Below are 57,671 nucleotides of genomic sequence, written 5' to 3' on the forward strand. Positions count from 1 at the left end.
AGCACAAGCAGCCCTGGCATACGTTTGAGATTGTACGCCATAGCTTCAAGGATATTCTGTGTATGCGTTCGTTCTAACCCTCGGTAGCGACAGCGTCCCCCCAAGAACCACCGACGAATACTGCCAAAGGTGCGCTCTATCAAGCACCTTGTCTTACTGATCACACGATTGAATGCCTTCTGACTCTCGTTAAGAGTCTTCCCACGAATAGCCTTGAGCATAATGCCATCCACCAAGCCANAGCACCTTGTCTTACTGATCACACGATTGAATGCCTTCTGACTCTCGTTAAGAGTCTTCCCACGAATAGCCTTGAGCATAATGCCATCCACCAAGCCACGACGAGCCAAGTACTCCGAATTGTTTTTGCTGCAATAGCCTTTGTCCGCTAGTACACTTACCCCTGATGACAACTCGGATTTCTCGATTAAGGCGGGCAAAGCAACCGTATCTGCACAATTAGCGGGGGTTGTAATGAGGGCTTCTACTAAACCTTGCTCATCGGTAAGCACGTGTTTCTTATACCCATATCGATAATGCTTGCCTTTGCGTACCCAACGAGCCTCTGCATCAACACCGGGCTTACCACTTCTGAGTTCATACTGATAAGCCTCCTCTTGAGCCAACGCATCCTGCGAGCGAGTATCCTCTCTATCCTCGGCCACTTCTATAACCACACTACCATCGGGAGCATAAGGGCTGTCTACAATACTGGCATCAACGATGGCGCCTTGGTCAATACGGCTAATGCCATGTTTCTTGAACTGCTTGTTCAGCTCTCGAAGGAGTTTATCCATAATCCCTAGACGCGTTAGCTCCGAGCGGAAACGGCTGATGGTGCTATGATCGGGAGAGGGATAGCCAAGGTCTAAGCCCAGGAATTCGCTGAAAAGCAGTGAGTCATTGATACGTTCCTCAACCTCATAATCNCTGATGGTGCTATGATCGGGAGAGGGATAGCCAAGGTCTAAGCCCAGGAATTCGCTGAAAAGCAGTGAGTCATTGATACGTTCCTCAACCTCATAATCGCTCAAACCATACCATGTCTCTAGCAAAAGAATCTTGAACATCAGCAAGGCATCGTAGGCAGGGTTGCCTACGGCATTCTGTGTCTTGGTGTACTTCTTGTTCAGCAGNTACCATGTCTCTAGCAAAAGAATCTTGAACATCAGCAAGGCATCGTAGGCAGGGTTGCCTACGGCATTCTGTGTCTTGGTGTACTTCTTGTTCAGCAGCGTGCGGATACCTCGCCAATCAACGCAAGCATTGATTTGGCGCAGAAAGGAGTGCTTCATGCGGTCGCGACGAACCTGAGTATATACTTGTAGGAAGCTCGGAGCTTGTTCGGTTGGTTTGGTTGCCATGTCGATACAGTTAATTACATATTAAAGATAGTAATAATCAGAGATATATACGACGTTTCTAACCGAAAACAGGCAAAATGCCGTGCAACGGTCTCATTATGGACAAATTGAAGGGAGGATCTCTCCAGATTGGTGGGCTAATTGTTTGAGATAGGTCCACTGATCCGAGAAGATTGATGGGGAGAAATACTGAGGAATGAGCCACGAGCATAATAACCGGCACACAAAATCCATCTAAACACATGGTTATCATTACATTAAAAACAAGGCTTTTTAGGCCACTATTTCCACCTCACTAGAGTTCAGATGCGCCAATAGACTCGGACGCCATACAGAGCCTGCTAGGGGACAAATATCCGATTTGCCATTTTGCACCCTAGCGGGCTATGAGCCCTAACCAAGCAATACGAACTTAATATAGAGTTGTAAATTTATGTCAAACCAAATTACGCCCATAGACTTCTGCTCAAGATAGCAGGATAAGAGCCTTGTAGGAAGCAATAGACAGTACTCTCTAGGCGACACTATGCACACCCTCAAGGCGTCCTCTGGGTGGTGTGGAAAGATTTTCTAGACGAATAGCGTAAGATGTTCATAAGTGGTCAATTAATCACGACCGTGCAATGTGCATAAATCTGTTGATAACCTGTGCGTACTCAACCTAATATTTGAACAACAACAACTTACGAAAAGTCTGTGCAGTGTGCATTAGTTGATATATATAAAGCACTGAAAACAAAAATGATATAATTAGATCGAAAAAAACAAGGCAAAAAAGGTTTTTTTCTTCCCGATTTATTGGACAACTTTGTAAGACGAAAAGAGTACAAAATGTGTGCTTCTTAGTCGCCTTTTTCATAGTCAAATAAATACTGCGCTACACGAAATATTTATGCTCGCACCAATCAAGTTTACCGAGGACGAGGTGGCATCGGCCCTAAGTCTTTGGAGCAAATGCCACGCCTTTCTGGTTTCGCTGCTGGACGAAACAGCAGTCAAAAACTGGATAGCCCCCATTGAGCCTTGCGGCATCAAGGGAGAGGAACTGACCCTCCGAGTGCCTACGGAGCACTTCGCTATATATCTCGAGGAGAACTTCGCCCGAGAGTTTAACCTCATGTTGCAGTCCTATGTAGGTGCCAACGCCATCTTGATTTTTGAGTATCGGAGCCAAACAGCCTCTCTACCTGAAACACCAGCGAGCAAGCAGGAAGAGATGCCAGCACGCAAGACTGAGAACTATGTGAGCTTCCTCAACGACGCCCTACGCTTCGAGACTTTCTACGAGAGCGAGTGCAATCGTGTGGCCCGTATGATCGCTCAAGGTGTAGCTGAGCGCCCCGGACAGGCTCCTCTAAATCTCCTATTTATATACGGCCCTAGCGGTGTGGGCAAGACTCACCTCTCGCAGGCTATCGGGCAGAAGGTACAGGAGCTACACCCAAGTATGCGTGTTTGCTATGTCTCTAGCGCCAAGTTTGAGGCTCAGTATGTCCACGATGCACGCTTCCGAGAGCGAGGCTCGTTCATCGAGTTCTACCAGCAGATGGACGTACTGATCATAGACGACATACAGGGGCTCGTGGGTAAGGAGAAAACCCAGCAGGCTTTTTTCGAGATTTTCAACCACCTATATCTGCTCAACAAGCAGATCGTCCTGACGGCGGATATCCCTCCCGTGGAGTTTAGAGGCATCGAGAATCGCATCTTCACCCGCATACAGAGTTCGGTGATGATCCCACTAGAGCGCCCCGACATTGAGCTCAGACGCAAGATATTGCGTAGCAAAGTGGCGGAGAGTGGCGTGCAGCTAGGCGACGAGATCGTCGAGTTCATCGCAGAGAATATGCAAAACAATGTACGTGAGCTAGACGGTGCGATCAAGACGCTTGTGATCCGTGCGCAGATGAGCCAGAGAGAGATCAACATGAGCGATGCTCGTCAGGTAGTCTGTACCTCAATCAATATGGAGAAGCCCGAGATCACGATGGACCGTATCCAGCAGATTGTGGCTCAGGAGTACAACATCGAGGTCGCTCAGCTACGTAGCAGCACACGACGAGCAGACATCGCTCTACCACGACAGATCGTGATGTATATGACCAAGAAGCACACCGATCACTCCTACAACGCCATTGCCGAGCGTCTGGGGCGCAAAAACCATACGACCGTCATGCACGGGGTCAAGGCCGTAGGCGATAGAATGAGCGTGGACGAGGGCTTTAGGCAAACGATGACCCAGCTAGAGAGCTTGCTCACACAGCCAGCACTCTAGCACGGATACTAGCCTACAATATACGAGCCCTGCAATAGCCTCCGAGGAGCTATCGCAGGGCTTCTGTATTGGGGCCGATTATCTTGCCAGTGGCGAGCCCTTTGCTGGTACTGGTATTAAGTCGTAACTTTATGCCTCATACTAAGAGGTTAAGTAGATTTTACTGCCTACTCACTGAGCTTATCTAGCCTACCCAGCTCTATCAGCCTAGGCGCATAAGCAGAGAGATAGGACACAGATACAAACGATATTTATGGATCTGAAAACTAAGCTGGTCTATCAGTGGGCCAAGATGCGCATACGAGCCATCGAGAGTTATCGGGATAATGCTAGAGAGATACAACTCAAGCAGCTGAAACGTCTATTGGGTAGACTAGAGCGCACAGAGTTTGGTCGTCGCCATGCGCTCACACGCAACTGTAGCTACCACGACTTCGCTAGCCGTACCCCTGTGCAGAGCTACGAGGAGGTCAAGGCCGATGTGGAGCGTATGATCCGCGGCGAACGTGATATCCTAATCCCCGGCTCATGTCGCTGGTACGCCAAAAGCAGTGGTACCACCAACGACAAGAGCAAATACATTCCCGTACCTTACACGCATCTACATGACTGCCACTATCGAGGCGGAGGCGATGCCCTCTGGCTCTATCTACGCAATTACCCCGACAGCCGATTCTTCTCCACCAAAGGCCTTGTCCTCGGTGGTAGCCACGCTCCCATAGACCTCGGGAGCAATAGCTCGGCGGGGGATCTGAGTGCTATCCTCGTACAGCATATGCCTGCTCTTGGGGCGCTGATGCGTGTACCCAGCACCAAAACGCTACTTATGGACGAGTGGGGGGCTAAGATGAAAGCGATCGTGCGAGAGGTCGCTTCGGCCAAGGTTGGGAGCCTATCGGGTGTACCCTCATGGATGATGGTCATGCTCAAGGAGGTGCTAGACTATACAGGTGCGGACAACATCAGCGAGGTATGGCCTTCGCTCGAGGTTTTCTTCCACGGTGGAATCAGCTTCGAGCCCTACCGTGAGGCCTACCAAGAGCTCATTCCCTCGACGACAATGCGCTACGAAGAGACCTACAACGCCAGCGAAGGCTTCGTAGCCATACAAGACGATCCAAGCCAGCGAGGGATGCTCTTGATGCTCGACTACGGCACCTTCTACGAGTTTGTCCCCGTTGAGGCGATCGACGAGAGCGCAGACCCAATCTGCGACCCCACAGCCCCTATACCACTGTGGGAGGTTGAGCCGGGCAAGAACTACGCTATCCTCATGAGTACTCTAGGAGGTCTCTATCGCTATCTCATTGGCGACACCGTGCAGTTCACAAGCATCAACCCCTACCGCATCATCATCACTGGGAGGACGAAGCACTTTATCAATGCCTTCGGTGAGGAACTCATGGTGGCTAATGCGGATCGGGCCATAGCTAGAGCCTCATACGAGACCAAATCTAAGGTGGCCGAATACACAGCGGCACCACATTTCTTCCATGACGAGGGGAAGGGACGCCACGATTGGCTGATTGAGTTCTCCACTCCTCCTGCGGATATCGACACTTTCGCACGTGTCCTCGACGAGGAACTCCAGAAACTTAACTCCGACTACGAAGCCAAGCGCTATATGGATATGACCCTCAAGCCCCTAGCTCTACAAGTCGCCCCTAGCGGCCTCTTCCATCGCTGGCTAGACGAGAAGGGCAAGCTCGGCGGGCAACACAAGATCCCACGCCTTGCCAATAGCCGCAAACATCTAGACGAGCTTCTCGGTATGATATCCCAAACAAACGCCTAGAAATTTTCGCAATCTATGCAGGACGGACTCAAATATAGCCTGCTCGCCCTAGCCGCCCCGCTAGCCCTAGGAGCACAGAGCGCAGGCGACAGACCCAACGTGATCCTCATCTATGCCGACGACCTCGGCTATGGTGACTTGTCGTGCTATGGCGCCCAAGCCGTCAGTACGCCCAACGTAGACCGTCTAGCCAATAGTGGTATCCGCTTCGACAATGCGTATGCCGCTGCAGCTACAAGCACCCCGTCTAGATATGCTATGCTCACGGGTGAGTATGCATGGCGCAGAGCCGGGACGGACGTCGCAGCAGGAGATGCAGCCATGATCATCAAACCAGAGCAATACACCTTAGCCGATCTATTCTCCGAGGCTGGATACAAGACCGCAGTAGTAGGGAAGTGGCATCTAGGACTTGGCGAGGAGAGTGGCAGACAGGACTGGAATGCGCCTCTCAAACGTCACACCAAGGACATCGGCTTCGACTATAGCTACATCATGGCAGCCACTGCCGACCGCGTCCCTTGCGTTTTCATCGAGCAAGGGCAAGTGGCAAACTACGACCCCACGGCTCCAATCTCGGTGAGCTACGCCAAGCCTTTCGAGAACGAACCACTAGGACGAGATCGCCCAGACCTGCTCTACAACCTCAAACACAGCCACGGGCATGATATGGCCATAGTCAATGGCATCGGTCGCATCGGCTATATGAAAGGTGGAGGCAAAGCCCTCTGGCGTGACGAAGACATCGCCGACTCGATCGCGACAAAAGCCGTCGAGTTCATTGAACGCAACCAGAGCGAGCCTTTCTTCCTCTACTTGGCGACCAACGATGTGCATGTACCTCGCTTCCCTCATCCTCGCTTCCGAGGCAAGAGCCCGATGGGGCTACGTGGCGAGGCAATCATGCAGTTCGACTACACAGTAGGGCAGGTGCTCCAGACTCTAGACAGACTTGGACTGACGGAGAATACACTCATTATCCTCTCGAGCGACAATGGAGCTGTGATTGACGATGGCTATGCCGATAGTGCCGAAGAGCTCCTCCGCGAGCACAAGCCCTCAGGACACTCTCGCAGCTACAAGTACAGTGCATTCGAGGGGGGAGCACGCATTCCTGCTCTAGTACATTGGCCTAAGCAAATCCAGCAACCCAGCGTAAGCCATGAGGTAGTAAGCCAAATCGACTGGATCGCCTCACTCGCCAAACTAGTAGGGAGCACCCTCCCCGAGGGAGCAGCCCCCGATAGCCGAGATGCTCTACAAGCATGGCTTGCAGGAGATGCAACCGAGCCTCTGTACATCATCACTCAGGCGGCCAACAAAACCCTAGCTATCCGCCTAGGCGACTGGAAGTATATCCAGCCCAAAGGTGGCCCCAAGATGATCCCATGGGGACCTGAGATAGAAACGGGCAATAGCGATGTAGACCAACTCTACAACTTGGCCGAGGATCTCGGCGAAGCCAACAATGTAGCCGAGCAGCACCCCGAAATCGTGGCTAAGCTCAAGGCTATACTAAAAAGCGAACAAGCTAAAACGAAGACAGAATAAAAACTAATAAACGACACAATGAATTTAACTAGATTGTATCCTCTGACCTTTGAGCCACTGCTCAAGGAAGTGATTTGGGGCGGCCAAGACATTCGCCCCTTCAAAGGCCTTGAGCCTAATAACGACAAGGTAGGCGAGAGCTGGGAAATCTCCCATGTAGACGACAACTACTCGGTGGTGGACGCAGGAGCACTCAAGGGCAAAAATCTCGATGAGCTCATCAAGACCTACGGCGCTCGTCTAGTGGGCGACCGTGTGCAGAAGCGATTCGGAGAGCGCTTCCCTCTGCTTATCAAGTTCATCGATGCTCAGGATAACCTATCCATTCAAGTGCACCCCGATGATAAGCTCGGTATGGCACGCCACAATTCGTTTGGCAAGACAGAGATGTGGTACGTGGTCAAGGCTTCGCCTACGGCTAAGCTATTCAGTGGCTTTAGCCAGCAGTCCTCTCCCGAGGACTATGTGGAGCGCATCAAAAATAGCTCTATCATGGAGGTTATGAAGGAGTATAAGGTCGCCGAGGGAGATGTCTTCTTCTTGCCTGCTGGGCGTGTGCATGCTATTGGGGCAGGTTGCTTCGTAGCGGAAATTCAGCAAACGAGCAACATTACCTACCGCATCTACGACTACGACCGCACAGATGCCGCAGGCAACAAGCGTGAGCTACACACCGAGCTAGCCAAAGATGCGATCGACTATACCCTACACGAGGACTATCGCACCTCCTACCAGCCCAAGCCCAATGAAGCGAACCCCATCGTCAGCTGTGAGTACTTCAAAACCAACCTACTCGAGCTAGATCAGCCCCTACAACGTGACTGGTCGGCTCTCGATAGCTTCGTCATCTACATTGTGATGTCTGGTAAGCTAACTCTAACGGACGATGCAGGCCACACGCTAGAGCTACACCAAGGACAAAGCGTACTTGTACCAGCCGAGGCTACGGGCATCCAGCTAGAGCCTCATGGTACTTGCAAGCTCATGGAAACCTATACCCCCTAACCCATCAGATGGCTAAGGTCTTCTATCATGTGCGAGAGGTTGCTCAGATCTTGGGCGAACCAGCCTCGACGCTCAAGCACTGGGAGCGAGAGTTTCCCCATGTCAAGCCCAAGTATTCGGCTGGTGGGACAAGGCGCTACGTACAGAAGGATATAGATGACCTCAAGCTCATCAAACATCTTATTCGGGATAAGGGACTCACCATACCCGGTGCAAGGGAGGCGCTAAGCAATCGTCGTGACGAACTAGAACGGCGAGCCGACATCCTCGCTCGACTCAAGGACTGTGCTATTCGTCTGCGTGAACTACACGCCAAGCTGGTGGACTAAACTATTCTCCTCATAGCAATACATAACCAAGGGGGCTGGACAGAAACGTTATCTCTGTCCAGCCCCCTTGGTGTAATCACCGTCTTAACGAAAGTGCAAACCGCATGACTCCAGAGAGGAACTACAAGGCTAGATGCGAGAAGCAGTAGACGGTAAGCCCAGCGATCAAGACATAAACCAAGGCGTATGGGAGTGCCGAGCGCAAGATAGCTCCCTCCTGCCCCTGCTGATTGCACGAGGCCGTTGCGATGGCGATACTCTGAGGAGAAATAATCTTACCGCCCGTCGCTCCAGCCGTATTGGCTGCTGCGAGCCAAGCCTTATCCATACCAATCTGCCCTGCTACATCGGCCTGCAACTTACCAAAGAGAATGTTGGACGAGGTGTCACTACCAGTGGCAAACGTGCCAATAGCACCGACAAGAGGTGCGAAGAGTGGGTAGAGTGCGCTAGTAGCTTCGGCTAAAGCATTGGCAATACAGAGAATCATACCACTATGACTCATCACAGAGCTCATGGCCACAAGGCTAATGATGGTCACTGCAGAGGCTTGTAGTTTAACAACCGTCTGACCTAGGATAGCGAATAGACGCCCTGCTCTAACGCCCTGAATAAGTCCTCCAATAAAAGCACCAAGGAAAAGCATCAACCCTGCGTTGGAGAGCCAACCGAAGTTGAAAGTCTTGCCCTCTGCGTAGATAGGCAAATGGATCTTGGACACCAATGTCGTCTTGAGGGACTCACTAATAGGGCCAGAGAGTGGACTAGCCAATACAATGAATAGGAGGATAAAGCCGTAGACAGCCCACGCCTTAGCTAGTTCTTGGGTCGTGTATTTGGGAGCATCGGCCTTCTTCCCTTCTTTAACCTTGGCATAGATTACCAAGAAAATGATACAGGCGATGCTTCCTATGATGGCTGGTGTTTCTGCACCAATCCAATACGCTGCTGCAAACTGAGTAGCCAGAGAGATAGCTCCCACGGCTAGGGTCAGCAGAATGTTGGGAATAATGTACTTGCGACTTGTATCCGTCAAGAAAAGAATCACAAATGGGATCATAAACATCAGCACGGAGAGCTGTAGGACGACGTCGCCAGCGACAATGCGGATTACATCGGCTGGCACATCGGACCCCATAGCCTCCTTGGCCAGTGTGATGACAGGCACCCCAACTGCTCCGAAGCCCGTGGCTACACTATTGGCAATGAGTGATACAAGGGCCGAAAATCCCGGTTTGAAACCTAGACCAATAAGGATAGCCGCTGGGATAGCGACCGCCGTCCCGAAGCCGGCCATACCCTCGAGTAGCCCCCCGAAGCCCCATACGATCAGGAGCACTTGAATGCGCTTGTCGCTAGAGATACTTGTAAACTGCTGCTTGATCACCTCGATTTGCTTGCTCTCGAGCAAGACATTGTAGCTGTAAATCGCCATCATAATGATGATCAGGATAGGGAAAATCGCCTTGAGTGCCCCCTCGACGAAAGCCCACCAGACGTAGACCGCTCCGAAACCCTCGGGTAGTGCACCGAAGCCGTCCATGGAGGGCACTGCAAAAATGGCGATAACCACCGCCGCCAATAGTGCACACAGAGCACTGCGGTCACCTCGCATCTTGAAGCCTATCATCAATACAATGAGCAGAGCAATAGGCAATAGAGAAAGAATGATACTCATAACTTAATGTGAATTAATTATGATGAAACTATAAAACTAGCACCGTACAGCAACACATTTATAAAGCCAAGCGACAGAAATCAATCAAATAAAATAAGATAAAGCTCATTAACCGAGGACTAAGTTAATAATTTATTTCTCTCTTAGTGTATTTTCATAGTGCAATTAATCTGATTTTGAGGGACAAAGCGATAACGAAAACAAAAGCGGTGCGACCCCCTCGGGGATACCGCACCGCAAGTTATAATCTTAGTTAGAAAAATATGGCCTGTCCTATACGACGCCCTGCTGTACCATTGCATTGGCTACCTTGAGGAAGCCAGCGATGTTGGCACCCTTAACGTAGTTGATGTAGCCTTCTTCACGACCATACTTCACACACTGCTCGTGAATGTCGTTCATGATCTGGTGTAGCTTGGCATCTACTTCTTCGTTTGTCCAGCCTAGGTGCATCGCATTCTGTGTCATTTCTAGACCAGAGGTTGCTACACCACCTGCGTTCACAGCCTTACCGGGACCGAAGATGATCTTATGCTCTACATAGTACTCGGCTGCCTCGGCTGTACAACCCATGTTGGACGTTTCGGCCACGAGGATCACTCCGTTCTTGTGGAGCATACGGGCATCGTCTTCGTTCATCTCGTTTTGAGTAGCACATGGCATAGCGATGTCTACCTTCTGCTCCCAAGGCTTCTTGCCGGGGAAGAACTGAGCATGTGGGAAGCGCTTCACGTAGTCTGCTACCACATCATTGCCGCTAGAGCGCAGGTCGAGTAGGCACTGGAACTTCTCTTCCGTGTTGATCCCCTCTGGGTCGTACACATATCCGTCTGGGCCGGATACAGTCACCACCTTAGCTCCAAGCTCGGTAGCCTTCTTAGCCACACCCCAAGCTACGTTACCGAAGCCTGAGATAGCCACGGTCTTGCCCTTGAGCTCTAAACCATTGGCACGACACATGTGATCTACGAAATAAACGGCACCATAACCGGTGGACTCTGGGCGCAGACGAGAACCGCCAAACTCCATACCCTTACCAGTGAAAGTACCAGTGTGCTCATTGGCTAGCTTCTTGTACATACCGTACATATAGGCTACCTCACGACCTCCTACACCGATGTCGCCTGCTGGCACGTCGGTATCTGGGCCTACATGGCGCCATAGCTCAGCCATGAAGCTCTGGCAGAAGCGCATGATTTCTCTGTCGCTGCGACCACGAGGAGAGAAGTCCGAACCTCCCTTGCCACCACCCATAGGCAGTGTAGTAAGAGCGTTCTTGAAAGTCTGCTCGAAGCCGAGGAACTTCAAGATTGATAGATTAACTGTGTGGTGGAAGCGGATACCGCCCTTGTATGGGCCGATAGCGTTGTTGAACTGCACACGGTAGCCGATGTTTACATGCACCTTACCTGCATCATCGATCCATGGTACTCTGAAGGTGATCACTCGGTCTGGCTCCACAAGGCGCTCGATGATGGCCTCGCGCTCAAACTCTGGATGCTGGTTGTACACTTCCTCTACTGAGAGGAGAACTTCCTTGACAGCCTGGAGAAATTCCTTTTCACCGGGATGCTTAGCCTCTAGGGCTGCTAAAATTTCCGTTGATTTCATAGAAACACTGATAGTCTTAATGTGATCTAATCCGTGAATTTGCTTGAATGTTTCTGAGGCAAATATAGATAGTTATTTCTATATATAAGTCTAAAACAGAGAAATTTTTTAAGCCTCTAGGATATCAAGAACGCTTTTTCTTAAAGAAGAAACTAGGCACCATAGATATAACACAAGAGATAAGGGTAGTACACAAGAGGATAAGTAAAATATCGGAAGCCTGAATGTCGATAGGGAATGGCATCGTAAGTAAACCCTGCCCTGCCTCGATGAGCTCAAATCGCTCCTGTAGCCAGCTCAAGATTAGCCCAAGTGTGACACCCACAAACGATCCAAGCAGCGAAATCAGGACGCCAGCGAGCGCAAAAATACGCCCCTCCATACGGGACGTCATACCGAGAGCACGCAGCGTCTGTAGATCGGCACGCTTCTCTAGGATAAGCATCGCCAAACCACTAGCTAAGTTAAAGGCCGCCAAAAGAAGAATGAACGTCATGATCAAAAAAACCATCAGCTTCTCCATACGGATCAGAAAAGTAAGCTCAGGGTGCTGCTCAGCCCTATCAAGCAAATGGTACTTACCTACTAGACGTTCCGCTAGGCGCTGCTTCCCCTCGGTTGGTGGGACGCCACGAGCCAGCCGAAGCGCCACAGCCGTAGCTATGTGCTCCTGATAGGCCAGCAGGTCGTGCATGACCGAGATATCGACATAGCCCTGACGATCGAACTCTTCGTCCACAGGGCGCATAATACCCGTGACCACGAGCTCTGTCGAGCGGAAGGCTGTGCCGGGAGCAAGCGGATTGATGAGCCCCTGCCTACGAGGAAAGTAGAGCCGAGCGTCCTGCTGAGACATCGGGCTAATCCCCTCGGAGGCTAAGGCCATACCTACAAGTATTTCGGGGGTTGAGGAGCCTTGCTTGGGAAGTCGCCCCTCGAGTAGCAGGCTATCCCCACCAACTACCTGCCAGTACTCTGGAGCTACCCCTACCACATCGACCATTTGCTCCGTAGCTAAGTGTCGTATAACGCCTTTTGCCCGCAACATAGGGCTATAGCTAGCCACTAGGTCACTCTCTAGAGCCGTGAGGAGCGTTGGCTCTCGCATATCGAGAGTAGCGCCTTGCTGTGGTGTGATGAGCAACTCGGGGGCAGCAGCCCCAGTGGTTTGGAGTATGAGCTTGACATAACCATTATATACGGAGAGTGCTACAACGAGAGCCATAGACACTACCGCAATGGCTACGGCAGAGATCCCCGAAACCCAATTGACCGCCCCCATACGAGAGGGGCTAAAGAGATAGCGCAGTGCAAAAAAACTAGTCAAACCCATCTTACAATCTAAATCACTTAATTGGCCTCTACCTGCACGGAACGAGGCACACGAATTTAAGACAAAAAACCGAAAGCCCGATCGGCCAATGCTCTGTATACACCCGAGCAGAGTAGCCGAGTAACATATTTCCCCAAAACACCCCTCACATCACTAGATATAGAGCCTACTCTAGAGGCAATTATGCGCTACACGGCATCTAGACAATAGGCATACCAACACGGGACGGGGCGACACTCCTAGAGTTATACATTCATTAACGTTTATGGATGCCGATCAAATGATTTGCAGGCCTTGGAACGAGAGAAGGGAGAACGGCGTATTTACCCCCTAGAAGGCTCTAGATGAGGTTTGCCCTCGTTTGGGTACTTACCCCTAGCCGAATAAAAACAATCGCCTAAAACGTCCCGACCGTAAAATGCTGATTTAAAAATATATACATCAGTAAATCGGCAAAGATTCTCCGAAAACGAAGCATTTTTGAGGTTTTCTTCCCATCAACCTCGCAAGATTGGTGGACACATCTGAGAGGATTAGCCCACCAATCCCAACAAGTCTTCCCATCAATCCTCTAAGCTCGACGCAACAACCTTTAGGAAATACCCACCCATTAGCCCAAATTCCTCAGCAACTCCTTAACACTCTTTAACTAAAAAGTAGAAGAATGAACGCTCATAGCCTTGGACCGATGAGGAGCTGTATACAGCGCTACCCCAATAGAAATAACGAAAAAGATGAGAAGATGATAGGCAAGCTATGACAGAAGAGGTATCGCCTGCCCACATAGCGCTATGGTTGAGAGCACAGACAACACACAAATACAACGAGAGGCTCCCCCATCTAGAACAAGGTGCTACGAGCCTCATACGGAGAGATAGAATCTACCACCCAACGAGGAACCGTAGCCTTCGCTACTAAAAGAGAGCCCCCCGTGTAACTCTTAATAAAAAAGCTATGGATATACAAATTTTAATACTAACTTTGTTCCGATAAACCGACAAGTAAGCAAGTTATGGCCTCGTAGGCGAGCGTATAGCCCTTGAGGCATACGAACGCATCGAACCAGAAACTTAATAACATATATACACTGTCATGGCAGACATCAGTACATCATTTGTAGGGCTACATCTACAGAGCCCTATCATCATTGGGAGCTCAGGGCTGACTCGCAACCTCGACAAAGTGAAAGCATTCGCCAACGCAGGTGCTGGCGCTGTGATTCTTAAATCCCTATTCGAGGAGCAGATCGAGGCCGAAGCCCAATCAATGGAGCAGCACAATGACTACACCGAAGCCTCCGAATACATCGCTCACTATGTGCGCGCCGAGGAGGTAGGTCGATACCTAGAGCAGATTAGCCACTACAAACGTGAACTCAATATCCCCGTCATCGCCAGCATCAACTGCCTTAGAGCCGATAGCTGGGTAGACTTCGCCACACGTATTCAAGAGGCTGGAGCAGATGCTCTCGAGGTAAACATCATGCGTCTAGAAACAGACCTATACTTCGACCCTCTAGCCTCGGAGCAGAACTACTGCGACATCGTCAAGAGTCTACGCTCCAAGCTGAGTATCCCGATCATCGTTAAGCTATCTCGTTACCACACAGCCCTACCAGCACTAGTGGACAAGTTGCGTGCCTCGGGAGCCAATGCCGTAACGCTATTCAACCGCAGCTATCAGTCCGACATAGACCTCAACACCGAGGAGTTCCGTAGTGGCGACGTCTTTACCCATGTAGGCGACTTCACCGACACTCTACGCTTCACGGCTCTAGTGAGCTCGCTCGTCCCACAAGTGGAGATCAGCTCATCCACTGGGATATACACATGGCAGGAGGTCACCAAAAGTCTGCTGGCTGGGGCTAGCTCAGTACAAATGTGTACCGCCCTCTACAAGGAGGGGCCATCGGCTATCTCCAACGCCCTCGTCGCTCTAGGCATGTGGATGGACAAGCGTGGCTATAGAAGTGTAGACGAATTTAGGGCTAGACTAAACGGTTCGACCCCCGAAGATGTTAATGTCTTTGAGCGTATCCAGTTTATGAAGTACTTCGGCGGACGAGGCGACTCATAGACGATAAGATAACATATAAACTCAACTTAATAAGAAGAAAGAAGATGACTAAAAAAACAATCGCAGTGGCTCTGCTATCAGGGTCTTTCCTATTCACATCCTGCGGACTGAGCAACGCCATCAAGGGTGGTGGTATAGGCACAGCCGCTGGTGCTGCCCTAGGTGCTGGTATCGGTAACGTAGCTGGCAATACCGGTCTAGGCGCTGCTATCGGTGCAGTAGTGGGTGGTGCAGCAGGTGCCCTCATTGGCAACAAGATGGACCAGCAGAAGAAAGAGCTAGAGAAGGCCGTAGAGGGAGCCAAGATCGAGAGTGTCAATGACGGTCAGGCTATCCGAGTTACTTTCGATAGCGGTATCCTATTCGCCAGCAGTTCTGCCAATCTATCTCAGAAGTCTATCACATCACTCAAGGCCTTTGCAGAGAACGCCAAGGCTAATGGCTTGACCAATATCCAGATCATCGGCCACACCGACAATACTGGTAGCGACCGCATCAACGACCCTCTATCGGTCAATCGTGCCAAGAGCGTGTACAACTACCTAGTAGGTCAGGGGGTAGATGCCAAGCGTATGAGCTTCGTAGGCAAGGGTAGCCACGAGCCTATCGCAGACAACAGCACTGCCGAGGGACGTAAGGAGAACCGCCGTGTAGAAGTGTATATCCTACCTAGCCAAGAGATGATCGAGGCTGCACAGAACGGCACGCTCAAGTAGCATTCGTCCTGCCCAGCTGTACGGCCGGATAGCTCCAGTCGTTACCCAACGATACAATTAAGAGGGTGTGCCGATAGACAACTTCGACACACCCTCTTGCTTTATTGATGCCCACCAAGATGATTAGATCTCCCCTAGCCTACCTCTACGCCCTAGTGGGGGCGCTGGCTTGCCTATCCTGCGCCACTCGCTCGGCGGAGCAGAGCACAGCCTCCACGACCGACACGCTCGCTCCCCTCGTGCGTCACCCCGAGGAACCAGAGCCTCTAGAGCGCCCCACGCCGCCACTCCACTTACAGAGACCAGAGCAGAAAGCTCGGTATATGCTCGATCACTTTTGGGACAAGATGGACTTCGCCGATACGACCCTCATACGGCACCCGGCTATGGAGTTTGCCTTCGCCGACTACTGCGGTTTGCTCACGAGCTTCTCCGCCGATGAAGTTGAGGGCGCTCTACTTCGCCCTCTCGAGAAGAGCGAGGGCAGCATGCTCCTCTTTGTCCTCTCGATGTACCGCACCCTACTCTACGAGGCAGCCTCCCCGATTATGTCGGAGGCACACTACCGCACGATACTCAAATGGGCTATTCGATCGCCCAAGGTAGCAGCGGCGTATCAGGAGCAGGCTAGGCTTATTCTGGAGCTCCTTGACAAGAATAGTGTCGGCTCTCAGGCCACAGACTTCATCTATACGACCACAGAGGGGACGCAGCGGCACCTCAAGCATCAAAAAGCAGCTCGGACGCTCCTCGTTTTCGCCACACCCGACTGCCCAACGTGTAGCCACTGGCTAGAGCAGCTAGAGCAGGTACCTATCATCGCCGAGAGCATCGGGGCCGGTCGCTTGGGCGTACTGGTCATCTATCTACAGAGCTCTGAGGAGCAGTTTATGCAGGCGACCTCCAACCTACCTAGCCACTACGAAGCGGGCTACGACGCCGAGGACAAGATAATGTCTGCCCAGCTATACGACATCAAAGCTAGCCCGACGATTTATTTACTCGAGCGTGGCGGCAAGGTTCTACTCAAAGATGCAACAAGGGAGCGCATCATACAACATTTACTAGATTACCCGAACTAAAAACTTAAGACATAGTGGCCAATCGCATACTCATTAAGAATGCTCGGCTCATCAGCGATGGGCAGGAGCTCTCTGCTAGCAGTCTAGTCGTCGCCAATGGACACATCTGCTCGGTAGGAGCCGACAAGACCGCCGAGTACGAACAAGTGATAGACCTAGAGGGGCATATCCTCACACCGGGACTCATCGACATACAGATCAATGGCGGCTACACCAGATACTTCTCTCTCACTCCCGATGCCGAGACAATAGCCGAGGTTACAGAGGCCTGTCTAGAGCACGCAACGCCTTACTTCTACATCACGCTGATCTCCTCACCCGTGCAGACAATCTTCACAGCGATCGATGCTGTACGAGCAGCAATGCAGACCAACCCTCATATATTGGGCATGCATCTAGAGGGGCCTTTCCTCAATCCAATTCGTAAGGGAGCCCACAATGCACAAGTCATCTGCTCTCCCACACTAGATACGCTAAGGGAGCTAATCGAGTATGGGCGTGGCGTTATCCGCATGATTACGCTCGCCCCCGAGATGTGGTCGCCCGAGGCTATCGACCTAATCCTAGAATCTGGCATACAAATCTCCCTTGGGCACTCGGATGCGACCTACGAGGAGGCCATGACTCTATTTGATAGAGGCGTGCATATCGTCACGCATCTCTACAATGCTATGTCGGCCTTCACGCACCGTTCGCCCGGTCTAGTGGGCGCTTCGCTCGAGCACCCAGAGGTCTACACACCCGTAATTCTAGACGGCAGACATTGTCACCCAGCTGCAGCTCGCTTGGCTTACAAGCTCAAGGGCGAGCAGTTCATCTTGCTCACCGATGCCGCTGTGCTGGGTAGACGAATGAAAGAAATGGCTTGGGAAGGGCTATATGCGATCCTCACGCCGGAGGGCTATTACGTCAATCCCGACGGCAACCTAGCAGGCTCGGCTATCTCTATGCCCGAGGCTGTGAGCAATGCAATGAGCTACCTAGGCGTAACATTTGCCGAAGCTATTGATATGGGGACTAGACGTGTAGCACGAGCCATCGGTATGCAGGACAAGCTAGGCCGCTTGGCCGAGGGCTACCAAGCGGCATTCTCGGTATTCGCCCCCGATCTATCCTCTAGCCATTCCCTAAGCCTCCTCTCTCAGTAGACTTCTCTCGTGGAGGGGGGCTCACTGTGTACTATACGGCCCGAGGGGCAATGCTACTGGATTTGCGTATCTTTGTAGCAGAAATGTATCTCTACGAGTGCTATCCGAGTTGATAGCTCGGGAACTCGTACTTCACCGCAATTAGTTTTTATGACAGAAATAGCAGCCACGCACCGCTCGGGCTTCGTCAATATAGTAGGCAACCCCAATGTTGGCAAATCGACACTGATGAACCTACTCGTAGGCGAGCGCGTGTCCATCATCACCAGCAAGGCTCAGACTACACGCCACCGCATTTTGGGCATCGTCAATGCGCCCGAGATGCAGATCGTCTATAGTGACACACCGGGTGTCCTAAGGCCCAACTACAAGCTCCAGCAGAGTATGCTTGAGTTTAGCGAGTCTGCCCTTGGCGATGCAGATGTACTTCTCTATGTGACCGACACGGTAGAGTCGGCAGAGAAGAACGAGGAGTTCCTCGCCCGAGTACGCAGCGTGAGCTGTCCGCTTATCGTGGTGATTAACAAACTCGATTTGAGCAATGAGACAGAGCTAGAGAAGCTCGTAGAGCTCTGGCACGAGCGTCTGCCACAGGCGGAGATTGTGCCTATATCGGCGCTCAACCGCTTCAATGTAGAGCCTCTGCGCAAGCGCATTGAGAGCCTAATCCCTCTCTCGCCTCCTTACTTCGACAAAGATGCTCTCACCGACCGCCCCGCACGCTTCTTCGTCACGGAAATGATCCGGGAGAAGATCCTGCTGTACTATCAGAAGGAGATCCCGTACGCCGTGGAGGTCGTCGTAGAGCAATTCAAAGAAGAAGCCGAGCGGATACATATCCAGTGCCTCATCATCACCGAGAGAGAAAGCCAGAAGGGCATCATTATCGGCCCCAAGGGCATAGCGCTCAAGCGAGTCGGCACGATGGCACGTAAGGATATGGAGCGGTTCTTCAACAAAAAAGTCTTCCTCGAGATCTTCGTCAAGGTCGAGAAAGACTGGCGCAACCGAGATAATCTACTGCGCCGCTATGGTTATCAACTAGATTAGTCCGAGAGGATATAACATTTTTATAAGCAACGAATATGAGTAATTTAGTCGCAATAGTCGGACGCCCCAACGTGGGCAAGTCTACCCTTTTCAATCGTCTAACGCAGTCCCGCCAAGCCATCGTAAACGAGGAGGCTGGCACGACAAGAGATCGGCAGTATGGTCGTGTACTGTGGCTCGACAAGGAGTTCTCTATCGTCGATACTGGCGGCTGGGTCGTTGGTAGTGAGGACGTCTTCGAGGAGGAAATCAATAAGCAAGTGGAGGTAGCCATGCAGGAGGCAGACGTGATTCTCTTCGTCGTGGACGTGGAGAATGGCACGACTGACCTCGACGATGAAGTCGCCTCTAAGCTCCGCCGCACCAAGAAGCCAGTGCTGCTTGTAGCGAATAAGGCCGACAACTTCGACCAACACTACGCTGCAGCCGAGTTCTATAGCTTCGGTCTAGGCGACCCAATTTGCATCTCTGCCATCAATGGTAGCGGCACGGGCGACCTGCTCGACGAGATCGTCAAGGCACTGCCCGAGGATACAGAGGCAGAGGAAGAGTTCGATTGCCCACGTATTGCCATCGTCGGCAGACCCAATGCAGGCAAAAGCTCGCTCGTGAACGCCTTCATCGGAGAGGAACGCAACATCGTTACCGACCGAGCTGGCACGACACGTGACTCGATCTATACGCACTACGACAAGTTCGGCATGAACTTCTACCTCGTCGATACCGCAGGTATCCGCAAGCGTGGTAAGGTAAACGAAGATCTCGAGTACTACTCGGTCATTCGCTCGATACGAGCCATTGAGAATAGCGACGTATGTATCTTGATGCTCGATGCCACTCGAGGCATCGAGAGCCAAGACCTCAATATCTTCTCCCTCATACAGAAGAATAGCAAGGGCTTGGTAGTTTGCGTCAATAAATGGGATCTGGTCGAGGACAAGAGCCAGAAAGTCATCAAGACCTTCGAGGACGCTATTTGCTCTCGCTTGGCTCCCTTCACAGACTTCCCAATTATTTTTATCTCAGCTCTGACCAAGCAGCGCATCTTCAAGGTACTCGAGACAGTACAGGAGGTTTACCAGCGTCGAAGTACACGTATCCCTACGAGCAAGCTCAACGAGGTAATGCTCCCCATCATCGAGGCGACACCTCCTCCCGCCACCAAGGGCAAATACATCAAGATTAAGTATGTGATGCAGCTCCCTACGGCAGTGCCTAGCTTTGCTTTCTTCTGCAACTTGCCTCAATGGGTCAAGGAGCCTTATCGCCGCTTCCTTGAGAACCGCATTCGTGAGAACTGGAACTTCAGCGGCACGCCTATCAACATCTTCATTCGAGAGAAGTAACGGCCTCGTCTCACGACAGAACGAACCAATCCCCTCCTCCACCTCTCAATTTCACGAGGCAGAGGAGGGGATTTTCGTATATCCGGCCCCACAGCATGACTGGATACCTGCGCCAACTGCACACTGCCGCTGTTCCAAAATCATAGGGGTACGACCAAAATAAACTGGCCACACCCCTATGGTTTATCAATGATTAAGCTAGACTACTTGCTCCAGCTCTTCTTATAGTTATTGGCATCATACTTCTGGGTGTACTGACGTTGCTCCGCTACCCCCAACGTGGCATGATTAATGTAGTGCGAGCGATTGAGGTACTGAGGATTGGTCAGGTACGACTGGTTGAAGACCAAAGGAGGACTTAGCTTAAGCACATGCTTACGCTCGTGTTTAACACCCTTCACATTCTGACGAATAGACTGATTCATGCCATATCGCTTATGGATCTTGTAGGCCTGCCACGCAGACCAAGGGCCATCCACAATCACATTCATATTATTGACAACTGGATTCCTAGGCAAGCGCACCAAGATAGGAACGTCCAAATCATGATAGTCATTCGTCGCACCATCAGGGTCGTAAGTATATCTAGCCGATGGCTCCTTGACCTTCGCATTATTTAGGGCAATAACGTACTTGCAGTATCCTTGGCTCGCAGCCGTCTGAACTCTAGAGAAAACATAGGGAGCTCCATGCTTCCATGTATCTTGACTTAGCTCTGTCCGATTCATGGGCAGCCTGCTATCTGTATATCTACTAGAGAGGATAATAGCGGTCTGATCGGGGCCGAGCATATTGGGGCCACCGTCCGATACTCGTCTACTATTTGGGACACAGCTGGCCAAGCCTCTGCGCAAGGTAGAGTATCCTTCCTGTACGTAGTCCCTACCTACCGTATTAACGTCTAGCTTCTTTACCGAAAGTGCTTTCCTAGGATCTGCAACATTGGGGTCTCGATGAATGTAGGTTAGTAGCATCATTTTTGAGGGACGCCATTTAGGAGAAAAACCATCGGTCCCCTTAATGCTACCATCATTGGGATCTCTAATGATACCCCAGCCATCAAGAGGCTGAACAAGAGCATAACCAAGGCGACCACCTCTCGTGGCAATAGTATTTTGATGCCACTTGACAGGTGCAATGCTTTGATTGTGAATACCAAAGGCAGAGAAGCTCTCACCCGAGCCAGACTTAGCACTGAAGAGCTCGTCTACGGGGTCGTGATTATTGGGCTCCTGCCAAACCTTGATCCCCCCCTGCTGAATTTTGGGGAACACACGAGCGCTGATCATTTCGTAAGCCCCATCGGTAGTGCTACCCTTAGGGTGCGCCAAACGAATAAGACCATAATTGGAGAGGTCAATGTCACTACGGGTAGGGTTATAGATCTCAACAACGCTAAAGCCTTTCTCTCCTCCCTGCCCATAAAGTAGACTAGGATCATCTGCTGGGTGCGTATAGTACTCCGATATCATGAGGTCGGAGGTTACTTTCGCAGGTATCACGTAGGTCTTACCCATATCATACTTATGGGCAATGGGGAGAAGCTGCTTACGGTACCCGTAGAGCGGGTCATTGTTGTTGCGATAGTTCTTATTCGTTTCGTTAGGCAGCTCTGTCTGATCTGCGGGAATCTCCGAATAAGTATCATAGCTATCGACTGCTTGAGTCTTCATCTTGCCAGTACTCTCATCTATACTTATGAGGCGCTGACCAATACCCGGCATAATCTCAATCGGCACATAGACACGAGTTGCTTTACCTGCCTGATTGTGATTCTTGCGAGGATAAGTCCACTTATAGACACTACGACTAGAACCTCCGGGGAGCATAGCCAACTTACCTCCGTTGATAGGTGCACAAACGATGGAGTCACTAATAGGAGTTTCCGTAATTCTAGGCTTAGCACCGTCTGTAAGATCTTCGAGCGTGAGCGTCCCATCGGGCTTCTCGTATCTAGGAGGCGTGGACAAACCCATAAACTGTGTTCCCTCTAGACGGACTTCCTTGATAGGTACATTCTCGATAAGATCGCTGAGAATATCAACACGAAGCAGCACACCATCTGGGGTAAAGGATAGATTCTTCTGTCGGCCAAACAGCGGATCATGGCCTGCTATTCGAGTTTCTAACTTCGTCCAAGGAGCCACAAGGGGAAGGTTGAAATCAATCTCCTTAGGTTGATTCTCATCGACCACATAGGTTGTGCTAGAGTCATTCCAGTTTGGATAGCTTGTATCGCCATAAACAGCACTGACGTACCAGTCACTGCTCTTAAAAGATTGACTATGCCCCACAAGCTTAACCTTACCAGAGTAGTAAATCTTGTAAGGACATTTGGGATCCTTCGTTTCCTTAATCATGGGCTTTACGTCCAGCATTGTCAAGCAAACGAACTTCTGCTGCACACCTTGTACTATGAATATGCGCAGATTCTTAGGGTTGTTGATCTCGGCTTGTGAGAACTTGAAGTTGATAGGCTTCTTAGTGGACTTGGTGATAGTAGACAGATAGCGAGCCTCCTCCTTATCTGATGTTTTGGGAGCGGTAAGCTCCACATCAAGGTTGGCATCTCCCTCAAGAGCAATCTCAATCTCCTGCTCCCACTGCCCCTCCAGTTTCTGCTCACTCTGCGTAGAGTTTACATCCTCCTTCGGTATAATATCATCTTTTTTGCAGCCAGCGAGCGACAGTGTAGATGCGACTACCAGACAAACGAATATCGAGTTAAATTTCTGTTTCATCTTTGATTTTTCCGTTAAAGGCGTATCAGCGACATAGCTTTATGGCGATACACACTAGAGCAAAATGTGAATAGTAGTTTTGGTAACTTAATAGTCATCGGTTACGATGATATCCTCTCCGTCTTCCCATCCCTTGACGCACCCCTCTATCGAAAGGCTCTCCAATAGATTTATTCCACATTTGGACAATGCAATCTCATCTACGACTGGGCTTCTGTAGAACTCCTTTTCCCCAGAAAAAGACATGCTTAGGCGACACATACTTTTTACCTCAAATTTATATTTATGTTACTAATAATAAGTGTTGCACCGATCTTCATCACACTCCCTAGGAGCAGCCAGTAGCCATCCTCCCTATCAATTCCTTAGCACAAGGAAAAAGCTGGTCGCTTACATTAGCTTTTTGGCTTTCACTCTACAGATATGATAGTTTCCACCTCCATAGCATTCAAAAAACCAATATCTGTGCTCCAGCTCTCCCTACGGATCTGCACTGAGTTAGTAGTAAGGTTACTTAAATAAGTGCAAAAATCTGGAACAAAAGTACAACACAAGATAATCTACAACGTGTAACAAATGTTACAACCCTTAGGCTACACTTAGCAAACCCATCATTTTGTGAAATACTGTACAACGAACATAATATTCAGATATATAGCACATTGAAACACAAAATTAACAGATAAAAATAAATAATATTGTACATCATTTATAAGGGATTTTCTTCTAATTTTTACAAATTAACAACAGAAAATACATGAGGATACCAACCGACAGCTACTTTTCTTACCTTTGTTTCGCAACAAATCATCACAAATAAGCACATTCATGGGAGATCTCCATTTAGAAAATATCCGGCGCGAATACAGCAGTCGCCAGCTTGGGCGGAAAGATCTGCCCACCTCGCCAATTGACTTACTCAATCAGTGGCTACAAGAAGCCATTGAGCTCAAGGTAAATGAGCCAACAGCTATGATTATTGGTACGGCAACCATGGAGGCACGCCCGAGCATACGCACGGTATTGGTCAAGGAAGTTTTGGATGGGAAGCTTATCTTTTACAGCAATTATAAAAGCCGAAAAGGCCGGCAGATAGAGCAAAACCCACAGGTGGCTGCCACATTTCTTTGGCACGAACTAGAGCGGCAAATCCACGTAGAGGGGCGAGTAGAGCGACTATCCGAGGCCGAGAGTGACGCTTACTTCGGTATGCGCCCCTACAAAAGCCGAATAGGCGCACGCATCTCACCACAGAGCCAACCTATTCCCTCTAGAGAGTATATCATGGCCCTATTCGCCGCCGAGAGTCTGCGCTATGTGGGCCGCCATATCCCTCGCCCCGACCATTGGGGCGGCTGGGCAATCACGCCCGAACGTATCGAGTTCTGGCAGGGGCGAGATAGCCGTCTGCACGATCGCTTTGTCTACACTCGGCAAGCTGATGGCTCGTGGAGTATAGAGCGTGTGGCGCCGTAGCCTCCTCCCTAAATTAATCAACCTCAATAGACAAACTAGAATGAAACTAACCGACAACTGGTTTACCGCTCTAAGTGAGTCGGAGCAGGGGCAACTTGTCTTCGTCACTGGGCGCAAAGACCTCCAGCAGTTTAGAGCCACGGGCTCGCTCAAGATAAGGGCAGAGATCGCTTGGCCCTACCAAGCCGATGCAGAGGGAATGCCCAACGAGCACGACGCCGCACTGATCGCTGAAATCGAGCCCAAGCTACGCCGCATCATGGAGCGGGACAAGCTAGCTATTCTCACTGGCAACTACACTGGCGGAGGTGTGAAGTACTGGGTATTCTATACGAGACATCTCCCCACATTTGGCCAGAGGCTCAACGAATGTCTTGCCGAATACGAAAAACTGCCCCTAGAGATACACTGCGAGGAAGATTCAGACTGGGAGGAATACACCGATATGCTCTCCATGGAACATACAGAAAGCGAAGACTAACACCCCTAAAACCTAAGCACCCAAATGGCCAAGGCACTAAATCTAAAAGGATACGTAGTCATAGCCCTTACATTTTGGCTACTCTGGTCAGGGCAACTGAGCGCCAAGCCGGCACTCATTCCCTATCCCAATAGTCTAAGAGCTACGCAGGGATACCTCACTCTACCCAAGCGTGTAGGGGTAGAAGCCCAAGGGACAAAACTCCAGTTCGCCAAAAATACGCTACAAACAATGCTCTCTGATCTCTGTCGCCTAGAGATATCTGAGGGAGGTCGTACGGATATTAGGCTAAAACTTACAACCAACTGGCAAGCATCGACAGAGGCGTATAAGCTGACGATCAACCAAAGTGGGATCCTCATTGAGGGCGGGGCTCCACAAGGTATCTATTATGGTCTGATGACCCTACGCCAGATCCTCCTCTCTGCCCAGCAGCACAGCCATGGCATCAAGCTATCTTATATACAAATAGAGGATACACCTAGGTATCGGGTACGTGCGCTGATGCTGGATCCAGCAAGGCACTTCCTCCCCGTGGACGCTGTAAAGCAGTATATAGAGCGAATGTCGTACTACAAATTCAACACGCTACAGCTGCATCTAACCGATGACCAAGGCTGGCGACTGGCAGTAGATAAGTATCCCCGCCTAACCGAGGTAGGAGCCAAGCGCTCGAATAGCAAACGAATTGAGGAGAATGGCTACTACAGCGCCGAAGATCTGCGAGAGCTGATCACATACGCCGAGCAACGTGGCATAGAGATTATCCCAGAGATCGACGTGCCCGGCCATACAGCAGCCCTACTGACGGCATACCCAGAGCTACGAGGGGATATGCACCCAGACTCTACATTCGTGCTTGGACGCACGGACAACGTCATGCTATCGGCCACAACTCCCCGTGTGTATGAGGTACTAGATAATGTATTCTCCAGCCTTGCTCGTATCTTCCGCAAAGGTAGCAGGCTACATCTAGGTGGCGACGAATCGGCAATCAAACGCAACTGGGCCACTAGTGCAGAGCATCGACAGCTGATGCAGCAACTTGGCTATCGGTCCGCCGAGCAGCTAATGGGGTACTTCTTTGAGCGTGTGCTAGCCTCAGCCCGCAAGCACGGCTTCCGCCCGATGCTGTGGTGCGAGCTAGACGAGATACGCATGCCAGCCAGTCACTTCCTATTCGACTATCCCACCGATGTCGCCCTCGTTTCTTGGCGCATAGACCTAACGCCCAAATGTATCGAGCTGACGCAGCAGAGCGGACACGAGCTTATTCTAGCCCCGGGTGAGTCTGCCTACTTCGACTATCCTCAGTACGCAGGCGACCTGCCCGAGCACAACAACTGGGGCATGCCCATTACGACACTCAAGCAGGCCTATACTTGGGACTTGACCTCTGGGGTGACGGCCAAGGGCAACGCACATATCTCTGGGGTTATGGGGACGCTTTGGGGCGAAGCCATCAAGGATATTGACCGTGCCTACTACATGACTTACCCGAGAGCATTAGCTCTAGCCGAGGTTGGGTGGACAGAGCTGCCTCGTAGGCAGTGGACTCGCTTCGCCAAGGCTCTACCCACAGTGCTAGACGACTTGCTTCGCTCAGGGATCCCATATCGTGCACCATTTGAGCTCTACCGCACAGAAGGGCGACACCTAGACAAGGCGATGTAGCTAAGTCTAGTACAGCCGAACCTCTCTGATCAGCTCGGCCTCAACGGCATCGTTGATGCGGCGAATGAAGGCATTGCGCTCCATCATAAGCGCCTGCTTGACGGCAGCAGAGTTAATCTGCATATAGAGTACACCATCTCTGATGTCTACTCGACCTACCATACTCATCAATCCTCCCAGTATCTCTGGGAGGATTTCTTTTGCTCTTATCTCTAGTAGCTTCTCATGCATATCTGGCTCCTCGCCGAGCATTCGGCGCATGAGCTCACCTAGAGTCTGTGTCTGATCTCTATTCATCGTACTGCTGTCGTTTGGTTGGCGGAGAGATTGGTAATCTCGCCATGCTCTACCCCAAAGATGCGGTAGTCCTCGCCCCAGTTATGAATGATCTCGTCTAGGTACTTGCGATTGGTGTCTGTGATGAATATCTGTCCGAAATCCTCTCCACCCACGAGGCTAATAATCCGCCCCACTCGCTCGGCATCTAGCTTGTCGAAGATATCGTCCAAGAGGAGCATCGGCCGCTCGGCGTTGCGCTGGCTAAGTAGGCGGTACTGAGCGAGCTTGAGGCTAATCAAAAAGGTTTTGTTCTGCCCCTCACTCCCTACACGCTTGATGAGTTCGTCGGCAAGCATCATGAGCAGATCATCTCGATGCACCCCCTGCGTAGTGTGCCCAAGCAACCGATCTCGCTCACGGCTCTGGTGTAGCAGGTCATAGAGTCTCCCACTCGTTTCGTCTAGAGCGCTCCGGTACTCCAGCCCAACCTCGTCCCGCTCCTCGGCAATGGCTCGATAGATCTCTCTAAAGTGTGGGATAAACTCGGCTACGAAAGCTCGCCGACGCTCCCAGATGAGCTCTGCGAAGCGATCTAGCTGTAGATCGAGCACATCGAGCAGAGCATCGTGTGCACCAGAGGCTTTGAGCAGGCTATTGCGCTGTTGCAGAGCTTTGGTATATTGGCTAAGGGCAGACATATATACAGCGTCCTGCTGAGAGAGTTGCAAATCTAGAAATCGGCGGCGCTCCTCACTCCCTCCTAAGATAATTTGGTAGTCCTGTGGGGACACAATAACGAGGGGGAACTGTCCGATGTGCTCGCTCAGACGGTCGTACTCCTTCTTATTACGCTTGAGGATTTTTCTCTGCCCGGGGCGTATCTGTAGGATCAGCTGCCTATCATCTCCCTGTACACTCCGATAAGATGCATCGAGCACTGCTGCTTCCTGCCCACGACGCACAGCAAGGGTGTCCGTAATCCCAAGGTGGCTCTTGGTAAAAGCCAAGTAATGCAGAGCATCGAGGATATTGGTCTTCCCCATACCATTTAGCCCGATGAAGCAATTCACCTTGGGCGAGAAGCTCATACTTGCCGTGGCAATACTTTTGAAGTTGATGATATGTAGCTGTTTGAGTATCATGGCGCAAAGATATTGATACTTTCGCTAACGGAGTGCGCTCAAGAGCACCGAGTGGCCAGCCGTATCAACCTCTAGAAGGGGAATAAGTATGTAACCAAACGAATGGAGTGTAGGGAGTGGACAAAAAACTAAGCCGCATATCCTTCTGGGAAGAAGGATACACGGCATAGCCAACACACATTAACAACAATCTGATCTCAGAGCCGAAAACCGGACTCGAACCGGTGACCTATTCATTACGAATGAATTGCTCTACCAACTGAGCTATTTCGGCCAATCGAGTTTGGGGGTATCCTAACTCGAAAACGGATGCAAAATTAGTTATTTATTTCAAATCAGCCAAGAGATTGCCCAAAAAATTGTCTAAATCCTCATTCAGACCCTCCAAAAGAGGCGTCGAAACCTTGACTAAATCGTCATCGAGGAAGAGTAACTCCTCGATAGTCTGGAAGTCCTCGCCCACAAGCTCTATGGAGAATGGGCGCTCAAACAGATCATGCTCCCAAAAACCCTTAGCTTCTAGACGTGCGATAGCATCACGCAGCTGAGCGATCATATCCTCACCGATCGACTTATCCTCTGGACGTATCCAAGAGAAGATCACACTCGTATTGATCAGTTCGTCGTCATCTCCATAGAGTGCGACCTCGCCACGCTCGGCATCGATACGCACGAAGATGTCACTAAGCCCCGTCTGTAGGCGCCTAGGATTACTCTCATCTAGGAGGTCTTGGAAGAGCCTACCCAGCAACTGAATTTCTTTCTCTGTCGATCCCATAATTCTATCTCTTGCTTAGGTTACAGTATAATAGGCATCTAAAGCATTGCCTTGAGGCTTGCCAAGCTCTGCTCAATGGTCGCTATACGGCTCTCGGCATCGCTCTTTTTCTTGCGCTCTAGGCTAATCACTTGCTCAGGAGCGCGTTGTACGAAGCTCTCGTTGCTGAGCTTCTTCTCCACCGAAGCCAAGAATTTGCGCTGATACTCTAGGTCGGCCTCCAGCTTGGCGATCTCCTCGGCTGCGTCGATGAGGCCTGCCATCGGCACAGCAAACTCATCCGTCCCCAGCACGAAGCTAACAGCTCCCTCGCTCTTCTGCTCCACACGCTTGATCTCACTGAGATTGCAGAGCTTGACCAATAGGGCATCTAGCTCGCTACCAAAAGCGGGCGAAGCCTCTAGGCTAAGCTCCTCACGTGGAGAGAGGTTCTTGCTCGTACGCACGTTGCGCACGGCGCTGATGATCTCCTGAGCTTGGGCGAAGCGAGCCAAGAAATGCTCATCGACAGAGCCGATCTCGGGCAGTAGGCTCACCACGAGGCTTTCACCCTCGGTGCGCTCACGCAGCGCCTGCCATAGCTCCTCGGTTATAAATGGCATGAACGGATGAAGATGCGCCAGTAGCGCCTCGAAGAAGCTCTCTGTCTCGGCGAGTGTCTGCGCATCAACTGGATCTCCGTAGGCAGGTTTAGCCAGCTCGAGGTACCAAGAGGAGAAGTCATCTCGTATGAGCTTGTAGATAGCCGTAAGCGCCTCGCTGATGCGATACTTACTCATCAAATCATCAATCTCCAGAGCCACTTGGCTCAAACGCTGTGCAAACCACTGCCCCGCCAGCCTTGCAGCCTCGGGCTGAGGCCTAGTGGCATCACACTCCCAACCCTTGACGAGGCGGAAGGCATTCCATATCTTATTGCAGAAGTTGCGTCCCTGCTCACAGAGAGTTTCGTCGAAAAGAATATCGTTGCCCGCAGGCGCAGACATCATCATACCCATACGCACACCGTCTGCTCCGAACTTATCGATCAGCTCCAGTGGGTCGGGCGAGTTACCCAAGCTCTTGGACATCTTGCGTCCGAGCTTATCACGGACAATCCCTGTGAGGTAAACGTTCTCAAAAGGCTTCTTGCCCTTGAACTCATACCCTGCGATGATCATACGTGCCACCCAGAAGAAAAGAATATCTGGGCCTGTAACTAGATCCGCCGTAGGGTAGTAGTATCTGAAGTCCTCACTCTCCTCTCCTAGAGCAGGCGTGAAGACGCTGATTGGCCAAAGCCACGAAGAGAACCACGTGTCTAGACAATCCTCGTCCTGACGAAGGTCCTCTAGCTTGAGGTTAGGGTCCTGCTTGTGAGCCAGCTCCAGAGCCTCCTCGGCCGTCGCAGCAACCACATAGCCACCGCTGGGCAAGTAGTAGGCAGGGATCCGATGCCCCCACCAGAGCTGTCGGCTCACACACCAGTCCTTGACGTTCTCCATCCAGTGGCGGTAGGTATTCTTAAACTTAGCTGGGTGTAGCTTCACCTCATCCGTCATTACAGCCTCTAGGGCGGGCTTAGAGAGCTCGGTCATCTTGAGGAACCACTGCATCGAGAGCTTAGGCTCGATCACGGCATCGGTGCGCTCACTATGGCCAACCTTATTGGTATACGGCTCTACACGCTCCATCAGACCTGCCTCGGTGAGATCTAGCTCGATTTGCTTACGCACCTCGAAGCGGTCCATGCCTGCGTAGCGCCCACCATGTTCGTTGAGCGTAGCGTCGTCGTTAAATATATCGATGGTCTCAAGCTGGTGCTTCTCGCCCAGTACATAGTCGTTGATGTCGTGGGCTGGCGTTACCTTGAGGCAACCTGTACCGAACTCAAGATCCACATACTCGTCCTCGATCACTGGCACGCTACGCCCGACAATAGGGATAATGAGGCTCTTGCCTCTGAGGTCATGGTAGCGCTCGTCCTTGGGATTGATGCACACAGCGGTGTCGCCCATGATCGTTTCGGGACGAGTAGTAGCGACCACGACATAGCGATCCTCTCCCTCTACATAGTAGCGCAGATAGTAGAGCTTTCCCTGCTGTTCCTTGTAGACAACCTCTTCATCGCTCAGGGCTGTACGTGCTGCTGGGTCCCAGTTTACCACACGCACACCACGATAGATAAGCCCCTTGCGGTATAGATCTACGAATACATCTAGCACGCTCTGGCTACGCACCTCGTCCATAGTGAAAGCTGTACGCTCCCAGTCGCAGCTAGCTCCTAGGCGCTTGAGCTGCTCTAGGATAATGCCTCCATGCTCACGAGTCCAGTCCCAAGCATGCTCGAGGAAGGCCTCCCTGCTTAGGTCTGTCTTTTTGATGCCTTGGCTGGCTAGCCTAGCCACAACCTTGGCTTCGGTAGCGATAGAGGCATGGTCTGTACCGGGCACCCAGCAGGCGTTCAACCCCTTCATACGGGCACGACGCACCAGAATATCCTGAATCGTATTGTTGAGCATGTGCCCCATGTGTAGGACGCCCGTAACGTTGGGTGGCGGTATCACGATTGTATAGGCCTGACGCTGATCGGGGGTAGAGTGAAAGAAGCCTTGCTTCATCCAGTAATCATACCATTTGCCTTCTACTGAGGCGGGGTTATATTTAGCTGCTAATTCCATTGATTAATGTTATCGTTCTAAGCATACAAAGATAAGGATAATGGCTTATTTTACATCAGGGCAGAGGCTAACTAAAATCTACACCCCAGATTTTCGACTCCTCTAGATGCTGCACTTTATACATTCGTTTACGCTTTTGTATGTCCATTGAGCACTTATCAAGCGCATGCGCAACCAAACAGCAAACCTCGTATTTGGCCCCTAGGAGGCCCGATATTGCATCCGAGGCTATTTTGGGATCGAATACTAGGCAAGTGAAAATCTCCCTAAAAACGAGAGAATCACAAATCACTCACAAACAGTCAAATAAAGAAGCCTATTCGCATATTGCGTATGCTCGTACCATATTTTGGGCCATTTCTCCCCATCAATCTTATGGGATTGGTGGACTAATCCCCCGAGATGCGCCCATCAATCGTCCAAAATCTTCCCTTCAATTTCCTCCAAACTTCCACCAACCTTTAGAAACCGTCTAGCCATTCCAACAAATTCATGCATAATTCATTTGCAAAACTTAACAAAAAAGCAGACAAATGAGTGCATTAGGCTGGCATAAGCAATCCGAACTCGACATAGGCTGCATTGGCACCTCTACGGCGGAGCTAGGCAGAGAGATCCGATACACAACCCTTGGTTTGCTGCTCGTAGGGTACTCGCCAAGCCAGAAACAGTAAGAGCCTAGCCAAGGCAGAAGCCCTCGCCCTATGGCAGACGAGGGAGGTTAAGGCACGACCACTGTGGACAAATATCCAAGATGCGTCGCCAAGGGAGGCAAAATCTACCGAGGGAGTAAAGGATAATTCGTAATTTTGTGCATCAATTTCAGAGAGATTGACCCAGAGATCAGAAGCAATAGACACTATAATATTAAGGTAAACTGATGGAATACAACTTTAGGGATATAGAGGCGCGCAGCCAAGCCTATTGGCAGGAGCTTGCGGTCTACCGCACCAGCGAAGACCCCTCTCGCCCTCCGTACTACGTACTCGATATGTTCCCCTATCCCTCTGGGGCTGGCCTTCATGTAGGGCATCCGCTAGGCTACATCGCCTCGGATATATTCTCTCGCTACAAGCGACTACAGGGCTTCAACGTACTACACCCTATGGGCTACGATGCCTTCGGTTTGCCTGCCGAGCAATACGCAATACAGACGGGGCAGCACCCTGCCAAGACCACTGAGGTCAATACGGCACGCTACCGTGAGCAGCTAGACAAAATCGGCTTTAGTTACGACTGGGAGCGAGAGTTCAAGACCTCCGACCCATCGTACTACAAATGGACGCAATGGACGTTCCTCAAGCTATTCGGCTCGTACTACGACACGGCCCTTTGCCAAGCTCGTCCTATCGAAGAGCTCAAGCAACATCTAGCCCATCATGGCACAGCTGGCCTCAATGCCCACGCAGGCGAGGAGCTAGAGCTCACAGCCGAGCAGTGGCAGCAGATGAGCCACAAGGAGCAAGAGCAAACCCTGATGAACTATCGGCTTGCCTATCTAGGCGATACGATGGTGAACTGGTGTGCTGGCCTAGGCACCGTGCTGGCCAATGACGAGGTGAGCGAGGGACTTAGCGTTCGTGGTGGCTACCCCGTAGAGCAGCGACTGATGCGACAGTGGTGCCTGCGTGTATCGGCATACGCAGAGCGTCTGCTCTCTAGTCTAGACAGCCTAGAGTGGACGGACGCCCTCAAAGAAACCCAACGCAACTGGATTGGTCGTAGCGAAGGGGCAGAGATGACCTTCCGCCTAGAGAGTGGCAAGGAGCTGATCGTCTTCACCACCCGCCCCGACACGATCTATGGCGTTACCTTCATGGTACTCGCCCCCGAGAGCGAGTATGTACAGCTCGTGACTACAGCCGAGCAGCGCACCGAGGTGGACGAGTATATCCAAGCCACCAAGCGCAAGACCGAGCGTGAGCGTATGATGGACAAGCGCACCAGTGGCGTCTTCTCTGGTTCGTATGCGATCAACCCCATTACCGGCGAGCGTATCCCCATTTGGATCAGCGACTATGTGCTCGCAGGCTATGGCACGGGAGCTATCATGGCGGTGCCTGCACACGACAGCAGGGACTTCGCTTTCGCCCGCCACTTCGACCTTCCTATTCGCCAAGTGGTTGTCCCCGAGGGCGAGCAGGAGAGCGATCCGGCCGAGTGGAGCGAGAGCAAGGATAGCAAGCTCGGTACGCTCATCAACTCTACCCTGATTGACGGGCTCAGCGTGCACGAGGCACAGGCTAAGATCAAGCAAGAGATTGAGCAGAGAGGCATCGGACGAGTGAAAATTAATTACCGTCTGCGTGATGCGATCTTTAGCCGTCAGCGCTATTGGGGCGAGCCTTTCCCTATCTACTATCAAGACGGTATAGCGTTGCCACTCGAGGAGGGGCAACTTCCACTATGTCTGCCCGAGGTAGACAAATTCCTCCCCACAGAGACGGGCGAGCCACCGCTAGGGCGTGCCGAGGGCTGGCACACAGCCGAGGGCTATCCCTACGAGCTAAGCACGATGCCGGGCTTCGCTGGTAGCTCGGCTTACTACCTGCGCTATATGGATCCGCACAACGATGAGGCGCTCGTAAGCAAGAAGGCTAATGAGTACTGGCGACAAGTAGATCTATATGTCGGGGGGACGGAGCACGCTACTGGACACTTGATTTATAGCCGCTTCTGGAACAAATTCCTCTACGACCTAGGCGTGATCTGCGAGGACGAACCATTCCGTAAGCTCATCAACCAAGGTATGATTCAGGGACGAAGCAACTTCGTCTATCGCATCAAGGGGACGAATACTTTTGTATCACATGGGCTCAAGGATCAGCACGATGTGATGCCGATACACGTAGACGTCAATATCGTTCACAACGACAAGCTGGATCTCGAAGCCTTCAAGGCTTGGCAGCCAGAGTATTCTACTGCCGAGTTTATCCTAGAGGACGGACAATATGTGTGTGGCTGGGCGATCGAGAAGATGAGCAAATCCATGCACAACGTGGTGAACCCCGATATGATCATCGAGCGTTATGGTGCAGACACGCTTCGTTTGTACGAAATGTTCCTCGGCCCTCTGGAGCAGAGTAAACCTTGGGATACCAACGGTATTGACGGTGTACACCGCTTTTTGAAGAAAGTTTGGGGGCTATTCTGGGACGGTGAGCAGCTCCGGGTGGAGGATAAGCCTGCGAGCAAGCAGGAGCTCAAAGCTCTACATAAGCTCATTCGCAAGGCCACGCACGACATCGAGCAGTTCTCGTTCAATACGTCTATCTCGGCCTTCATGATTTGTGTCAATGAGCTACAAAGCCTCGGCACGACTTCACTCGAGGTGCTTCGTCCGCTGCTCATTCTGCTCAGCCCGTACGCCCCTCACATCTCCGAGGAGCTGTGGCGTCTGACGAGCGGTGAGTCGGCTGGCTCTATCGTTTTGGCGCAGTGGCCACAGTGCGACGAGCGTTACCTCGTGGAGGATAGCTTTACCTATCCTGTGAGCTTCAACGGCAAGACGCGCTTCACCATCGAGCTACCAGCTACGATGTCCCCTCAAGAGGTAGAGCAGGCAGCCCTAGCCGCACCAGAGGCAGCTAGATGGCTCGAGGGCAAGACACCCAAGAAGGTCATCGTAGTGCCCAAGCGCATCGTCAATATAGTCCTCTAGATCCCTACGAAAATAGATAAAGAGCTGTTTGGTCTATCCTACAATAGATGGCCAAACAGCTCGTATTAATAGAACCTTTATGAATCAAAAAAACAACTTCTCTGCCTACATCAAGCAGCACTTCATCGACCTGCAGCACGAGCTGCGCACACAGCTCGTGTCTAAGTACTTTAGACGTGATATGGTCACAGTAGGGCTTGGTATCATTGTTTACATGATTGGCTTTAGCTTCTTGATCTTCCCTCAGCGCATCACTACGGGCGGACTCTCGGGGCTGTGTAATCTCATTATGCTCTCTACCGGGATCGACATCGCGATACCGTACAACATCATCAACGTCGGTCTACTGGTGTTGGCGTTTTTCCTGTTGGATAAAAACTTCTTCATCAAAACGCTCATCAGCATCACCATTCTAGCCTTTGCGATCTCGGAGATGACGAGCATTGCCGTACCAGACCAGAGTCTAGAGAGCAACTTTCGTCTGATGATCCTAGCCGATCAGCCCGTCGTGGCACTCATACTCGGCTCTCTGCTCATTGGGCTGGGGCTGGGGCTTGTGTTCTCTGCCAACGGCAGCACTGGAGGAACGGACGTGATCGTGGCCATCATCAGCAAATACAAACGTATGACCTTCGGGCGCATCTTTATGATTGTCGACGGCACGATTGTGGTAGCGTCCTATTTTGTGAACGTATATTTGGCGGTCAATCCGATGGATCCGATGATGGCGCTTGAGAAGGTCGTCTACTCGATCATTCAAGTGATCCTTGTATCCATCACGCTGGACTGGTACATCCGAAGCAACCGCCGTTCGGTACAGATGATGATCTTCAGCAGCAAGTACGAGGAAATTAACGAGATGATTACGAAGAAGCTCAACAGAGGCTCCACCATTATTGAGGCGACTGGGGGCTATACTGGTCAGCCCTCCAAGGTCATTGTAGTCGTGGCTCGCAGACGTCAGTCTGTGATGATTACACGCCTAATTGAGGGCATCGATCCACAGGCTTTCGTGACTATTGGAGAAGTACAGGGCGTCTACGGACGAGGATTTGATAGCATCAGCCAGAAGTAAGCGAAGTCCTATATCAATAAAAAAGGGAGCCGTGGCAATTAGCCACGGCTCCCTTTTTTATTAGTCGTTAGTCTTGCTACTGCTTATTCAGTCGATCCACGAATAGATACATTCTATCGCCCGGACGCACTTTGTCGGGTACAGGGATCGAGCATAGTACTCCCTTCTGGACTACTTGCACTGGCTCCAGCTCTACTCGGATCTCGGGCACATGGAAGCGAACGAGGCCTGTCGTCGGCCCAGAGATGAGCACCTCGTCGCCCACCTTCACACTACCGCTCTCGATGAGTAGCTCCGCTACGTTAATCTTACCGAAGTGCTTAGTTACCTTGGCGACATAGACCTTTTGTTTCGTTGCAGACGAACCGTAGTTTGGTGTCCATTCGCCGACACGCTGACCGAGATAATAGCCATTCCAGAAGCCACGATTGAAGACTTCACCTAGGCGTTCGTCCCAGCGTGCTACGGCTTCTTCGTTGTATTGCCCTGCGCAATAGGCGTCCACAGCCTCACGATAGGCACGCACCACGGCATCTACATACTCGGGGCCTCTGGCACGCCCCTCGATTTTGAGCACACGCACACCTGCATCAAGCATCTTATTGAGGAAGTGAATAGTCTTCAAGTCCTTGGGGCTCATGATATATTGGTTATCAACCTCAAGCTCTACACCGCTCTCCTTGTCTTTGACTTGGAACGAACGGCGACAAACCTGCGAGCAAGAACCTCGATTGGCGCTCTTGCCTTGCTCATGCAGGCTGATGTAGCACTTACCCGAAACGGCCATGCAGAGGGCACCATGTACGAACATCTCGATGCGAATCGGTTCGCCTGCCGGCCCCGTGATAGGCTCCTCTAGGATCGCTTGGTGTATCTTGGCCACCTGATCCATATTGAGCTCACGAGCAAGTACCACGACATCGGCAAACTGCGCATAGAAACGAAGAGCCTCTACGTTGGTGATGTTGAGCTGGGTGGACAAATGCACCTCTACACCGACACTACGAGCGTAGAGCATCGGAGCGACATCAGCAGCGATGATGGCAGACACTTGCGCATCTTTGGCCGCATCGATGATCTGGCGCATCAGCGTGAGGTCTTCGTCGTATATAATGGTATTGACCGTGAGGTAGCTCTTGACGCCATGCTCTCGGCAGATGGAGGCAATGCGATAGAGATCTTCGGTCGTGAAGTTGTTGGCACTCTTGGAGCGCATATTTAGCCCCTCGATGCCAAAGTACACAGAGTCTGCCCCTGCGTTAATGGCTGCCATAAGGGACTCGTACGACCCCACGGGCGCCATAATTTCGTAGTCTGATTTTCTCATTTTAGTTAATGACCTTATTTTGCTCTCTTCTCCGTGGCCTCTAGTTAAGAAACAGGAAAAATCGCACAAAGATACGGCAAAACGCAGATATTCACGGCACAAGACCTAGCTCCACATCGGGATCTCAACAATGGAAACAGCTGGCTAGAGTGCACCTAAGCCCTAGAGCCCCTCAACTCTAAACTGCCTCATCTGCCAAATAATCAACCCTATCCCCAGTAGACCGGAGAGAATATCGGCTAGCACCCCAGAGTACCAAACGCCATCGACACCGTACTGATAGGGTAGAATAAGCAATAGGGGAATGAAGAATAGGCTCTGACGTGAGATGCTCAGCAGGAATGCTCGACGGGCGATACCGAGGCTCTGCAAAAACTGGGTCGCCGTAATCTGGAAGCCGACAAAGGCAAAACCAACCAAGGCGATCGAGAGCGAGCGGCTCGTTTCGGCGATGAGTAGTGGGCTCTGAGTGAATATCGAGCTGATGAAGTCTGGCATCCACACCGAGAAGACCGTCACCAATAGACCAATGGCTATATTCACCCAAGCGCAACGCCAAAAAGCCTGTTGCACACGGCCGTATAGCCTCGCTCCATAGTTGTAGCCGACGATCGGCTGCATACCCTGTGCGATCCCGAGCATAAGCATTACCCCGAGCATCGCAATACTCACAATAATGCCATACGACCCAATAGCAATATCAGCCGCCTCAGGCGTAGGCGAAACGGCGATAAAGCTTTTATTAAAAAGCATACTCACCAAACTACCAAGTAGCTGCACCGCAAAAGGCGACAGCCCAATAGAAGCAATAGCCCACATAGGGCCCCAAGACACACGCAGGTGCTCACGGCGAAAACGAATAATACTATCAGCCGAGAAGAAGTGACTAAGCACATAGATCGCCGAGATCAACATCGCCACCACTGTAGCCCATGCGGCACCAGCTATCCCCCACCCGAAGCCATAGATAAAGAGTGCGTCGAGTAGGGTATTGAGCACCGCCCCCAAGATCATCGTGTACATAGCCTTGCGTGGATAGCCCGAGGCTCGCATCACGGCATTGTAGCTGAAGCATAGGGTCGCAAAGATATTGCCCGGTATCGTGATCGAGAGGTAGTCCATGGCGTAGGGAATAGTACGCTCACTACCGCCGAAGGCTTCAAGCAGAGGCCGCATCCAAATAAGCGATGGTATGATCGTCATGGCCTGAGTAATCAGAGTCAGGACTATAGCCGTACCTAGCACACGCTCTGCCCCTACAATATCTTTCTGCCCCAAGAGTATTGACACCCGTGCGGCTGTACCAGCTCCCACAAGCATACCGAAGGCCTGAAGAAATATCAAGATCGGGAAGGTCAGTGTCAGCCCTGCGATGGCATACTCTCCTACTCCTTGACCAATAAAGATACGGTCTACTATATTGTACAGCGCCGTAACCATAGTCCCCACCACAGCTGGCACGCCATAGTGGAGCAGCAGAGCGCCTATCGACTCGTGCTCTAGTTTATATATACGCTCATCTCTATCCATACTCGCCTTGGCTCTATGGGGCTAAACATCAAAATAAAATATACGACCTTCGTCAGTAATGCACGCCAAAGGCGTATAATATCGACGCTCCAAAAGACGCCCGACCCCATACCAATAAGGCACATCATCGGGATAAAACAAGGGTATCGGACGCTCTCTCGAGGTCGACACCCTTATCTTGTTGATCTGGGATACTACCGATGTATCCCAAATATCTTGCTACTATTAGGAGAAATACTCCTTAACAGCTTCGTTGGGAACCATTTCTTCTTGGAAGGTATAGGCCCCAGTCTTAGGGGACTTAACCATCTTGATCACCTTGCTATAGGTACGACCATCCGCTTTCTTAAACGATGCAACCGCTTTCTTTGCCATTGTACTAGTCTCCTATTATTTAATTTCTTTGTGAACAGTCATACGCTTGAGGATTGGGTTGTATTTCTTCAACTCCAGACGCTCAGTCGTGTTCTTACGATTCTTCGTCGTGATATAACGAGAAGTCCCGGGCATACCGCTTTCCTTGTGCTCTGTACACTCCAGAATCACTTGCACTCTATTGCCTTTTGCTTTCTTTGCCATTGTCGTTACTCTTGTTTTATGCGTTTAGATAACCCTTCTCGGCTGAGCGCTTGATAGCGGCATCAACACCGATCTTGTTGATAAGACGCAGACCTGCTGCAGATACTTTGAGGATTACCCAGCAGTCATTCTCTGGCCAGTAGAACTTCTTCGTAAACAGGTTTACGTCGAACGTACGCTTCGTGCGTCTTTTAGAGTGCGAAACGTTGTTGCCGACCATTGCCTTCTTACCTGTAATCTGACAAATCTTAGACATTTCTATTCTATTGTTAATTATTAATCAATATGATATGAGTTGATCGGCCACTCGTAGCATCATTGAGTCTCGCACAATCAGCATGCAAAGTAACTACTTTTCCGCAAAATATGCAAGCCTTATTTCATTTTCAACACCTTAACACTCGACGATCGTGAGCCACTTGAGCCTCCTCGGCACTACACATTGCTCTACTCCACATGCTAGGAAGGACATACCCCAGAGGCAAACCAAACAAACCTAGCACACTTTACGCCCAAGCCGGATAGCCCATAGAGCCCGCCAATCATCACACTACCGACAAGCACTCCAAGCCAAGAGCCAGCTATCATATACCATTGCTCTGTCTAAGCAAGAACCCTCGACACAAAGTACTTCTGCACAAAACTGATTTGATTTTGGCGATCATTTGTATTCTTTTTAGTCAAGGAATGTTAAAGACTTACTAAAGAATTTCGAGGAAATGCATAAGATTTCTAAAGGAGAGTAGAGAGTCTGAGAAAAGTTAATGGGAAGACTTGTTCCGATTGATGGACACTTCTCTTGGGATTGGTGGACTAATCCCAAGAGATTGATGGGAAGAACTCTCGATAAATGTGGCTCACACACATAAACCCACAGCAAAACAAAACATACAACACTCAAAAACAAACAATTAGAAACACTGTATTTAAGCGCATATTTTCCTTTAACTAAGGGTAACTGGCCCAAACGAGGTCGGACGCCGTGTAGAGCCTACTAGAGGGTAAATATGCGATTTTATACTTTTCGCCCGAACCAAAGGTCATCTCCCCTACGACAATCCAGAAACAACTCAAAAATATAAACGCCACCCGCTCATCTGTTAAAATTTGCCAACACTCTTTCCCCTCTCACAACCATCGCATCAGTCCTCTCGTAAGCGCTTTTCCCCTCTACAACCTCTCCAATTCCTTGAGGATTGGAAAGAATTGGAGAGGTTATAGAGTTAACTTTACAAAGATTTCAACAGACTTAACAACATCGTATTAACCTGTTAATCAGACGATCTACATCTATTTTTTTTGTAGATTTGTGTGGCATCATTACTATATTACAAATTAATTAGATCACACAAATGAACAACTCTTGGATTGCTTCGGCAAGAGCATTGGCTCGCCAACTACATAAGGGACAAATTGACAAAGCCGGGGTAGATTATTTCGAAGGACATCTTAGTACAGTTGCCTCTATGGGGCATAGCTGGCAGGAGCAAGTATGTGGCTATCTACATGATGCGAGCGAAGATACTCCACATACCGTAGAAGAGATACTTGAGTTACTCGAAAAAGAAGCCAAGAGCAAGCTATCGCACGAAGATAGACATCTCCTAGCTATAGCCCTAAATCTCCTAAATCATCACAATGCCCCCGATAGGACAACCTATATCAAAAATATAGGAGCCAACTCTCTAGCACGAGCCGTCAAGCTCAATGACCTTCGCCACAATATGGACCTATCTCGCCTACCACTCCCTACCCCACAAGATCTTGCACGCATAGAGCGTTACCAACGAGAGTACGACTATCTACTCAACAATGCAGCACACAAACCATAACTACAAGAGGGTGCTTAATCTCAACAAGTTTTTATGAAAGATTTGGAGTTACTCATGATGCTTCTGCCAGTCGCCTTCATGATTCATGAATACGAAGAGATTATCATGTTTAAGGGTTGGCTAACGAAAAATAGAATTCAGCTAAAACGGCGATTCCCGAAGATCGCCACATTCATGGAGCAGCATCATATATTCGACCTCTCTACATCCTCGTTTGCTGTAGGCACCGCACATAATTTCGTACTAATCAGCACTGCTACTTTTGCTGGTATCTGGCTAGAAGCCTATCAATGGTGGTGGATAGCTTTGGTCGGTCACACTGCTCATCTTGTGGTACACCTTGCACAGTGGGCTATCTATCGTAGATACCTCCCCGTGATTGCTACAACTATCCTAACTATACCCTACTGCATTTATGCTGGTTTTAGGTTTACGGAGCAATCTGCGCTAAGCCCAGAGAGCCTACTACTATGGTCTATTTTGGGAATTATAGTGATGCAACTCTCCGTTCTCTCGTCTTGGCTCTTGATGTCCAAGTTTCATAAATGGGAAAAACTGTCCAAGAACTATTGAAGGCAATTGGTCATAAAACAAAAACAAGGGGTTGCACCACAGTGGTGCAACCCCTTACTATATTAAATTTAATCTAAGCGATGTTTATTTCGCTGGAGCGGACATATCTTCGATAGCTTCGAGCTCGGCTTTAGCCAAGTCATGCTCGGCCTTGGTCATCACGACGAGCTTCTTGTACTCGCGCATACCAGTACCAGCGGGAATAAGGTGACCGCAAATCACGTTTTCCTTTAGCCCCTCTAGCGTATCTACCTTACCGTTGATCGCTGCATCGTTGAGCACCTTAGTCGTTTCTTGGAACGAAGCCGCACTCATGAAGCTCTTCGTCTGCAGTGCCGCACGGGTAATACCCTGCAGGATCTGCTTAGCCGTTGCAGGCTTAGCATCACGCACCTGCACGAGGCGTAGGTCACGACGCTTGAGCTGGCTATTCTCATCACGCAGGCGACGAAGCGTTACGATCTGTCCGGGCTTGAGCGATTCGCTGTCGCCAGCATCTACTACCACCTTCTTGCCCCAGATGCGGTCGTTCTCTTCCATAACCTCGAGCTTGTCTACGACCTGCTGCTCTAAGAAGAGTGTTTCTCCCGGATCAACAATCTCTACCTTACGCATCATCTGGCGAACGATTACCTCGAAGTGCTTGTCATTGATCTTCACACCCTGCAGGCGATATACGTCTTGTACTTCATTGACAATATACTCCTGAACGGCTGTAGGGCCCTTAATCTCGAGGATATCGGTAGGCGTAATAGCACCATCGGAGAGAGGCGTACCCGAGCGAACGAAGTCGCCCTCCTGCACAAGGAGCTGCTTACTCATTGGTACAAGATACTTCTTCACCTCGCCAATCTTTGGCTTTATGGAGATCTCACGATTACCACGCTTGAGTTTACCGAAGATCACCTCACCATCGACCTCAGCTACCACCGCAGGGTTAGATGGGTTACGAGCCTCGAAGAGCTCCGTTACACGTGGTAGACCACCCGTGATGTCACCAGCCTTGCTTACCGAGCGTGGGATCTTAACAAGTACCTCACCAATGTTCACAGCCTCGCCTTCTTCCTTCACCACGTGGGCTCCGAGAGGGAGGTTATAGCTCTTGATTGGGTTACCAGCCTTGTCTTGGATTTGAATACCGGGAGCTAGGCTACGGTCTTTGGACTCGATGATAATTTTCTCACGTAGGGCCGTCGTTTCATCAGCTTCCACACGGTAGGTTACACCCTCGATCACGTTCTCAAAAGCCACCTTACCAGCTACTTCGGATACGATCACAGCGTTGAAGGGGTCGAACTGGAAGAGCACGTCGCCCTTATTCACCTTATCTCCGTCATTGAAGAATAGCTTAGCACCATAAGGTACGCTACCAGTGAAGAGAGCAATCTTGGTATTTGGGTCGATAATACGAAGCTCGGCCATACGGCTGATAACCACCTTGTGCGCCTTGTCCGTATCTGTTGCCTCAACCTCTACGGCACGCAGTTCTTCGAAGCTGAGAATACCATCAAACTTAGCCATTAGGCTGTTCTCCGTAGCCACGTTGGAGGCGATCCCCCCTACGTGGAAGGTACGGAGCGTCAGCTGTGTACCGGGCTCACCAATAGATTGAGCTGCGATTACGCCGACCACTTCGCCACGCTGTACCATATTGTTGGTAGCAAGGTTGCGGCCATAGCACTTGGCGCAGACTCCCTTCTTGGATTCGCAGGTAAGCACCGAGCGGATCTCTACGTGTTCGATTGGCGAAGCCTCAATCTGCTCGGCTGCTTCTTCACGGATCTCCTCGCCAGCACGCACGATGATCTCGCCCGTAGTTGGGTGAATAATGTCGTGAACAGACACACGACCAAGGATACGTTCGTATAGAGAGGCAATTACCTCTTCATTCTTCTTGAGCTCTGTAGCTACCAGACCACGAAGCGTACCACAATCCTCTTCGTTGATGATCACGTCTTGAGAAACGTCTACCAGACGGCGTGTGAGGTAACCAGCGTCCGCGGTCTTGAGTGCGGTGTCGGCAAGCCCCTTACGAGCACCGTGGGTAGAGATGAAGTACTCAAGCACCGATAGACCCTCCTTGAAGTTGGAGAGGATCGGGTTCTCAATGATCTGTCCACCCTCGGCTCCGCTCTTCTGTGGCTTAGCCATCAGACCACGGATACCAGAGAGCTGACGGATCTGCTCCTTACTACCACGAGCACCAGAGTCCATCATCATGAAGACAGAGTTGAAGCCCTGATTGTCTTCGCTGAGCTGCTTGATCAGAATATCCGACAAACGGCTATTGATGTGCGTCCAAGTGTCAATGATCTGGTTGTAGCGTTCGTTGTTGGTGATAACCCCCATGCTATAGTTGGCCATTACGCTCTCAACCTCTTCGTAACCTTCCTGAATGAGCTTATTCTTCTCCTCTGGGATAATCACGTCGCCAAGGTTAAACGACAGACCTCCCTTGAACGCCATGTAGTAACCAAGATTCTTAATATCATCTAGGAACTGAGCAGTCTTGGCCACACCGCAGACTTTAATCACCTTGCCGATGATGTCGCGCAGAGCCTTCTTACCCAGTGTTTCGTTTACATAACCAACTTCCTTGGGCACGAACTCATTAACCATCAGACGACCTACAGAAGTCGTCACGAGCGTACGCTTGATCTCGCCATCTACTACGTCATCGACATACACCTTGACGGGGGCATGGATATCTAGTTTGCCTTCATTATAGGCAATTGTAGCCTCCTCAGGGCCGTAGAACGTGAAGCCCTCGCCCTTAGCTCCGGGACGGAGCTTCGTGATGTAGTACAAACCGAGTACCATGTCCTGCGAAGGAACTGTAATAGGCGCACCGTTGGCAGGGTTAAGAATGTTGTGCGAAGCAAGCATCAGCATCTGAGCTTCGAGGATTGCCTCGTTGCCAAGAGGCAAGTGTACCGCCATCTGGTCACCATCGAAGTCGGCGTTGAAAGCCGTACAAGATAGTGGGTGTAGCTGAATAGCCTTACCTTCGATCATCTTGGGCTGGAAGGCTTGGATCCCCAAGCGGTGTAGCGTCGGAGCACGGTTGAGCAGTACAGGGTGTCCCTTCATCACATACTCTAGGACATCCCATACCACGGGCTCCTTGCGGTCTACAATTTTCTTAGCACTCTTGACCGTCTTCACCACACCACGCTCAAGGAGCTTACGAATGATGAATGGCTTGTAGAGCTCGGCTGCCATATACTTAGGAATACCGCACTCGTGCATCTTGAGCTCTGGACCCACGACGATCACCGAACGAGCCGAATAGTCTACACGCTTACCGAGCAGGTTCTGACGGAAACGTCCCTGCTTACCCTTGAGGCTATCGGAGAGCGATTTGAGAGGGCGGTTATTATCCGAGCGAACGGCGCTGGACTTACGAGAGTTGTCGAAGAGCGAGTCTACAGCTTCCTGTAACATACGCTTTTCGTTGCGCAAGATTACCTCAGGGGCCTTGATCTCAATCATGCGCTTGAGGCGATTGTTACGAATGATCACACGACGATAAAGGTCGTTGAGGTCAGACGTAGCGAAACGACCGCCGTCCAGAGGCACTAGAGGACGCAGATCGGGTGGGATCACGGGAAGAACCTTCATGATCATCCACTCGGGGCGGTTCACATTCTTGCTCTGACGGAAGCTCTCTACGACCTGTAGGCGCTTGAGGGCTTCGTTCTTACGCTGCTGCGAAGTGTCTGTATTAGCCTTGTGACGAAGCTCGTACGAAAGTGCGTCTAGGTCTAGACGACAGAGCAAATCGTGGATTGCCTCTGCACCAGTCTTACAGATAAACTTGGTAGAATCACTATCCTCTAAGTCATAGTTGCCGGGGTGCTCTGCATCAACACGATCCTGTAGTTCGAGATATTCCTCCTCGGTCAGTACCGCAAGATGCTCCACCGCCTCCTCGGGCAACACGCCATGCTGTATCACGACATAACGTTCATAATAGATGATTGCCTCAAGTTTCTTGGCAGAGATGCCGAGAAGGTAACCCATCTTATTGGGGAGCGAACGGAAGTACCAAACGTGTGCTACGGGTACCTCTAGCTTGATGTGCCCCATACGCTCACGGCGTACCTTCTTCTCCGTCACCTCTACACCACAACGGTCACACACGATACCACGATAGCGAATGCGCTTGTACTTGCCGCAGTGACACTCGAAGTCCTTGACGGGACCGAAAGTGCGTTCACAGAAAAGGCCGTCACGCTCAGGCTTGTAGGTACGGTAGTTGATCGTCTCGGGCTTGAGAACTTCCCCACTAGAGTTCTCTAGAATTTCCTCGGGCGAAGCTAAGGAAATGGTGATCTTCGAGAAGTTATTCTTTATTTTATTGTCTTTCTTGAAAGCCATATTCTATCAAAAGATATATTCTTGTTAATCCGAGTAATCCCTCTCCTACCCGACTAGGCCAAGCGGGAGAGGGCTGTGGAGATGATTAGTCTAGCGTAAAGCTCAGACCTAGCCCCTTAAGCTCGTGGAGCAATACGTTGAGCGACTCTGGGATACCGGGCGTTGGCATAGGATCGCCCTTAACGATTGCTTCGTATGCCTTGCTACGACCCTGCACGTCGTCGGACTTGATCGTTAGGATTTCTTGCAGAATGTGAGAAGCACCGAAAGCCTCTAGTGCCCACACTTCCATCTCCCCGAAACGCTGTCCCCCAAACTGAGCCTTACCTCCGAGAGGTTGCTGCGTGATGAGCGAATATGGACCGATCGAGCGGGCGTGCATCTTGTCATCGACCATATGCCCGAGCTTGAGGAAGTAAGTTACCCCTACTGTCGCAGGCTGGTCGAAACGCTCACCCGTACCACCGTCGTATAGATAGGTCTTACCATTACGAGCAAGACCTGCCTTGTCCGTCCAGTCGTTCATATCATCAAGAGAAGCCCCATCGAAGATAGGCGTAGCGAACTTGCAGTCTAGCTTACGGCCAGCCCAAGCCAATACAGCTTCGAAGATCTGGCCGAGGTTCATACGGCTAGGCACACCGAGTGGGTTAAGACAGATATCAACAGGCGTACCGTCCTCGAGGAATGGCATATCTTCCTGACGAACCACCTTGGACACAATGCCCTTGTTACCGTGGCGACCGGCCATCTTGTCCCCTACTTGGATCTTGCGCTTCTTAGCGATATATACCTTAGCCATCTGAACAATACCAGCTGGTAGCTCGTCCCCGATTGTTTCGTCGAGTTTCTTGCGACGTAGGTCTGCCTCGTACTCCTTTGACTTCTTGAGGTAATTGACTGCCACCTTCTGGATCATTTCATTCGTTTCCTTGTCTTCTGTCCAGTCGGTGAAGAGAATTTCATTGTATGGAAGTGCCTCAAGATCAGCCTTGGTAAACTTGGAGCCGGGTTTAATCTTATCCGTACCAAGGAAGTCATTAACCTTATTACACTTCTTGCCAGCTGTCAGTACAAGTAGCTTCTCGATGAAGAGAGCCTTGAGGTCGTTTTGCAGTACGTCGTACTTCTCCTCGAGCTTAGTCACGATCTCCTTAGTTTCGGTACGGCCCTTTTTCTTCACTGCCTTGGAGAAGAGCTTCGTATCTACAACCACACCACGTAGCGATGGGGTAGCCTTGAGCGAAGCGTCCTTAACGTCTCCAGCCTTGTCGCCAAAAATCGCACGCAGAAGCTTTTCTTCTGGCGTAGGATCGCTCTCCCCCTTTGGCGTGATCTTACCGATAAGAATATCACCGGGCTCTACACGAGCACCAATACGAATGATACCATTCTCGTCAAGGTTGCGTGTCGCATCATCGCTCACATTAGGAATATCGGAGGTAAGTTCCTCTAGTCCACGTTTAGTTTCACGCACCTCTAGGAGATACTCATCCACGTGAACGGAAGTGAAGAAGTCTTCACGTACGAGGCGTTCGTTAAGTACGATAGCATCCTCGTAGTTGTAACCCTTCCATGGCATATAAGCCACCTGGACGTTGCGACCTAGAGCCAGCTCACCAGCCTGAGTTGAGTACCCCTCGGTGAGGATATCGCCAGCAGCCACACGCTGCCCCTTCTGGCAGATTGGGCGTAGGTCGATGGTCGTGCTCTGGTTAGTCTTACGGAATTTAGGTAGCGTGTAAGTCGTGATAGGATCCTCGAAGCTCACAAACTCCTCCTGCTCCGTGCGGTCGTACTTGATCTTGATACAGTTGGCATCTACGAAGACAACCTCACCGGCACGCTCGGCCACAACCTGCGTACGAGAGTCATGCACCAACTGAGCCTCAATACCAGTACCTACGATAGGCGACTCTGGGCGGAGCAGTGGCACCGCTTGACGCATCATGTTCGATCCCATGAGTGCACGGTTGGCGTCATCGTGCTCTAGGAATGGGATAAGAGAGGCGGCAATAGAGGCGATCTGAGTAGGAGCTACGTCCATGAGGTCTACTTCCTCGGGGGTTACCACAGGGAAGTCCGACTCGAAGCGTGCCTTAACTCGATCATTCTTGAAGCGTCCATTGTCGTCTACTGGGGCATTACCCTGAGCAACGGTTTTGTCTTCTTCCTCCTCGGCTGTGTAGTACTTGAGCCCCTTATCTGTGAAGTCTACTACACCCTTGTTTACCGCACGGTATGGCGTAGAGATGAAACCTAACTCATTAATCTTAGCATACACGCAGAGCGAAGAAATAAGACCGATATTTGGCCCTTCTGGCGTTTCGATAGGACACAGACGGCCATAGTGTGTATAGTGTACGTCACGCACCTCGAAGCCTGCACGATCACGGCTAATACCACCGGGGCCAAGGGCAGAGATACGACGCTTGTGGGTGATCTCCGCTAGCGGGTTCGTCTGGTCCATGAACTGTGATAGGGCGTTCGTTCCGAAGAACGAATTGACCACAGAAGACAGCGTCTTGGCATTAACGAGGTCTATGGGAGCGAAGACTTCGTTGTCACGTACGTTCATACGGTCACGTACCGTACGTGCCATACGAGCTAGCCCGACGCCGAACTGATTGTACAGCTGCTCACCCACCGTGCGCACACGACGGTTGGATAGGTGGTCGATATCGTCCACCTGCGCCTTGGAATTGACTAGCTCAATTAGATATTTGATGATCTCTACGATATCCTCATTGGTCAGCACACGTACCTCTGGATCGATAGAGAGATTGAGCTTCTTATTGATGCGATAGCGACCTACATCTCCTAAGTCATAACGCTTGTCGGAGAAGAATAGGTTCGTGATTACCTCACGTGCATTGGACTCATCGGCAGGCTCGGCGTTACGGAGCTGACGATAGATATAGTAGAGTGCATCGTGCTCACTATTACAGGGGTCTTTCTGTAGGGTGTTGAAGATAAGCGAGTAGTCAGAGGTAACCTTATCCTCACGGTGTAGGAGGATTGTCTTAGTACCAGCCTCTAGGATCTGCTCAATATGCTCCTCGGTTAGCTCGGTTTCACGATCGATGAGTACCGTAGTACGCTCGATAGAAACCACCTCACCAGTATCTTCATCACTGAGGTCGTCGATATAAGTCTTATTGACACGACCAGCCAAGCGGCGACCGATGTACTTCTTCAGACCTGCTTTGGTTACCTTAACCTCCTCGGCTAAACCGAATAGGTCTAGGATCTCCTTGTCGCTCTCGTAGCCAATGGCACGCAACAGGGTAGTTACTGGAAGTTTCTTTTTACGGTCGATGTAGGCATACATCGCATTATTGATGTCCGTAGCAAACTCGATCCACGATCCCTTGAAAGGAATAATACGTGCCGAGTAGAGCTGCGTACGGTTGGTGTGCATGCTCGTGCCAAAGAACACACCCGGAGAGCGGTGTAGCTGTGACACCACGACACGCTCTGCCCCATTGATAACGAAGGTACCAGACTCCGTCATGTAGGGGATAGGGCCCAAGAACACATCCTGAATAACCGTCGCAAAATCCTCGTGATCGGGGTCCGTACAGTAGAGCTTAAGCTTAGCCTTGAGAGGTACGCTATAGGTAAGACCTCGGCTCAGACACTCCTCGATCGTATATTTGGGAGGATCGACATAGTAGTCGAGGAACTCAAGGACAAAGTTGTTGCGCGTGTCTGCGATAGGGAAATTCTCTGCAAACACCTTGTACAGCCCCTCCTTTTTTCTGCGTTCGGGAGGAGTGTCCAGCTGGAAGAAGTCTTTGAAAGACTTCAGCTGTACTTCGAGGAAATCCGGGAATCTAAGCGGATTCTTGATCGATGCGAAGTTTATTCTCGATTGATTGTGGTTTGAGGCCATTTCGTAGGATGAATGATACTTGGTGGAATGATAAGACACGAAATGGTTAAGACTCCTCTCGACGAGGAATCTCAACCATAATTACCTGATTCTCACAGGTTAGAGTTTCGTTACTTAAGCTCTACTTCTGCGCCAGCCTCTTCAAGGGCCTTCTTCACAGCTTCAGCAGTAGCCTTGTCTACACCTTCCTTAACAGGAGCGGGAGCAGCATCTACGATGTCCTTAGCTTCCTTAAGACCAAGACCGCAGTGTTCCTTAACGGCCTTCACCACTTGGAGCTTAGCAGCGCCAGCGCTCTTGAGGATTACGTCGAAAGAAGTCTTTTCTTCTTCCTGAGCTGCTTCGCCACCGCCAGCGGCAACAACTACAGCAGCAGCTGCTGGTTCAATACCATATTCTTCCTTGAGAATAGTTGCGAGTTCGCTTACTTCCTTAACCGTTAGGTTTACCAGCTGTTCAGCAATAGCTTTGATATCTGCCATGTTATTTAATTATTTCTTTGTTTTTGTTCTTTGTTAATTGTCTAGTTGAGGCAATTATTCAGCAGCAGCCTCTTCGCTTGCTTTGTCCTTGTTCTCAAGAGCAGACACCACGTTGCGGATTGGTGACTGTAGAAGGGCGATAACATCTGCCACAAGTTCTTCCTTGCTCTTGATTGCCACAAGGGTTTCCAGCTGGTCTTCGCCGTAGAATCCTGTCTCGGCATAAGCACCCTTTAGACGGAGCTTATTGTCAGCCTTCTTATCCTTAGTGAACTCCTTGATAAGCTTTGCAGGAGCGTTTGCCACGTTGGCAAACATGATGGCTGTATTGCCCTTGAGCGCACTATACAGTGGAGCAAGGTCGGTATCAGCCGCCGACATAGCCTTACGAAGGAGGGTATTCTTTACTACAACTAGCTTGATCTCTGCCTTGTTGCACTGGCGACGAAGAGTCGCAGTCTTGGCAGCATCCATCCCTTCGATGTTAGCCAAATAGAAGTGAGGATACTCATTGAGATAGCCTGTGAGCTGTTCGATTACAACGCCTTTATTTTCCTTTCTCATGATTTCTACCTTTTATTATTCTTCTACAGACTTAGGATCAATCTTGATACTTGGGCTCATCGTGCTAGAGAGGTAAATGCTCTTCACATAAGTACCCTTAGCAGCCGTTGGCTTGAGCTTGATCAGCGTAGAGATGAACTCAGCAGCGTTCTCCTTGATCTGATCGGCAGAGAATGAAACCTTACCAATAGAGGTGTGTACGATACCAGTCTTATCTACCTTGAAATCGATCTTACCAGACTTAACATCCTTAACGGCAGCACCAACTTCGTTGGTTACAGTACCGCTCTTGGGGTTAGGCATCAGACCACGAGGACCAAGCACACGACCTAGAGCCCCGATCTTACCCATGATAGCTGGCATAGTGATGATCACATCAATGTCAGTCCATCCACCCTTAATTTTCTCGATATATTCGTCCAGACCTACATAGTCGGCACCAGCTGCTTGAGCTTCGGCTTCCTTGTCTGGAGTACAGAGAGCTAGCACACGTACCTGCTTACCAGTACCATGTGGTAGAGTTACCACACCACGTACCATTTGGTTAGCCTTACGAGGATCTACGCCCAGACGCACATCGACATCTACAGACGCATCGAACTTAGTCGTAGTAATCTCCTTGACTAGAGCAGATGCCTCCGCTAGTGTGTATGCCTTCCCGGGTTCAATCTTGCTGAAAGCTAGCTTCTGATTCTTTGTCAGTTTACCCATTTTCTTCGATTAATTTATATTACCCGGGAAACTCTCCCTTTACTGCGATACCCATACTGCGCGCTGTACCAGCTACCATCTTCATAGCAGCCTCTACGGTGAAGCAGTTTAGGTCCACGATCTTATCTGAAGCAATTGCGCGAACTTGTTCCCAAGTAACCTCAGCCACCTTGTTACGGTTAGGCTGAGCAGAACCACTCTTAACCTTAGTAAGTTCCTTGAGCTGTACTGCTACGGGAGGAGTCTTGACGATGAAGTCGAAAGACTTGTCTGCGTAGTAAGTAATAACAACTGGAAGGATCTTACCAGCTTGGTCCTGAGTTCTGGCGTTGAATTGCTTGCAAAACTCCATAATATTGATACCCTTGGCACCCAGAGCAGGTCCCACGGGAGGTGAAGGATTTGCAGCCCCACCCTTGATTTGCAATTTTAGTTGTCCAGCAACTTCTTTAGCCATTTTCTTTGATTTAATAAGTGTGATACACTATAATGCTAAGTGCGGTTCCGTAACAAACCTATTCCTTAGCTACCTGAGCATAGCTTAGCTCCAGAGGGATCTTACGGCCAAACATCTTGACCATAACACTCAGCTTACGCTTCTCTGGCGTTACTTCCTCGACGATAGCCTCACAACCTGCGAAAGCCCCCTCGGAGACCTTGACGGTATCTCCGACGAAGATCTCCAGATCGTATTCGCCCTCGGAGTCGGCAACTTGGTCTGCACGACGCAAAAGGCGCTCGACCTCACTGCGCTTCATGGGCTCGGGTGAGCCACCTTTGTTGCCACCAAGGAAACCAATCACATTGGGAATTGTGCGGAGCCTATGCTCCACTTCTCCCACTAGGATAGCCTCGACGAGTACATAACCCGGCAAATAGGGACGCTCCTTGACAATCTTCTTTCCATTGCGCTGCGAAACGACCTTCTCGGTGGGAATGATCACTTGAGAAACGTACTGACCAAGATCAGTTAGCTTGATCTCGGCCTCAAGTTGCTCACGCACCTTGTTCTCCTTACCACTAACGGCACGGAGAACGTAGAATTTCTTTTCTGCTAGTTCAGCCATTACTTCAACAGCCTATAGACGGACAATAGAATGTTTTCAAAAGCAGTATCTACCAAAAGCACAAAAATCGCTATGATAAGGGAAGCGATCATCACAACAATTGCACTACTGGTTAGCTCCTGACGGGTAGGCCATGTAACCTTCTGTGTAAGCTCGGCGTATGAATCCCGAAAGGAAGCTCCTATTCTATTTACTAAACTCATCTTTTTAATTATTTCTAGCACGGGTTGAGAGACTCGAACTCCCGACACCTGGTTTTGGAGACCAGTGCTCTACCAACTGAGCTAAACCCGTATATTAGGCTCGGCGCTACCTACCGGCGAGTGCGCCGAGCCTGATTGTTATCTTTTATTCTCAAGGAGAATATTAGTCGAGGATTTCAGTGATCTGACCAGAACCTACCGTACGACCACCTTCGCGGATAGCGAAACGTAGACCTACGTTGCAAGCTACTGGATAGATAAGATCAACTATGATCTCTACGTTATCACCGGGCATAACCATTTCTGTACCCTCTGGAAGAGAGATTTCACCAGTTACGTCAAGCGTACGAATATAGAACTGAGGACGATACTTGTTGTGGAATGGAGTGTGACGACCACCTTCTTCCTTCTTCAGCACGTAGATACTTGCCTTGAAGCGAGAGTGAGGCTTAACCTGACCGGGCTTAGCGATCACCATACCACGCTTGATGTCAGTCTTGTCGATACCACGGAGTAGTAGACCTACGTTGTCACCAGCCTGACCTTCGTCAAGAATCTTGCGGAACATTTCCACACCAGTTACAACAGACTTAAGACCTTCTGCACCTAGACCAATGATCTGAACTTCATCACCAGTGTGGATAACACCAGTTTCGATACGACCAGTAGCTACAGTACCACGACCTGTGATAGAGAACACGTCTTCAACAGGCATTAGGAATGGCTTGTCGATAGCACGTGGAGGTAGTGGAATCCAGCTATCTACAGCAGCCATCAGCTCCATAACCTTCTCTTCCCACTGAGGCTCACCATTAAGTGCACCAAGAGCAGAACCACGAATTACTGGAGTATTGTCACCATCGAACTCATAGTTAGACAGCAGCTCACGCATATCCATCTCTACTAGCTCTAGCATCTCCTCGTCATCAACCATATCACACTTGTTCATGAAGATAACAAGAGCAGGCACGTTCACCTGACGAGCTAGAAGCACGTGTTCACGAGTCTGAGGCATAGGACCATCAGTAGCAGCTACCACGATGATAGCACCGTCCATCTGAGCAGCACCAGTTACCATGTTCTTAACATAGTCGGCGTGACCGGGACAGTCTACGTGAGCATAGTGACGATTTTCTGTTTCGTACTCTACGTGAGAAGTGTTGATCGTGATACCACGCTCCTTTTCTTCTGGGGCATTGTCGATAGAATCGAACGAACGGAGCTCAGAAAAACCTTTCTTAGCGAGCACAGTAGTGATAGCAGCAGTAAGAGTAGTCTTACCGTGGTCAACGTGACCAATCGTACCAACGTTTACGTGTGGCTTCGATCTGTTAAACGTTTCTTTTGCCATTTTAGTTTGCTATTTTGAATTATTACCTTTTCGTTAAGCTATCCCCAGTAGAGCCGATGACGGGATTTGAACCCGTGACCTCTTCCTTACCAAGGAAGTGCTCTACCCCTGAGCTACATTGGCTTACATCTGTGAGCGTTAACTCGTGACCACCCAAAGAATTGCGATATGCTACTCGGGATAATCGACTGCAAATATAGACACTTTTTCCAAACTGACAAAACCCCACCAAGAAAAAAGCAAAGATGGCAACACACCTACCCGAGCACTTCCTCTGCAAACACCCCGTATCTCATAATATATGTATAAAGAAGCCGAACAGCAGAGCCTAGTACCTTAAAGATGCGATGAGCGTCATTTCTGTTAAGATTTGCAAACAAGCCCAAACTCTCTATCGACAAGAAAACAACCAGATCTAGTACAAGGCTCAAAAATTGAAGGACTAATCTGCACCAATTAGTGGACTAATGCCTAGAGGCATGTCCACCAGTCCCGCAAGGTTAATGGGAAGAAATGCCAAAACCTCCACTTAAAATTAAACGAAACCGCCCCTCAAGCCAGCCTATATAACTAAATATAAACACATTAAAAAAGATCTGATTTTAAGCGATTATTTTCACACGTCTGGAGTAAAGTGCCCAAATAGAGGTCCAACGCAATGTAGAGCCCGCTAGAGGGCAAATACGCGATTTGGGCCTTTGGTCCTCAAAAACCAATCATTGAGCCAAACATACTTCTATTCTATTAAAAGGTGTAAACAAATGAAGCCCCTAGTGGCTGAAGCAATAAATCCCACATCAAGCACGTTAGTCCAGCGAAAGCAGCTAGGTAGCCGAGCCGCCCAAGCCGAGAGTGAAGCCATAGACAGCAGCTGTTACCCTCTCCTATCCACGGTTCCCCTTCACGGTGAGGGCAAAGTAGATATCTTAGTACATAGTTTGAGAATTAGACTAAATCAAGGGGCAAAATAAAATGATTACCTTTGCGCCAATTATCGCATAAGTTTTTTTGGAGAACGGTACATACTAATCGTACAACTGATGAAGAATTTTATCGAAGAGCTACGCTGGCGTGGGATGATACACGATATGATCCCCGGGACAGAAGAGTTGCTAACCAAGGAGCGGATCTCAGCCTACCTAGGCATTGACCCTACGGCAGACTCACTACACATCGGGCACCTAGTAGGTGTGATGATGTTGCGCCACCTACAACTCTCTGGCCACCGCCCTATCGCCTTGATCGGCGGCGCCACTGGTATGATCGGTGACCCATCTATGAAAAGCGCCGAGCGCAAACTCCTCGACGAGGAAACCCTCCGCCACAACCAAGCATGCATCAAGGCTCAGCTATCTAAGTTCCTCGACTTCGACAGCGATGCGCCCAATGCCGCCCTGCTGGTCAACAACTACGACTGGATGAAGGGATTTAGCTTCCTTGAGTTCATTCGCGATATTGGCAAGCATATCACGGTAAACTATATGATGGCCAAGGACTCCGTAAAGAAGCGTCTGAGTGGCGAGGGTGAGGGCATGTCCTTCACCGAGTTTAGCTATCAGCTTCTTCAGGGCTACGACTATCTACATCTATATAGAGAGCATGGCTGCCGCCTACAGATGGGCGGCTCGGACCAATGGGGCAATATCACGACCGGGACAGAGCTTATTCGCCGAAAGGACGGAGGAGAGGCTTTCGCCCTAACGTGCCCACTCATCACCAAGGCAGATGGTGGCAAGTTTGGCAAAACCGAGAGTGGCAACGTATGGCTAGACCCCAAGCGTACCTCCCCATACGCATTCTATCAATTCTGGATCAACGTGAGCGATGCCGACGCGGCTCGCTACATCAAGATATTCACAACCCTCTCAGAGCAGGAAATCACCGCCCTTGAGGCAGAGCAGGCCACAGCGCCACATCTACGTCCCTTGCAGCGTCGCCTCGCTGAGGAAATCACCGTGATGGTGCACAGCCGAGAGGACTACGAAGCAGCAGTTGAGGCGTCCTCCATTCTCTTCGGTCAAGGTACCAAGGAGCAGCTACAGCGCATCTCGGAGGATATGTTCCTCAGCGTCTTCGAGGGTGTACCTCAATACTCTATCGCTCGTACCACTCTAGCCGAGAGCATCAAGGTCATCGACCTGATGACCGAGCAGGCTAATATCTTCGCATCCAAGGGGGAGCTCCGCAAGCTCATTCAGTCTGGCGGCGTGAGCCTCAATAAAGAGAAGATCGAGCATCAAGACCAAATAGTCAGTCTGTCCGACCTTATCGCTGAGCGCTATCTGCTGATACAGCGTGGCAAAAAGAACTATTACCTAATCGTCATCACAGATTGAATCCTATAAAAGCTAGTGGACGAGCTACCCATTGGGGCGACTTAGTCCACTAGCCTGTTTTTCTATGCATCAACTCTCCATCATCATTGTCAACTACCGAGTGCCACTGCTGCTAGGGCAGTGCCTAGGTTCAGTAGCCGCCGCCATCAAAAATCTAGATGCAGAAGTATGGGTCGTGGACAACGCCTCGGGAGATGGCTCAATCACCTACTTGAGAGAGCGCTACCCGTGGGTTAATTATATTGAGAATAGCGAAAACCTCGGCTTCTCTCGTGCCAATAATATGGCGATTGAGCGATCCGACAGCGAATTTGTTCTACTGCTCAACCCCGATACGCTCATAGCCGAGGACACGCTAACCCGATGCCTTGAGCATCTGCAGCAACAGCCCCGATGCGGAGCAATCGGCGTCAAGATGCACAACATACAAGGGCGCTATCTACGTGAGAGCAAGCGTGGTTTCCCCTCTACGTGGGTATCGTTTTGCAAACTATCGGGACTAACACGCCTCTTCC

General features: G+C 50.4%; 44 protein-coding genes and 3 tRNA genes (1 of these 47 running past the window's edge). 21 read left to right on the forward strand and 26 right to left on the reverse strand.

The features are described from left to right. Positions 1–1,370, reverse strand: a 1,370-nt coding sequence (locus HQ41_RS07045) for an IS5 family transposase (RefSeq protein WP_369794238.1), incomplete at its 3' end; no start/stop codon positions are given. Positions 1,371–2,256: 886 nt separating this feature from the next. Here HQ41_RS07045 and dnaA point away from each other — a divergent pair. The 5 genes from dnaA to HQ41_RS07070 all read left to right on the forward strand — a co-directional run bounded on the left by dnaA (position 2,257) and on the right by HQ41_RS07070 (position 8,319). Beyond that, the gene (dnaA, locus tag HQ41_RS07050) at positions 2,257–3,639 is read left to right on the forward strand and encodes a chromosomal replication initiator protein DnaA (RefSeq protein WP_044189778.1); all 1,383 of its coding nucleotides are present in this window, start codon (positions 2,257–2,259) and stop codon (positions 3,637–3,639) included. A gap of 253 nt (positions 3,640–3,892) precedes the next feature. Beyond that, positions 3,893–5,434, forward strand: coding sequence for a GH3 auxin-responsive promoter family protein (locus HQ41_RS07055; protein WP_044189779.1), 1,542 nt, complete (start codon positions 3,893–3,895; stop codon positions 5,432–5,434). Between the two features lie 15 nt (positions 5,435–5,449). Further along, positions 5,450–6,985, forward strand: a complete 1,536-nt coding sequence (locus tag HQ41_RS07060) for an arylsulfatase (RefSeq protein WP_052405340.1) — start codon at positions 5,450–5,452, stop codon at positions 6,983–6,985. A gap of 18 nt (positions 6,986–7,003) precedes the next feature. Beyond that, on the forward strand, positions 7,004–7,990 hold the full coding sequence (locus HQ41_RS07065) for a type I phosphomannose isomerase catalytic subunit (protein WP_044189782.1): 987 nt from the start codon (positions 7,004–7,006) through the stop codon (positions 7,988–7,990). Positions 7,991–7,998: 8 nt separating this feature from the next. Then, positions 7,999–8,319 (forward strand): MerR family transcriptional regulator, encoded by a 321-nt coding sequence (locus HQ41_RS07070; RefSeq protein WP_044189784.1) that lies wholly within the window; start codon positions 7,999–8,001, stop codon positions 8,317–8,319. 121 nt (positions 8,320–8,440) lie between these two features. On the opposite strand, the gene HQ41_RS07075 is transcribed toward HQ41_RS07070, so the two are convergent. The 3 genes from HQ41_RS07075 to HQ41_RS07085 form a co-directional block, all read right to left on the reverse strand. Then, positions 8,441–9,997, reverse strand: a complete 1,557-nt coding sequence (locus tag HQ41_RS07075) for an L-lactate permease (RefSeq protein WP_044189787.1) — start codon at positions 9,995–9,997, stop codon at positions 8,441–8,443. A 273-nt stretch (positions 9,998–10,270) separates the two neighbouring features. Beyond that, positions 10,271–11,608: an NADP-specific glutamate dehydrogenase gene (gene gdhA / locus HQ41_RS07080; protein ID WP_044189789.1), complete on the reverse strand. Its 1,338-nt coding sequence runs from the start codon at positions 11,606–11,608 to the stop codon at positions 10,271–10,273. Between the two features lie 124 nt (positions 11,609–11,732). After that, positions 11,733–12,935 carry an FtsX-like permease family protein gene (locus HQ41_RS07085; protein ID WP_044189870.1) on the reverse strand — a complete coding sequence of 401 codons (1,203 nt, stop codon included), beginning with the start codon at positions 12,933–12,935 and terminating at the stop codon, positions 11,733–11,735. 1,098 nt (positions 12,936–14,033) lie between these two features. Between HQ41_RS07085 and HQ41_RS07090 the strand changes: the two genes are divergently transcribed. The 6 genes from HQ41_RS07090 to der all read left to right on the forward strand — a co-directional run bounded on the left by HQ41_RS07090 (position 14,034) and on the right by der (position 20,359). Beyond that, the gene (locus HQ41_RS07090; protein ID WP_044189791.1) at positions 14,034–15,017 is read left to right on the forward strand and encodes a dihydroorotate dehydrogenase-like protein; all 984 of its coding nucleotides are present in this window, start codon (positions 14,034–14,036) and stop codon (positions 15,015–15,017) included. A 44-nt stretch (positions 15,018–15,061) separates the two neighbouring features. Next, positions 15,062–15,733 (forward strand): OmpA family protein, encoded by a 672-nt coding sequence (locus HQ41_RS07095; RefSeq protein ID WP_044189794.1) that lies wholly within the window; start codon positions 15,062–15,064, stop codon positions 15,731–15,733. Between the two features lie 119 nt (positions 15,734–15,852). Further along, entirely contained in the window at positions 15,853–16,815 is a 963-nt protein-coding gene (locus tag HQ41_RS07100) for a DUF5106 domain-containing protein (protein WP_161780594.1), read from the forward strand. 14 nt (positions 16,816–16,829) lie between these two features. Continuing rightward, on the forward strand, positions 16,830–17,963 hold the full coding sequence (gene nagA / locus HQ41_RS07105; protein WP_052405342.1) for an N-acetylglucosamine-6-phosphate deacetylase: 1,134 nt from the start codon (positions 16,830–16,832) through the stop codon (positions 17,961–17,963). Positions 17,964–18,113: 150 nt separating this feature from the next. After that, on the forward strand, positions 18,114–19,013 hold the full coding sequence (gene era, locus HQ41_RS07110) for a GTPase Era (RefSeq protein ID WP_044189800.1): 900 nt from the start codon (positions 18,114–18,116) through the stop codon (positions 19,011–19,013). A gap of 35 nt (positions 19,014–19,048) precedes the next feature. Then, positions 19,049–20,359, forward strand: a complete 1,311-nt coding sequence (gene der / locus HQ41_RS07115; RefSeq protein WP_044189801.1) for a ribosome biogenesis GTPase Der — start codon at positions 19,049–19,051, stop codon at positions 20,357–20,359. 203 nt (positions 20,360–20,562) lie between these two features. On the opposite strand, the gene HQ41_RS07120 is transcribed toward der, so the two are convergent. Then, a complete protein-coding gene (locus tag HQ41_RS07120) occupies positions 20,563–23,100 on the reverse strand; it encodes a hypothetical protein (RefSeq protein WP_044189805.1) in 2,538 nt (845 codons plus the stop codon). 828 nt (positions 23,101–23,928) lie between these two features. On the opposite strand from HQ41_RS07120, the gene pdxH reads away from it, so the two are divergent. From pdxH to HQ41_RS07135, 3 genes are read left to right on the forward strand one after another with little or no spacing between them, the layout of a single operon-like run. Further along, positions 23,929–24,576 carry a pyridoxamine 5'-phosphate oxidase gene (gene pdxH, locus HQ41_RS07125; RefSeq protein ID WP_044189806.1) on the forward strand — a complete coding sequence of 216 codons (648 nt, stop codon included), beginning with the start codon at positions 23,929–23,931 and terminating at the stop codon, positions 24,574–24,576. A 40-nt stretch (positions 24,577–24,616) separates the two neighbouring features. Then, a complete protein-coding gene (locus HQ41_RS07130; protein ID WP_044189808.1) occupies positions 24,617–25,057 on the forward strand; it encodes a DUF695 domain-containing protein in 441 nt (146 codons plus the stop codon). Between the two features lie 24 nt (positions 25,058–25,081). Then, positions 25,082–26,731, forward strand: a complete 1,650-nt coding sequence (locus HQ41_RS07135) for a beta-N-acetylhexosaminidase (RefSeq protein ID WP_052405343.1) — start codon at positions 25,082–25,084, stop codon at positions 26,729–26,731. Between the two features lie 6 nt (positions 26,732–26,737). Here HQ41_RS07135 and HQ41_RS07140 read toward each other — a convergent pair whose 3' ends face one another. The 5 genes from HQ41_RS07140 to HQ41_RS07160 form a co-directional block, all read right to left on the reverse strand. Then, the gene (locus tag HQ41_RS07140) at positions 26,738–27,028 is read right to left on the reverse strand and encodes a DciA family protein (RefSeq protein ID WP_044189811.1); all 291 of its coding nucleotides are present in this window, start codon (positions 27,026–27,028) and stop codon (positions 26,738–26,740) included. Further along, complete coding sequence (locus HQ41_RS07145) at positions 27,025–28,152, reverse strand: DNA replication/repair protein RecF (protein WP_044189814.1); 1,128 nt, start codon at positions 28,150–28,152, stop codon at positions 27,025–27,027. The genes HQ41_RS07140 and HQ41_RS07145 overlap by 4 nt, the downstream gene beginning before the upstream one ends. Before the next feature lie 201 nt (positions 28,153–28,353). Continuing rightward, a tRNA-Thr gene (locus HQ41_RS07150) sits at positions 28,354–28,426 on the reverse strand. Positions 28,427–28,477: 51 nt separating this feature from the next. Further along, on the reverse strand, positions 28,478–28,930 hold the full coding sequence (locus HQ41_RS07155; protein ID WP_044189817.1) for a hypothetical protein: 453 nt from the start codon (positions 28,928–28,930) through the stop codon (positions 28,478–28,480). A gap of 38 nt (positions 28,931–28,968) precedes the next feature. Then, the gene (locus tag HQ41_RS07160) at positions 28,969–31,590 is read right to left on the reverse strand and encodes a valine--tRNA ligase (RefSeq protein WP_044189819.1); all 2,622 of its coding nucleotides are present in this window, start codon (positions 31,588–31,590) and stop codon (positions 28,969–28,971) included. 533 nt (positions 31,591–32,123) lie between these two features. On the opposite strand from HQ41_RS07160, the gene HQ41_RS09745 reads away from it, so the two are divergent. The 3 genes from HQ41_RS09745 to HQ41_RS07170 all read left to right on the forward strand — a co-directional run bounded on the left by HQ41_RS09745 (position 32,124) and on the right by HQ41_RS07170 (position 36,326). Further along, positions 32,124–32,264, forward strand: coding sequence for a hypothetical protein (locus HQ41_RS09745; RefSeq protein WP_160225946.1), 141 nt, complete (start codon positions 32,124–32,126; stop codon positions 32,262–32,264). A gap of 206 nt (positions 32,265–32,470) precedes the next feature. Next, complete coding sequence (gene leuS / locus HQ41_RS07165; RefSeq protein WP_044189821.1) at positions 32,471–35,251, forward strand: leucine--tRNA ligase; 2,781 nt, start codon at positions 32,471–32,473, stop codon at positions 35,249–35,251. A gap of 79 nt (positions 35,252–35,330) precedes the next feature. After that, positions 35,331–36,326, forward strand: a complete 996-nt coding sequence (locus tag HQ41_RS07170) for a YitT family protein (RefSeq protein ID WP_052405344.1) — start codon at positions 35,331–35,333, stop codon at positions 36,324–36,326. A gap of 76 nt (positions 36,327–36,402) precedes the next feature. On the opposite strand, the gene HQ41_RS07175 is transcribed toward HQ41_RS07170, so the two are convergent. The 5 genes from HQ41_RS07175 to rpmB all read right to left on the reverse strand — a co-directional run bounded on the left by HQ41_RS07175 (position 36,403) and on the right by rpmB (position 40,018). Further along, the gene (locus tag HQ41_RS07175) at positions 36,403–37,653 is read right to left on the reverse strand and encodes a peptidase U32 family protein (protein ID WP_044189823.1); all 1,251 of its coding nucleotides are present in this window, start codon (positions 37,651–37,653) and stop codon (positions 36,403–36,405) included. A 162-nt stretch (positions 37,654–37,815) separates the two neighbouring features. Continuing rightward, entirely contained in the window at positions 37,816–39,183 is a 1,368-nt protein-coding gene (locus HQ41_RS07180; RefSeq protein WP_044189825.1) for an MATE family efflux transporter, read from the reverse strand. 225 nt (positions 39,184–39,408) lie between these two features. Then, positions 39,409–39,558 carry a DUF4295 domain-containing protein gene (locus HQ41_RS09530; RefSeq protein ID WP_081748368.1) on the reverse strand — a complete coding sequence of 50 codons (150 nt, stop codon included), beginning with the start codon at positions 39,556–39,558 and terminating at the stop codon, positions 39,409–39,411. Positions 39,559–39,573: 15 nt separating this feature from the next. Continuing rightward, a complete protein-coding gene (rpmG, locus tag HQ41_RS07185; protein WP_044189828.1) occupies positions 39,574–39,762 on the reverse strand; it encodes a 50S ribosomal protein L33 in 189 nt (62 codons plus the stop codon). A gap of 16 nt (positions 39,763–39,778) precedes the next feature. Beyond that, positions 39,779–40,018, reverse strand: coding sequence for a 50S ribosomal protein L28 (rpmB, locus tag HQ41_RS07190; protein ID WP_044189830.1), 240 nt, complete (start codon positions 40,016–40,018; stop codon positions 39,779–39,781). 1,096 nt (positions 40,019–41,114) lie between these two features. Between rpmB and HQ41_RS07195 the strand changes: the two genes are divergently transcribed. Together HQ41_RS07195 and HQ41_RS07200 are read left to right on the forward strand one after the other, a co-directional pair. After that, positions 41,115–41,594, forward strand: coding sequence for a phosphohydrolase (locus HQ41_RS07195; protein WP_044189833.1), 480 nt, complete (start codon positions 41,115–41,117; stop codon positions 41,592–41,594). Between the two features lie 33 nt (positions 41,595–41,627). Continuing rightward, positions 41,628–42,167, forward strand: coding sequence for an HXXEE domain-containing protein (locus tag HQ41_RS07200; RefSeq protein WP_044189835.1), 540 nt, complete (start codon positions 41,628–41,630; stop codon positions 42,165–42,167). Positions 42,168–42,251: 84 nt separating this feature from the next. Here the strand turns inward: HQ41_RS07200 and rpoC are convergent, their stop codons facing one another. The 11 genes from rpoC to HQ41_RS07255 all read right to left on the reverse strand — a co-directional run bounded on the left by rpoC (position 42,252) and on the right by HQ41_RS07255 (position 54,943). Continuing rightward, on the reverse strand, positions 42,252–46,547 hold the full coding sequence (gene rpoC, locus HQ41_RS07205) for a DNA-directed RNA polymerase subunit beta' (protein WP_044189838.1): 4,296 nt from the start codon (positions 46,545–46,547) through the stop codon (positions 42,252–42,254). 85 nt (positions 46,548–46,632) lie between these two features. Next, positions 46,633–50,442, reverse strand: coding sequence for a DNA-directed RNA polymerase subunit beta (rpoB, locus tag HQ41_RS07210; protein ID WP_044189841.1), 3,810 nt, complete (start codon positions 50,440–50,442; stop codon positions 46,633–46,635). A gap of 110 nt (positions 50,443–50,552) precedes the next feature. Further along, a complete protein-coding gene (gene rplL / locus HQ41_RS07215) occupies positions 50,553–50,924 on the reverse strand; it encodes a 50S ribosomal protein L7/L12 (protein ID WP_044189844.1) in 372 nt (123 codons plus the stop codon). Between the two features lie 54 nt (positions 50,925–50,978). Beyond that, the gene (gene rplJ, locus HQ41_RS07220; protein ID WP_044189847.1) at positions 50,979–51,488 is read right to left on the reverse strand and encodes a 50S ribosomal protein L10; all 510 of its coding nucleotides are present in this window, start codon (positions 51,486–51,488) and stop codon (positions 50,979–50,981) included. A 15-nt stretch (positions 51,489–51,503) separates the two neighbouring features. Further along, positions 51,504–52,199: a 50S ribosomal protein L1 gene (gene rplA / locus HQ41_RS07225; RefSeq protein ID WP_044189849.1), complete on the reverse strand. Its 696-nt coding sequence runs from the start codon at positions 52,197–52,199 to the stop codon at positions 51,504–51,506. Between the two features lie 19 nt (positions 52,200–52,218). Next, on the reverse strand, positions 52,219–52,656 hold the full coding sequence (rplK, locus tag HQ41_RS07230) for a 50S ribosomal protein L11 (RefSeq protein WP_044189852.1): 438 nt from the start codon (positions 52,654–52,656) through the stop codon (positions 52,219–52,221). 58 nt (positions 52,657–52,714) lie between these two features. After that, positions 52,715–53,266 (reverse strand): transcription termination/antitermination protein NusG, encoded by a 552-nt coding sequence (gene nusG, locus HQ41_RS07235; protein WP_044189854.1) that lies wholly within the window; start codon positions 53,264–53,266, stop codon positions 52,715–52,717. Further along, the gene (gene secE / locus HQ41_RS07240) at positions 53,266–53,469 is read right to left on the reverse strand and encodes a preprotein translocase subunit SecE (RefSeq protein WP_044189880.1); all 204 of its coding nucleotides are present in this window, start codon (positions 53,467–53,469) and stop codon (positions 53,266–53,268) included. The genes nusG and secE overlap by 1 nt, the downstream gene beginning before the upstream one ends. 18 nt (positions 53,470–53,487) lie before the next feature. Then, a tRNA-Trp gene (locus HQ41_RS07245) sits at positions 53,488–53,560 on the reverse strand. A 72-nt stretch (positions 53,561–53,632) separates the two neighbouring features. Further along, positions 53,633–54,820 (reverse strand): elongation factor Tu, encoded by a 1,188-nt coding sequence (gene tuf, locus HQ41_RS07250; RefSeq protein WP_044189856.1) that lies wholly within the window; start codon positions 54,818–54,820, stop codon positions 53,633–53,635. 51 nt (positions 54,821–54,871) lie between these two features. Further along, a tRNA-Thr gene (locus HQ41_RS07255) sits at positions 54,872–54,943 on the reverse strand. 917 nt (positions 54,944–55,860) lie between these two features. Between HQ41_RS07255 and tyrS the strand changes: the two genes are divergently transcribed. Together tyrS and HQ41_RS07265 are read left to right on the forward strand one after the other, a co-directional pair. Continuing rightward, positions 55,861–57,156, forward strand: a complete 1,296-nt coding sequence (tyrS, locus tag HQ41_RS07260; protein WP_044189859.1) for a tyrosine--tRNA ligase — start codon at positions 55,861–55,863, stop codon at positions 57,154–57,156. Between the two features lie 64 nt (positions 57,157–57,220). After that, positions 57,221–57,671, forward strand: the start of a protein-coding gene (locus tag HQ41_RS07265) for a glycosyltransferase family 2 protein (protein ID WP_044189861.1). 608 nt of this gene lie beyond the right edge of the window; 451 of the gene's 1,059 nt are visible here — the first part of the coding sequence; its start codon is at positions 57,221–57,223; its stop codon lies off the right edge, out of view.

Source organism: Porphyromonas sp. COT-290 OH860, from assembly GCF_000768935.1.
GTDB lineage: Bacteria > Bacteroidota > Bacteroidia > Bacteroidales > Porphyromonadaceae > Porphyromonas.

Bases quoted from the DNA above. Each gene is read 5' to 3' on its own strand.
- dnaA (WP_044189778.1), top strand. From the start codon at position 2,257: ATGCTCGCACCAATCAAGTTTACCGAGGACGAGGTGGCATCGGCCCTA.
- HQ41_RS07055 (WP_044189779.1), top strand. From the start codon at position 3,893: ATGGATCTGAAAACTAAGCTGGTCTATCAGTGGGCCAAGATGCGCATA.
- HQ41_RS07060 (WP_052405340.1), top strand. From the start codon at position 5,450: ATGCAGGACGGACTCAAATATAGCCTGCTCGCCCTAGCCGCCCCGCTA.
- HQ41_RS07065 (WP_044189782.1), top strand. From the start codon at position 7,004: ATGAATTTAACTAGATTGTATCCTCTGACCTTTGAGCCACTGCTCAAG.
- HQ41_RS07070 (WP_044189784.1), top strand. From the start codon at position 7,999: ATGGCTAAGGTCTTCTATCATGTGCGAGAGGTTGCTCAGATCTTGGGC.
- HQ41_RS07075 (WP_044189787.1), bottom strand. From the start codon at position 9,997: ATGAGTATCATTCTTTCTCTATTGCCTATTGCTCTGCTCATTGTATTG.
- gdhA (WP_044189789.1), bottom strand. From the start codon at position 11,608: ATGAAATCAACGGAAATTTTAGCAGCCCTAGAGGCTAAGCATCCCGGT.
- HQ41_RS07090 (WP_044189791.1), top strand. From the start codon at position 14,034: ATGGCAGACATCAGTACATCATTTGTAGGGCTACATCTACAGAGCCCT.
- HQ41_RS07095 (WP_044189794.1), top strand. From the start codon at position 15,062: ATGACTAAAAAAACAATCGCAGTGGCTCTGCTATCAGGGTCTTTCCTA.
- HQ41_RS07100 (WP_161780594.1), top strand. From the start codon at position 15,853: ATGATTAGATCTCCCCTAGCCTACCTCTACGCCCTAGTGGGGGCGCTG.
- era (WP_044189800.1), top strand. From the start codon at position 18,114: ATGACAGAAATAGCAGCCACGCACCGCTCGGGCTTCGTCAATATAGTA.
- der (WP_044189801.1), top strand. From the start codon at position 19,049: ATGAGTAATTTAGTCGCAATAGTCGGACGCCCCAACGTGGGCAAGTCT.
- HQ41_RS07120 (WP_044189805.1), bottom strand. From the start codon at position 23,100: ATGAAACAGAAATTTAACTCGATATTCGTTTGTCTGGTAGTCGCATCT.
- pdxH (WP_044189806.1), top strand. From the start codon at position 23,929: ATGGGAGATCTCCATTTAGAAAATATCCGGCGCGAATACAGCAGTCGC.
- HQ41_RS07130 (WP_044189808.1), top strand. From the start codon at position 24,617: ATGAAACTAACCGACAACTGGTTTACCGCTCTAAGTGAGTCGGAGCAG.
- HQ41_RS07135 (WP_052405343.1), top strand. From the start codon at position 25,082: ATGGCCAAGGCACTAAATCTAAAAGGATACGTAGTCATAGCCCTTACA.
- HQ41_RS07140 (WP_044189811.1), bottom strand. From the start codon at position 27,028: ATGAATAGAGATCAGACACAGACTCTAGGTGAGCTCATGCGCCGAATG.
- HQ41_RS07145 (WP_044189814.1), bottom strand. From the start codon at position 28,152: ATGATACTCAAACAGCTACATATCATCAACTTCAAAAGTATTGCCACG.
- HQ41_RS07155 (WP_044189817.1), bottom strand. From the start codon at position 28,930: ATGGGATCGACAGAGAAAGAAATTCAGTTGCTGGGTAGGCTCTTCCAA.
- HQ41_RS07160 (WP_044189819.1), bottom strand. From the start codon at position 31,590: ATGGAATTAGCAGCTAAATATAACCCCGCCTCAGTAGAAGGCAAATGG.
- HQ41_RS09745 (WP_160225946.1), top strand. From the start codon at position 32,124: ATGAGTGCATTAGGCTGGCATAAGCAATCCGAACTCGACATAGGCTGC.
- leuS (WP_044189821.1), top strand. From the start codon at position 32,471: ATGGAATACAACTTTAGGGATATAGAGGCGCGCAGCCAAGCCTATTGG.
- HQ41_RS07170 (WP_052405344.1), top strand. From the start codon at position 35,331: ATGAATCAAAAAAACAACTTCTCTGCCTACATCAAGCAGCACTTCATC.
- HQ41_RS07175 (WP_044189823.1), bottom strand. From the start codon at position 37,653: ATGAGAAAATCAGACTACGAAATTATGGCGCCCGTGGGGTCGTACGAG.
- HQ41_RS07180 (WP_044189825.1), bottom strand. From the start codon at position 39,183: ATGGATAGAGATGAGCGTATATATAAACTAGAGCACGAGTCGATAGGC.
- HQ41_RS09530 (WP_081748368.1), bottom strand. From the start codon at position 39,558: ATGGCAAAGAAAGCGGTTGCATCGTTTAAGAAAGCGGATGGTCGTACC.
- rpmG (WP_044189828.1), bottom strand. From the start codon at position 39,762: ATGGCAAAGAAAGCAAAAGGCAATAGAGTGCAAGTGATTCTGGAGTGT.
- rpmB (WP_044189830.1), bottom strand. From the start codon at position 40,018: ATGTCTAAGATTTGTCAGATTACAGGTAAGAAGGCAATGGTCGGCAAC.
- HQ41_RS07195 (WP_044189833.1), top strand. From the start codon at position 41,115: ATGAACAACTCTTGGATTGCTTCGGCAAGAGCATTGGCTCGCCAACTA.
- HQ41_RS07200 (WP_044189835.1), top strand. From the start codon at position 41,628: ATGAAAGATTTGGAGTTACTCATGATGCTTCTGCCAGTCGCCTTCATG.
- rpoC (WP_044189838.1), bottom strand. From the start codon at position 46,547: ATGGCTTTCAAGAAAGACAATAAAATAAAGAATAACTTCTCGAAGATC.
- rpoB (WP_044189841.1), bottom strand. From the start codon at position 50,442: ATGGCCTCAAACCACAATCAATCGAGAATAAACTTCGCATCGATCAAG.
- rplL (WP_044189844.1), bottom strand. From the start codon at position 50,924: ATGGCAGATATCAAAGCTATTGCTGAACAGCTGGTAAACCTAACGGTT.
- rplJ (WP_044189847.1), bottom strand. From the start codon at position 51,488: ATGAGAAAGGAAAATAAAGGCGTTGTAATCGAACAGCTCACAGGCTAT.
- rplA (WP_044189849.1), bottom strand. From the start codon at position 52,199: ATGGGTAAACTGACAAAGAATCAGAAGCTAGCTTTCAGCAAGATTGAA.
- rplK (WP_044189852.1), bottom strand. From the start codon at position 52,656: ATGGCTAAAGAAGTTGCTGGACAACTAAAATTGCAAATCAAGGGTGGG.
- nusG (WP_044189854.1), bottom strand. From the start codon at position 53,266: ATGGCTGAACTAGCAGAAAAGAAATTCTACGTTCTCCGTGCCGTTAGT.
- secE (WP_044189880.1), bottom strand. From the start codon at position 53,469: ATGAGTTTAGTAAATAGAATAGGAGCTTCCTTTCGGGATTCATACGCC.
- tuf (WP_044189856.1), bottom strand. From the start codon at position 54,820: ATGGCAAAAGAAACGTTTAACAGATCGAAGCCACACGTAAACGTTGGT.
- tyrS (WP_044189859.1), top strand. From the start codon at position 55,861: ATGAAGAATTTTATCGAAGAGCTACGCTGGCGTGGGATGATACACGAT.